Raw genomic sequence first — 57,671 nt, forward strand, 5'->3', positions numbered from 1 at the left:
CAATGACATGGAACATTCTTACTTCTTTATAGCAATGATATACCTGGCTGCTGCGGTGATCTTCATCCCGATAGCCAAAAAACTCGGCTTAGGCTCCGTGCTGGGCTACCTGCTGGCTGGCATTGTAATAGGTCCATCTCTCCTGGGCTTTATCGGACAGGAGGGACAGGACATTATGCACTTTGCGGAATTTGGCGTGGTGATGATGTTGTTCCTCATCGGCATTGAACTGGAACCCGCTTTATTGTGGAATATGCGGGCGCCTATCCTGGGCCTTGGCGGATTACAGGTGCTGATCTCAACAGCTGCAATTGCCGGACTGGCCCTGTTACTTGGTCAGCCCCTGAATGCCTCACTGGCATTAGGAATGACACTGTCTCTGTCATCTACGGCAATTGTGTTGCAAAGTCTCAAAGAGAAAGGACAGTTATCGTCGGCGGCAGGTCAGAGTGCTTTTTCAGTACTGCTTTTCCAGGATATCGCAGTCATTCCGATGCTGGCGATCTTTCCCTTGCTGGCAGGTCCTGATTCAAACAGCGCTGCAGACCATACTTCATCACTCAGAGATAATCTGCCTGCCTGGATGCAGACCCTGGTAGTACTTGCCGCTGTAGTAGTGATCATTGTGGCAGGGCAATATTTGGTCCGCCCCTTGTTGAGGGTAGTGGCAAGAACACGTGTAAGGGAATTGTTCACAGCTTTCGCATTACTTCTTGTTGTAGCCATATCAGTACTTATGAGCCTCGTGGGATTAAGTCCTGCGTTAGGTGCGTTCCTGGGAGGAGTGGTATTAGCTAACAGTGAATACAAGCATGAACTGGAAAGCGATATAGAACCGTTTAAAGGCCTGCTGTTAGGCCTGTTCTTCATGGCAGTAGGAGCCTCTATTGACTTTAAGCTGGTAATGTCTATGCCATGGGTAATACTGGGCCTGGTTGTATCGTTAATGATCCTGAAAATGATCATACTCCTGGGATTAGGCAAGGCATTCCGAATCAGTATGGAGCAGAACCTGCTCTTTGGTATGGCGCTTTCCCAGATAGGAGAGTTTGCGTTTGTTTTGCTGGCCTTTACCCAACAGAATAATATCCTCCCTCCCCGGATGGTGAGTATTATGACAGCGGTAGTAGCGCTCAGCATGGCCCTGACGCCCTTACTGCTTCTAATATACGAACGCCTTATTCAGCCACGGTTCAACCAGGCCAGCCCTGAAACCAATACCCGTGAAGCAGACGAGATCCAGGAGAAACATCCAATCATCATTGCCGGGTTTGGGCGTTTTGGAAACATTGTGGGACGTTTCCTCCGGGTGAACGGAGTAAAGGCTACCATCCTGGACCTTGATTCAGACAGGGTAGATGCACTGCAAAACCTGGGTGTCAAGGTGTATTATGGCGACGCCTCCCGGCGCGATCTCCTGGAGGCCGCCGGTGCTGCTGATGCAAAGATCATTATCGTTGCCATGGATACCGTTGAGCAAACACTTGATGTGGTAAAAATGGTACGTAAACACTTCCCTCACCTGCAGATGCTGGTAAAAGCGGAGCATATCCCCGATACCTATGAACTGATGGACCTGGGCGTATTACACATCTATCGTGAAACGCTGGATACTTCACTACGTATGGGCGCGGATGCGCTTCAGATGCTCGGTATAAGGGCTTATCATGCACATCGTAATATCAGCACATTCCGGAAGCAGGATGAAAAAGCACTGAAAGGCCTGTCTGCCATCAGAAATGACAAAAAGCTCTACATCAATACGGTCAAGGCGCGTATTGAAGAACTTGAAAAACTGATGTCCAATGAAAGGGTAACCAAATGGAATCCTTCAGCACAGGGATGGGATGAGCAGTCCCTGATCGATGAGGCTAATCAGGACTAAAGCTACTCACCGCTTACAGTTTCCTGTATCCTGCGGGCAATGTCTTCCAGCAGCTGCGGGTCAATACTATGCCCTGCATGTACATGCTTGTCGCCGATAGCCCGCAGTTGTCCTTCTTCATCCTCTTCAAAGGTGATCTCACACTCTTCGACAGTTACTTTGTAGCTGATCTTATATTGCTGTATCCATGGGCGTACTTCCAGGATGTGGGGCTTCTCCTTAAACTCAAACTTTAGTATAAATGGTTCGTCCAGACCGTCCATAGTTCACAAATTAGCATGTAAAGATATTCTATTCAAAGCTCTTATTCCGGATACGCATTTTTTCCTCTCTTGATAGTTCATGAATGAATAACAGGGAGAGAGATGCTGCGGCACTGATGATCAGTATATATCCTATAAAACCGAGCGTGTGAAATAACCGGAACAAGGTCCAGTCGTTAATAATAGCGTACTGGGCTAAAACAGCCAGCACTGTTCCTAAAAGCCCAAAGGCGAATGCAATTCTCTTCATAAAGGGTACGTTTTGGGATCCGTTATTCTTCTCGAATTAATTGATCTTTTTGTCCGTTTTTTTGGTTAAGTCCTACTGTTCAGGGGGCAAACAAAATGCCATGGCGTCCGTGAGGCAAAGTTACTATCAGCTTGATTTTTCGCGTGGATAGTTTTCCACATTTAAGGGAAGCTATGGAAATGTGAATAACTGCGCACTTAAGTGTCAGTAATATTCTGTATTGAAATAGAATGTATCATATTGATAATTATTACATAAGCGCATCATTTATAAACTTTTTTACCATAATTTTATCATACTTTATTAGTACAGCACTACTGAAGTCCGCTACAGGCATAGAAATTAACTGCTATATGTTGTGAATAACTACCAAAACGATCATCGGGCAATTTTCCAGTTTTTATGATTATTAAGTGCTTACCGGTCATCTATTCCATGACTTGTACCGGTATGGATTAATTTGAGGGAATATAGTACCCGGGGCCTTTCCAGGCCGGGGTTTGGTTCTTTCCTACCGGGCGTGTTGCGCCTGCTGTAGCATTTTAAACGCTGTGAACACCCTGATCCAATTTAATCCTGAAAAGTCTGAGAGAAGAAGCAAAGATGGCGGAAAAACAAGGCGCGTTGGACCGATATCAGAAAAAATAAAAGCCGGAATAAGATTATTCCGGCTCATTACCTAAACCTACAACTGTTACACTGTTAGTAACATATCTTTAATATCTTTTAGTGCATAGCACTTGGATCCAGTTTTGTTTTCTTCGTGCCCTTTACCATAAGTACAAACGGTACGCAGATCAGGAACATCAAGCCCAGGTACAGGAATACGTCCATATACGACATCACCACAGACTGCTTCATGACGCTATATTCCATTGCCTGGTAAGCGCTTCCGAGGGCTCTCTTTGTATCCATTCCTTTTGAAGCAAAGTTGGCTGTCATTCCGGATACCCTGTTCATTACATCAGGATTATTAGTATCCAGCTTGCTCACCAGGTCCACACGATGCAGTTCATTACGGCGGGATACGAATGTTGTGATCAGCGCCACACCAAAAGAACCACCCAACTGACGCATCATACCTGTGAATGCCGCACCTTGTCCTATCTGCTGACCTTTCAGCGTAGACAATGAAAGTGTTGTAATAGGAATGAACAGCATACCCATCCCAACCCCTCTTACTATAAGCATCCAGAAAAAGGCTTCTGATCCTGTATCCGGTGTAATGATCTTATATCCCCAAAAACAGAAGACAAAGAACAGGAACATTCCCAATGCCACCAGATACTGTTGCGGTATACCTCTTTCCAGCATTTTACCTATAAAGGGCATCATAAACGCGGTGGTCAGGGCTGCAGGTATCATCAACATACCTGACTGTGTAGCTGTCCAACCTAGTGTACTCTGTGTGTAAAGAGGAATAATGAAGGTAGATCCATATAACCCGAAGCCCATCAGGAACGATAGTATTGTACCTACCCTGAGATTTCCATTTCCAAGCACCCTCAGTTCCACAATCGGATTCTTATATGACAGTTCCCTCCAGATAAAGAAGAAGAAGCCCAGTACTGCTGCAATTCCTAATACCAATATTGTCGAGTCATTGAACCAGTCATCTTCCTGCCCACGTTCCAAAACGTACTGAAGTGATCCAACTCCTATGGCCAGGAGTCCGATTCCGAACCAGTCGATCTCACTCGCTGATTTCTTTTCACCATATTTCGGGCTTCTCACGAATTGTAGTGTAAGCAGGGTTGCTATTACACCAATAGGAATGTTTATATAAAAAATGTAAGGCCAGGAATAATTATCTACTATATAACCACCTAAAGGAGGACCCAGTGTAGGGCCGATGATCACACCCAAACCGTAGATCGCCTGCGCCATCCCTCTTTTTTCCGGCGGATAGCTTTCAGTAATAATGGTTTGTGAAGTTACCAGCAGGGCTCCACCACCCAACCCCTGTATAAAGCGGAATAACACGAGCTCCCACATGGCTGTGGCATTTCCGCAAAGGAAGGAGGATATAGTAAATATGATAATGGAAACCGCGAAGTAGTTACGACGTCCAAACTGTTGTGATAACCAGCTCGTCATCGGCACAATAATCACGTTACCGATAGCATAAGCAGTGATCACCCAACCTATCTCACTCAGCGTGGCTCCCATATTTCCACGCATATCATTCAATGCCACGTTCACGATGGTCGTGTCCACGATCTCCAGCAGGGCGCAAAAGATGGCAGTTATTGTAATGATCACCCGCCGGGCTCCATATTCTACCAATGATTCTTGTTGCATCGCGTTTATCAATTAATTGTATAAAGATCAGTTACCGAATGTCCCCGCCTGGTGACACGAAATACGCTATTGTATAAAAGACCAGACTTAAAGTAATTCCAATTTATGTTTCACCGCACCACCCAAGCGGGGCCATTCGTGACTGACATTAGTCAAGATGTACATCCACAACTACGTTCATACCCGGACGGAGTTGTTTTACTTCAGGTTGGTTCAGATCATTGAATTCGATCTTCACCGGCAAACGCTGTACAACCTTTACGAAGTTACCTGAAGCGTTATCAGGAGGCAGTAAGGCAAAACGAGCGCCTGTAGCAGGAGAGAAGGAAGTTACTTTACCCTCAATAGATTTACCGGGGAAGGCATCCACATGCACACTTACTTTCTGTCCCAGTTTCATTTTGTCGAGCTGTGTTTCTTTAAAGTTGGCTACAACCCATACATCATTGGATAAAACTACGCTGAAGAGTGACTGACCGGCCTGCACCAGCTGTCCTGGCTGTACATATATTTTTGATACTTCTCCATCTTCGGGAGCAGTGATGATAGAATAGCTCAGTACCAGTTTTGCGTTATCAACTTCAGCCTGGCGTTCTTTGATCACCGCTTTGGCAGCATTGATCTGTTCAGCAGTAGCATCACTTTGTGTAGATACAGCACTTGTCTGACGGGCAGCCACTTTCTTCTGTTCTTCCAGCACTTTTAACTGGCGCTCTGCAGTTTGTTTTGCTGCCAGGGCCTGTTCATATTGTTGCTGAGTAATGGAGTGATCCTTAACCAGGTTGCTGTAACGTTCGTAGTCCTGGTTAGCACGCCATACGTTCACTTTAGCGGCTTCAATCTGCGCGTCTACTGCAGAGATATTTGCCTGTGAAGAAGAGATATTTGAGCGGGCTGCCGTAGTGGTGGCAACTGCTACCTGTACATTTGCCTGGGCAGCGGCCAATGCAGCTTCTGCCTGCGCTACTTTTATCTGCAGATCCCTGTCATCCAGGATAACCAGGGTATCTCCTTTTTTTACACGCTGGTTATCTTTTACCCGCACCTCTTTCACATAACCTGTTACTCTTGGTATCACAGGGCTCACGTTTGCTTCTATCTGTGCGTTGTCGGTCTCTTCATGATGCTGGGCATGTATATATTTAGAGATACCGAATGCACCACCACCGATAACAAGGATTGCCAAAACGATGATGAAACGATAGTTCCTCTTTTTAGGAGCCTCATGAGCATTCTGGGAACTTTTATTGTTAGTAGCTGTTTGCGTTTCCATATAATATATATATGATTAAATACTTTTAAAATTCTGATTGATTATTTCCCGGCCTCAGTACCTGTTTCATTTAAAACACCTGCAGTTTCCAGTAGTTTAGTATAAGCAACTATCGCGTCTGCTTTTGCAAAGGCATAGTTCAGTTTTGCCTGTACATTTGCCACATCCGCTTCCAGCAGGTCTGTAGTTGTAGCCAGGTTATTCTCCTGTTTGTTTTTTACTATTTTATAATTTTCACTTGCCTGATCAATTGCTTTCATGTAGGCTTCTATCTTCTTCTGATTCACCAGATAGTCCTGATATGCCTTATTGATGGAAAGATGAATATTATCTGCCAGCAGCTCTTCATTTACCTGTACTTCCTGCAATCTTACTTTGGCCTCTGTCACTTTTGATCCTGCTTTCCAGAGGGAAGAAGGAGAGTATTTTACGCCGATACCGGCATTCAGTGCATTAGTTACGGTCAGGGCATTGGGTACTGACAGCGCAACGTATCCACCGGTTAGCGCCACAGAAGGATAATATTCGCCTTTAGCAGCTTTAATGCCTGCGTTTGCTGCTCTTTCACGGGCAGAGAGCGCCGCGGCGTCCTTACGGTTCTGCAGGGCTATCTGTTCCCATTCCGCAGCAGCTTTTGCTCCGGCGGGTACCTGTTCGAAGGTGGTGGTATCGGTGCTCAGCTCTGTCGTTTCCGGCAGTCCTAACAATAAATTCATGGCGATATTGGCCAGTTTGAGATTACTTTCTGCTTCCAGCAGTGAAACCTCTACATTGGACTGTTGCAGCTGTACCTTTAATAAGTCGTTACGAGCCACAATACCGTTCTTTTCAAGATTGGTAAAATCTGCTACCCGCTGCTGCTGTTGCTTCAGGTTTTCCTGTACGAGTAGTACCGCCTGTTGCGCCTTATAAAGATTGCTATAAGCGTTGATCGTATTCTGGATCACAGCTTCGCGGTCTTTGTCAGCATCCAGCTTCGCTGCTTCGGCAAGATATCTTGCTGACGCCTTCTGGCTCTGGATAATAAATCCGGAAAAGATCGGCAGGGAAACGGAGGCCATAGCATAAGCCACTGAATTCACTTTAGGAGATGAGCCGCCACCTGAACTGTCACCACCGCCCAGCTTTAGTTTGAGATCTACATTCGGCTCGTTGATACGGAGATATGAAGCAGAAACACTTACGTCCGGTAATTGCGAATTGTTGGCGGTCTTAACTGATGCCAGTGCTGCATCAATTTTGGTTTTGCTGAGTTTGAGTTCTTTACTGTTTTGTATACTAAGCGTTATGGCTTCTTTCAAAGACAGGCTCTTCTTGTCCTGCGCCTGGCTGCTGAGATATGGTAAAGTCAGCAGTAGTGCGCACACTGTCAGAGACCATAATCGCCTGTATGTGCTATTAAGCTTCATGGATTAGAATGGCTTTAAACAAATTTTTCAAATGATTGCTTGTATGACTGATCAGATATTCCTGAAGTTGGCTATCTGTAAGATGCTCTAAATTGCTCATGCGCTGGAAATGGTGCCTGGTAGACATTATATGATTAGTCGTACCAACAAGGGTAACCACCATCATCATAATATCCACATCGCCGTTAAATACCCCGTTTTCCTGTCCTTCATTAATGAAGGACTTGATCACCTCGTATACTTCCTTTTTATTTTCGTGAATAAGTTCGTTCACTGCAATGTCTTCCTGGATCTGCGCCCTTATCATCATCAGATTGAAGCAGGGATTGCCCATGACACGGGCCACATACGTTTCCACTAATGCATCAAATCTTTCAATATATGAACGTCCGTTATTACTAAGCGTTTCGGTTAGCGTCATTTTCCAGGCGATGATCCTTTTCAGGAAGATGGCCTCAATTAATTTCTCCTTTGAGCCAAAGTAGTAAGATATCATTGCGATGTTCACATCAGCCTCATGAGCAATATCCCTCACCGAAGTAGCGTGGAACCCACGGGAAGCGAATAACTTCTCGGCAGCCTCCAGGATTGATAATTGCTTTTGATTGTATTCCATGTGTAAATCGAATTGTGGACACAAAGTTAAACAAACATTTAATTAAATCAAACGACTGTTTAAATCTTGGTAAGTTTAAATACATTTTTAAGCTAATTTTAAGGTTCTTGCCGTTACCAGGTTAATTTTAGCTAAGCGAACGCTCACATACATTAATATTTTATTGCATACTTCCGAATGGAAGGCTATCTACGGAGAAGAGTGAACAGAAAGAACTAACAGTCTCAAAATGAACATAATGGACTTGTTGATTCCAGGTTTTTCATTTTACATTTGAGCCGTTAAAAAAATTGTTGTCCCGATCCAAATCTATCAATTATGCTATTTCTACATCCGGCCGAGTTCATTGTTGCTAACCAAACCATTCATTCTTTATTCAGAACCAATATATTATCATGTACCGTACTTTAAAAAGCTACTGTTTATCAGGCTGTTTGCCTATATCCATTAGTAGGCATCCTGCAAACCTGTTTTTGTACCTATCTCAATATTTATACCTATATCTATATTTATTTTCTGGTCTAAATCAATCTCTATATCTATCCATATCCATTATTTGAAAACGATACCGGATTCAATCGTTCCGTCCAATCCGGGCCAATTCCATTTTGCTTGCAGTTCGTACAGCTATGATGTGTCAATCACTTTGACGTCGAAGTAGCTGACGAGGCATCCATTGCTTGTGTCTAAGGCGTTGTAATTCTTTATAATGCCCAGGACGGGGGTCTGTACTTTTTATAACACACCAAGGTTGATAAATAAAGATTAACCCGGAGCGCTGTTCAGCGCTCTGGCTTTTAACTTATTCTCTCTCAGGAGATAAGCGCTGTAGGGTATCGGCATGGGGCCAGGACAATCAATGGTTGAGCAACCGGTTTCTATAAACGGTTGCACAGGAAAAGAGTATTATTATGTAATCAAAATATAATTACTGAGCGCAAATACATCAATTATGACGCAATATCAAGTAGCTTGTTTTGGAGAAGTGCTCTGGGATATTTTACCCGATAAAGCCCTCCCGGGGGGAGCACCGATGAATGTGGCCTACCATCTTCAGAAACTATCCGTGCCTGCAGCCATGATATCCAGTATAGGAAATGATGACCCGGGCCACACATTGCTGGAAACAATGAAGCAATACCAGTTAACGACCGACTATATTCAAACCGATCCTGTTCATGAAACGGGGAAGGTATATGCCCGTCCGTCGGCGGAAAATCCCCTGGAAATGAAGTATGAGATCGTGCAGCCGGTGGCCTGGGATTATATTTCCTTTACACCTGCCTTACGGGCATTAGCCCAGCAAACAGGAGATACATTCCTCGTTTTTGGCAGCCTGGCAAGCCGCAATACAGACAGCAGGCAGACCTTATTATCATTATTGAAAGGAAACCGCACCTTTGTATTAGACATCAACCTGCGTCCTCCGCATGTTGACAAAGAGCTACTCGTAGAGCTGTTGCATCATTGTCATATACTAAAACTGAATGAGGCCGAACTCTCCACTATCGGTGGCTGGCATCAATGGCCGGATAACATGGAATCACAGGCAAAGGCGCTGAGCACTCAATACTCCATACCCACTATCATTATTACTTTAGGCGATAAGGGCGCAGCCTTGTTAAAAGGGGGTAAATTCTACCAGCATCCCGGCTACCATGTGAAGGTTGCAGATACGATCGGTAGTGGAGACGCGTTTCTTGCAGGCTTCCTGTATAGTACTATAAAAAAATACGATCCTTTCGATACCCTTTCATTTTCATGTGCGCTTGGCGCAGTGGTGGCATCCTATCATGGTGGATGTCCCGATTATCAGCGGTCTGAGATCACCACCCTCATGGCAGCGCACAAATAATTGCCCGCCGGTAGAGAGACGGAGCACATCATGTTTCATTGGGTAGCGAAATACGTAATAGATTTAGAAAGGGTATAATTTAAAATTATGCCCTTTTTTTTCATTTTAACCACTCAATTAAACCATTCATTGAAAAAATACTAAATAACCCTTCCATCTTTCTTATATTTAGCTCATGTCTCAACTTATTCGTCATGTGATTACAGGATTGGGAATGGTGTGCCTGTACCTTCCATCTTACGCACAACAAAAGCCGGCCTATGTGCCTCCCAGGCAATATCACTCTTATCAGACAGACGCTCCCATCAAAATAGACGGGATAGCAGATGAAAATGCATGGTCAAAAGCCAGATGGAGTGAAGATTTTACAGATATAGAGGGCGACAAACAACCTGCACCAGCCATGCGGACACGCCTGAAAATGCTGTGGGATAAACAAAACCTCTACATTCTTGCCGAACTGGAAGATCCCCATATATGGGCCACTTTACACCAGCACGACACGATCATTTTCCAGGACAATGATTTCGAAGTATTCGTGGATCCTGACGGTGATGGTGAAAAGTACTTTGAAATAGAGATCAATGCCCATAATACCGTTATGGATCTTTTCATGTCTAAAGCCTATCGGGTAGGAGGAGATGCGTTGATGACCTGGGATACCAGGGGTATCCAAACGGCGGTTCAGATAGATGGTACATTAAATAACCCGCAGGATAAGGATAAAAAATGGACGGTAGAAATGGCCATCCCTTTCAGTGCGTTTGCTTTCTTTAACCAGGGCCTGACGCCCAAAGACGGGGCACGCTGGAGAATTAATTTTTCCCGTGTTGAATGGGATACCGATATTGTGAATGGTCAATATGTGAAGCGGAAAAACCCGGCAACGGGCAGACCATTACCTGAACACAACTGGGTATGGTCTCCTCAGGGCATCATTAATATGCATGCACCGGAAAAGTGGGGCTACCTGTCTTTTATAGCGCAACCAGCAGGCAGCGCTCCGGTTACCTTACCCCTGCCTGCCATTGAAGCAGCAAAAGAATACCTCTGGGAGGTATACGCCAGGCAACTGCAGTACCATAGGAAGAATGGCCGCTATGCATCTACGCTGAGCGCACTTGGCATATCCACCACGACTATCACAGTGCAGGGAGTAACTTACACATTACAGATGGAGGGTATTACGGATCAATTCACAGCCACCCTGCAGCATAAAAACTCAAAAGAACGCTGTTCTATTAATCAAGAAGGGAAAATCTCTCAAAACTCATCAAATGAATAAACGCAACTTCCTGAAATCAGTTGGCCTTGGTAGCCTGGCTATTATGCAACCAGCTATCCCGACTTTATCTGCCGCTGCGAAAACACCATCCCAGCCTGCAAAATTGCCCAGGCACCGTGTATGGATAAATCCCGATGAAAAAGATACCGTTGCCGAACTGCAGCAGCGGTATGCCGCCTACAAGAAAGCCGGCATAGGTGATATTTTCTTCGAAGCAGATAGCGAAAAGCATTTCAGAACAGCGAAAGAGAATGGCATCAAAGCACATAGATGGATCTGGACAATGAATCGTGGAGAGAAGGAATTACTGGCCAGCCATCCGGAATGGTACGCCAAAAACAGGAAAGGAGAATCCTGTGCAACCAATCCTCCCTATGTTGGATACTACCGTTGGTTATGCCCGAGCAAACCGGAAGTTGTCAACTATCTGAAAGAACAAGCCGAAGCAGTACTGTCAAAAGACTACGTAGATGGTCTTCACCTGGACTATGTGCGCTATTGCGATGTTGTTCTTCCTGTCAACCTGTGGAGCAATTATGGTATCGATCAATCCAGGGAATTGCCTGAATATGATTTCTGCTATTGTGAAACCTGCAGGGAGAAGTATAAAGAGAAAAAAGGAATTGATCCCCTGGAGATGGAGCATCCTGACCAGAGCCCTTCCTGGAGAAAATACAGGTATGACCGTATCACAAATGTAGTGACCAACCTGGCTCAGGTGGCTAAACAACACAAGAAGCCTATCACAGCAGCGGTATTTCCAACGCCTGATATTGCGAAACGTATCGTAAGACAAGACTGGACCAACTGGCCGCTTGACTCTGTTAATCCGATGATCTATCATGGTTTCTACAAAGAAGACGTGAACTGGATAGGAGAAGCGGTAGCAGAGGGCGTGAATGGTCTGCACGGGAAATTCCCTTTGTATGCAGGCTTATACCTGCCCGATTTCAAGGGCAACATGGACGACCTGGAAAAAGGTATCCGTCTGGCATTACAAAACGGTGCTGCAGGTGTATCGTTATTCGGAAGTGTGAATACAACTGTATTGGATACACTCAAAAAAGCAAGTGTATAGCCGTCTCAATTAAACTACTGACTTTTATTTGAAAACGTAGCCGGGGATCAAGAATGATCCCCGGTTTCTTTAAATTTAACCCCATGTCATAATGAATCTACTCTTTGTAATAAGTTCAGGTATCAGGAATGATACCCGGTATCTCACTAAACGATAAAATGAACACTAAGAGAAAATTATCGCCAGGCACCAGGAATGGCGCCCGGCCCATGCTGATCATTATTATGCGAATGCGTCAATGTTCCCAGTTTAAAATATCGTCTGATATAGTAAAATGTACCGGAAGCCAGGAATAGCTCCCGGTTATCAAATTGAAAACCCCTATTGAACTAATGTCAAAATATGTGGCGCTTTTACCAGCTTGCAACCGAATATAAAATCTGCGCCACCTTGGTGTCCAACATGTTCTTTTACTATTTACTATAGCCAGTTTTATTATTACTATTTATATCATAGCCCTACCTGCGCCTTCATACACGCCTTTGTATCAAGCTATCTGAGCCTTCAGTCCCCCTACCATTCCACGTTTCTCTCCCGGATATCATAATCCTGCACGCTCCTCCACGCCTCTGCATCACATTGTCCAAGTATAAGGAACCAGGTACCAGGAATGGTTCCCGGGTGAGATTTATGGTTTGTCATTACGTTACACCACATAACAAAACCCTATTATTTAAATCAGTGCAATAGGCTGCCATAACAGTAACCTTGCTTACTGAATACATTTAATAGTTATGAAAACCCAGGTATCAAGACTGAAACCCGGTATCCTAATTGTTTGTTAAACCCTAATTACTAAATAGCCGGAAAAACAAAGGCAATATGAGTTAACGTCCATCCCACAGGACATTAGTCATGACTTTGCATGATGCTGTGTTTTATTCCCCCTTAATAACATATCAACTGAATAATATTTTGCATTTCCCATTAAGTAATTGCTTTGTATCATTTTCGTATAGGTATATGGATTAACTAAAGCTGTTTTATTAAAATGCTATTGGCGTTAGCGACAACAGGACAAATGTAAAACGGCTTATCCGATTAACCTTGTATCATTACATTCATTAAACTGATACTATTCATTTTATTCAGTTTTTGTAAACATCAGGCTATGAAAGGAAAATTTTGTAGAGAGGAAATGACGATAAGATTATTCAGGAAACATAGCAAGCGGCTGCAGGAAGGATTATCTGGGATAACAATGGTAATCTATATGCCTATTCCCGGTGGAGGTAACCAATCTATACCCCCAACCGGGTAATAAGCTGCATCAAAATTCCACCACAATTCCACTCTGCACTATCTTTATGCTTTCCGCGCGTGTATAACGGCTACAGCATATCCCCCTTTGTGTAACTGCATGATCGCAATAGTAGCTCCGCTACATTGCATCAGTGTAAGATGTAAATTTCAATGCATAGGTATCCTGTGTTAAAAGGTCATTTATGCGCATACGTGGCATCTCATGGCAAATCACTCCCTGGATGACCCTGCGTAAGAGCTGCTGATCATCCTGAGTATGTGACATGATCAGAAGAGACTGCATTATGCAGTCCCTTCTGAAAAATTATTAATAACCGTCGTTCTGTTTGAGGTTCTTATTAACAGCAAGATCACTGGTGGGTATCGGGAATAACAAATTCTTCGGGTTATCGGCTGGTTTCAGCTGCCAGATATCCAGGAACTTACCAAAACGGATCAGGTCCTGTCTGCGCCAGCCTTCCCAATAAAGCTCACGACCTCTTTCATCGATCAGTTTGTTAAGATCTATAGAAGTCCAGGTACTGGCGTGACGGTTAGCCCTGATCTCATTGACGATCGTCAGTGCAGCTGCGGCATTGTTCGTGCGCAGCAATGCTTCTGCTTTCATCAGCAATACGTCTGCATAACGCAGGAACACATAATCGTTGTTAGCATTATTACTGCTTTTCGTTTCATTGGAAGTCATATCAGGCGGATACTTTACAACCCTGATACCTGTTACTTCCAAGGTATTTGGGTCTGTTTCCTGTAGTTTCAACTCTCTTGTAAAGATCAGCAGATTTCCCTTCCTGTCTTTCAATGCAGTACCTGCACCATTATACTGTTGTCCTACCAGGAAACCAACCTTCAGACCGGTCTTATCTGTCACACCCGGATATGATCCTCCACGGCGCAGATCAGCTGCTTCAAACTTGTCATAGAAATCGGAGATGGTCGCATACCCATTCCAACCGCTGGGATCCTGGTTATAGTGCAGGGTAGGCGCCCAGTGACAGAATACTGCGTTTCCGCTTCTTACAGTACTGAAGCCGGGGCCATTCCGTTGGGTAAAGATGTTCTCTTTTGAGATAGCATCATTATTATAGGCGAAGTTGTCAAAGTAATTGGTCAGGCTATACTTGCCGCTTGCGGTAATTGCATCTGCAAGCTCAATCACCTTCTGCATATCTCCGGCATCGAATGTAGGAGCCGCCCTGTTAGCCCAGGCGCCCTTGTTAAGATACACCTTCATCAGCAGAGCCCTGGCTGCATTCTTATTGGCTGTGTATGCCGGAACATTCTCATCCAGTACATTAATGATGTCTGTGAGTTCACTGATGATATACGCTGTAGCTTCTGCCGGTTGCATTACTCTTGGCGCATTCAACAGGGTATCGCCGGGATTACGGAACGGTACCTGTCCCCAGCCATCGAGGATAGAGAACATTGCAAAAGCGCGCAGGAAGCGGGCTTCCCCTGCCTGTTGTGCAGTAGGGTTAAAACTCAGCACATTGGATGCCAGGAACTGTAGCTGCAGGATATTGGAAAATGTATTGCTGATATATGTATGATCTGGTGTCCAGTTGTGCAGCTTAAGCGCACGCCATACGCCATTATCATCCCAGTCACCGCCACGGGTGGGAGCTACTGCCTCATCCGCAGTCATTTCCTGTAGCGCCCAAAAGTTGGATTGGTCCTGAAAAGGCAATTGCAGGCCATTGTATGCTGAGATCAACAGTGCGGGAACCTTTATCAGTGAATCTGCCTGTTCACGTGTCAGCGTGGAGCCCAGCTCTTCATCGAGAGAGCAGGATGCCATTCCACATCCGAAGACAAGTGATAATATGATGAATGCTTTATTCAATCGCATAGTAGTAGTTTTTTTAGATCAGTGAATTATAACGAGAAATTGATGCCGGCCAGAAAGTTCCTGGCTGTTGGATAAGGTGAATACTCTATACCCAAAGAGGTCACACCATTGATACTCTTATCTGTATTTACTTCAGGATCAAAACCGGAGTACTTCGTGATGATGAAGAGGTTTTGTCCGGTGATATATACAGAAGCGTTCTTGATCACCTTTCCGATATTCCCGATACTATAACTGATAGTGGCATTATCCATTTTCATGAAATTGCCTTTTTCAAGATAACGGCTGGACACTGTGATAGGGTTGGAAAGACTTTCCTTTGTTCCCACCAGGTCAGCAGCAATATTCCTGGAACCCAGGTTGTTGATAGGTAATACAGTATTGGCGGTATTATTATACAGATCGAAACCATAAGCGCCGTGCATACTGATGTTTAATGACCAGTGTTTGTAGTTTACGGAAGTAATAATACCCAACATTGTTTTAGGATTAGGGTCTCCCAGGTAGAAGAGGCTGTTACCTCCGTCGGTATATTTACCCTGACCATTGTCGTCAAAACCTTCAAATTTCCTCAGGTAGAAAGAGTTCAGCGGCTGATTGTTGGTGAGGCGCTGCGCATATGCATCAGATACGCCCTGTCCGCTGATAGAACCTGTCAGCACCGGAGGACCGTCGTAGTTTTCCAGCTTGTTTTTCAGGAAGGTAGCGTTCACACCGAGATTCCAGACAAAGTCCTTAGTAGACACCACATCGCCTCTTAATACTATTTCCACCCCTTTGTTAATCACGTTAGCCGGCAGGTTGATCCAGTAATTGGAAGCTGGTGCGGGCTGGATAGCAGGGAAGTTGAAGAGCAGGTCTGAGGTATTTTTATGGAAGTAATCTATACTACCATACAGTCTGCCGCCAAAGAAAGTATAGTCAATACCGGCGTTCAGCTGTTTGGAGCTTTCCCATTTCAGGTTGGGGTTTGCCACATTGCTAAGGCTCGCACCACCATTTGAATTAAGCGTGTATTGTTCCTGAGCAGCACCTGCCGGGAATTCCTGGTTACCTGTAATACCCCAGCCAACACGTAATGCCAACTGGTTGATCGTTTTATTGTCTTTAAGGAAAGCCTCGTTACTAAGGTTCCATTTAGCAGCAAATGATGGGAAATAACCATATTTATTGTTGGAACCGAACTTACTTGAACCATCCGCTCTCAACGTAGCAGTCAGCAGGTATTTGTCCAGGAAGTTCAGGTTCGCCCTGCCAAAATAAGACTGCAGCTCAGACTTTGGGTTGCGGAAGGAGCTCAGGAATGTATTCGTCTGTGTAGGGTTCTGAAGAATGTCTGTATATTTCAGCTCATCCGTAGTAAAGCCAAGACCACCTACAGATCTGCCTTTGTAATCAAATTTCTGGCGTTCATACCCGATCACGGCGCCGAGGAAGAGTGCAGGAGTGATCTGTTTGTTAAAGTTCAGGGTATGGGTCATCAGCTGGGAGGTAAGCGTATTGTTACCATAGTAAGCCTGACCGTTGCCAAACACCTGGTCTATATTAATAAAGGACGCGATCTGTGTTTCCCTTTCACCCACCTGGTGGTTGATACTGTAAGTGAAACGGTATTCCAGCTCATCTGTAAACTTGAAGGAAGGGGAAACATTGGCCAGAATGCTGTTAATGTTCACCTTATCATCATATGCTGCAGACATTGCTTCCGGATTGATGGCAGAACCAACGCCTAACACATTAAAAGACCCATTTGGCTTGCGTAATGCCAGGGTGGGATTCCATTGCAGCGCCTGACCGATTAAACTACCAGTAAAACCGGCATTGCTGGTAATAGGAGCAATCTGTTCAGTAGTATGGGCAGCCTGGATATAATAATCTACCCCCAATCTTTTACTATCAAGCAGTTTATATTGACCATTCAGGTTAGCTGTGTATTTCTTCAATCCGGTCTTTTTTACGATGCCCTGTTGGTCGAGCATACCAAAAGAGGCCCTGTAAACACCGGATTCACCACCACCGCTGATACCGACGTTTACGTTGTGCGTAACGCCTGTACGAAGGATGCTCTCCATGGCATCTACGCTTGAACCTTCGTCGCCACCGGCCAGATTGTACTGTTTGAGCGCATTTCTGTAACCATTGGCATCCAGGACGTCCAGTTTTTTCAGGATTTTACTCATCCCGGCGGAATAGTTTACATCCAGGCGGGGAGTTCCTACAGCCCCTTTCTTAGTGGTAATGATCACTACACCGTTAGCGCCCCTTGCACCATAAATAGCAGTAGCAGACGCGTCTTTCAATACATCCATGGAAAGGATGTCGAAAGAATTGATAAAGTTCAGCGGGTTAGCATCCGGTGTCTGACCCAGACCATTCGCACTTACGGAAGGTTTAGCGGTACGGCCATCCAACGGCATACCGTCTACCACGTACAGTGGCTGGTTACCTGTTCTAACGGAAGAGTTACCCCTTATCCTAACGGTTGTGGCGCCACCTGGGGCACCACTGTTGGCAACCACCATCAGACCGGCCACCTTACCCTGGATCAGCTGATCGGGGGCGGTTACGATACCTTTGTTGAAATCGGCCGATTTGATAGATACCACCGAACCCGTCAGGTCTTTCTTCCGGGTGGTGCCATAACCAACAACAACCACATCTGTGAGGGTCGTACTGGTTGGCACCAGTGAAATAGAAAAATCTGACTTACCGGCAATAGCAATTTCCTGTTGTACATAGCCAACAAAGGAAATCACTAATGAGGTAGCGTTTGCCGGTACATTCAACTTAAACGTGCCGTCTGCTGTCGTCGCAGTGCCCGTGTTTGTACCTTTTACCTGTACAGTGGCGCCAGGAACAGGGTTGCCATTTTCGTCCGTGATCTTACCGGTCACGGGTTTGGTCTGTGCGCTGGCTAAACCTGCTACTAGCAGTAGTAACGAGCATAACAGACGCACCTTGCGAAATAGAAGATTGGTCATAGATCAGTTTTTATTGGTTTGTGGAATATTGATGCCTGAATGAATGGGTCTGGCAGGCATAGCTGCTTGCCAAACGTGGAATAAAATGACCCTGCATCGATTGCCTTCACAACGTGATTAATGTCTTACTATAAGTCCTGACTTTAGCTAATTAGGGCCTTGAAAATTTGTTTCATAACTGGATTTTTGACATTATCGTAACGTGGTCTCACTGGTTTCTCTCTGCGACGGATAGTTTATAGATGCGGTCGATAAGTCAAAGTAAACCTGCCTGACACAGGTTAACAATTTATATGATCGTTATATAGAAAATATTGGGTCAAAACGCATTTCCATAAGCAGTAATTTATTGATTAACAATTCATTAATATTATATTATCAATATTGATATATAATGATAATAACCGGGTTTTCTTATCATTTTAAGACCTGTTTAAAGGGCTTTGATGTCCATTAGCCGTTCTTCAAACTCTTCTTTTGGAATGATTGCTTTGTTTTTAATCTTTGTTTTATAAGTGTAAATAGTGTTCACTGAATATTCGAGGATCTGGGCAATTTTTACATTGTCACTGATACCTATCCTTATCAGGGCGAAAATCCGGAGATCTGTGTTCAATAGTTCGTTATCTTTTAATCTGATCCGGTCCTCTTCTTTGAAAAATGAGTTAAAGACGCTTACAAAGTTGGGAAATATTTTCAGGAAGATGCGATCAAAATTTCTGAACAATTCATCACGTTCCTCTTTCAGGTCGATATTATTGACTAGATACCTGACCTCTGCATATTTGTTATCCGTTAATTTCTGATCGGCCAGCTTTTTAAATTTCTTGATCTTATCAAGGTAAGATGAATTGATCTGAAAACAATAACCAATATACTCCTCTTTTATTTTGTTGGCTTCCATTAACTTATAGTTAATCTCCTGTTGCAATGCGTGGGCGGCCGTAATAACCTGCTGAGCGGCCTGTAGCTTTTTATACTGCCGGTAAATAATCACAGACAGCCAGATCAGCGCCAGCAAAAGGAGGGTGGCTATCGCCGAATAAACAAACAACAGCTTTTTCTGGGCCTCTACCGTATTGATCTTTTCTACTTCAATAATGGGCAGAATGGCACTGACCTGCACTTTCCGTAAGCGGGCGCCATAGAATGAGGCGTCTGCTACTGCATACTCTATGTACCGCGAGGCATGTTTAACGTCCCGCTCTTTAAAAAGCAGTTCCGCCAGGATAAACATTGCCGTTGTTTCCTTGGTACAGGACATGATATCGGCCATGGCCGCCTTTGTCATCATGATGATCGCACTGTCCTGCTTGCCTAGCTTTATGTAGATATTTCCCAGCGAGGATGTAGCAATGGCCTGTTGGTGTGTGGTGATATCCTCGTGGGCGACAGTTAAGGTATAATAATACTTAGCACTGTCCATCATTTGTTTCTTCTGATACATTAAACCATAGCTATAGTCATAATTGAACGAATGTGGTTTATATAGCATCAGTGCAGAATCAATATAGATATTCCCCTGGCGGGTGTAGGAAGGTGCAAAGTAGGTATCACTGCTATAGTCGGACATGTCATAGTAGTAACGTCCCTTTAACGAGTAGTATTCCGCCCTGGCACTATCCGGCAGGGAATTGACATTTACGGTCAGCAGGTAATCGCCTGCCTCCCGGAACATACCGGAAGAAAGTAACACGAAGCCAAGTTTAACGCCGGCATAATTGATCCGCTCTGAGTCATTCATTTCACGCGCCAGTTCCTGCAGTTTACGGGCATAAGCGAAAGCTGAATCATATTTAAAAACCTTGAACTGTTCATATAATTGCTGGCAGATATCAAACTGCTGCTGCAGGGACGATCGCTTTGCCGCAGCAAATGCCTGTCGCAAGGCGTCGATCTGTTTCAGTTTCTCTGCATCATATACATGTGCGTTTTCAATCGTCAGGTTTAACTTATTCAATAAACTATCCCGGCCAGAACCGGCGAATGACATTTTACATGCAACTAGCAATAACAAACAAATAAGCTTCGATTTCATCTTTCAGTTTTGTGGAATAGTAGCGGGTCGCTGTAATTAACGACCCCCTGCTGCATTTTTTTATGCATTCTGGCTGCCAGGCTTGCAGGAGATAAAACGATCATCCCATCTCCATACCCAAGGATCTCCCTTTCCAGCTCAAAATTCAGTTGGACCTTCAGGTTAATAATAATACCATCTTCCCGGGTCTCTAAAAGTTCCTGGGAATGATGCATCGGTTTTGTAAGAATGTAGGGCGCATGTTCATGACTGATAAGTATCTTAACATTCTGAGCCCGAAGGTTAGTGGATACTGTTACTCCCACAACATCTTTATAATAGCTTGCCGGCTCCACATTATCATTCTCAATATATAAAGTGTCGTCCAATAGCTCCAGTTCCTGTATCCTGTCGAGGGCCAGGTGGGTGATCACCATACCTTTTCCCTTTACCCCAACCGCAAACCACCTGTTCTTAAACTCTTTCAACCACCAGACATGGTACTCAAAAGTGTTGCCACTCTTCGCACGGAAAGACTGATAACTGATCTTAACAGCTTTTCTCTGGATGACGGATTGATACAACAGCTCGAGGTGCTCCAGCCCCTTCAGCCGCTCATTTTTCTCAAAGTCAATAACTGACCGCGTATTGTGGGAGGCAGCATATACATGGTCCTCCAGTTTCTGTACAACTTCGTTCAGGCTACTGAAATGAGAGAATCCCTTGAATTGTTTGAGCACCTCCACCGCCTCATTCATCCGGCTCAGATCTAAGTCGTTCAAAGGAATTTTTGTGATACTGTAATCCGGATCTTCATACGTGTAATATTTCTTGTCCACAACAACGATCGGCGCACTGTATCCCAGTTTGTCGCTCCGCATAGCCTGCAGATCCATCTGAATAGCGCGCCGGCTGATACCTTTTTCTACCCCTTCGTATTCATATAATGCGTCTCCTACAGCGTTAATAAGATCTTGTAATGTCCATTTCCGTAAACGGTTCTGGAGACAGGAGTCAATAGTTCTGTAACGGATAAGGGCATTCTTATTAACGGGCATCAGGATATTTTTTCAAAAAGTAAAAAAAATATTCTAATGCGCAAAAAAAGTGCGCACATGACTTTCACCTTTGTATCGTCATCGATGATGACACAGTTGCAAAAGGCTGCGGCGGACCGGATGAGGGTTTCTGAATGGCCCCATAGTATTGCCTGCGATTGCTGGTAATATGCTGCTGCTGCAAGTGTTTGTTGCTGCCTGATTCTATGTGTCGCAGGTTCGAATCCCGCTCCTCTAACAGAGGATAGCTCAGATGGTAGAGTAATAGACTTAGAACCCTTTAAAGGTTCCAACATGGACTGCAAATCCAAATTTCAGCAGATGGCAAACTGCTTTAACAATTGCCGCTTCTAAAAAGACAGGGTAGCAGCCCGGCATGAAAGCAAAAGGCTTTCTGGTCCATCTGCAACCGCCTTGAAAAAGGCAGATACCGCTGTTGAACGTGCAACTGCTCCCTGGCCGGCGCCTGGTTTATCCCTATACCGGTATCCTTGTACCATGTTAGCCTACCAGGCACTATGGCCGGGAACATGTTTCACCAACAACAACTCAAGCCCGCTTCCGCAGGTAACAGAAATGGTGGCTACCCTACAGACAAACAGCTCCCCAGGGAGTCTATATATAAGCATAATTACTAATCCCTAAACTGAAAACATTAGATTTTATGATATCACGTACAAAAGTAGCTGCATATAGCAAGGCATTGGTGTTCAGGAACAATCGCTACATTAAGACGCTGGCAGAAGGTACTCACTGGGTGAAGTTGGGTGAGCTTGTGATGGTTTACGATATGACGAAGCCATTCCAACCTTCTGTGGACCTGAATATACTATTACAGCATACCGATCTGGCAGAAGCACTGGAAGTGATCACCGTAAAGCAACAGGAAATCGCTCTGCTGTACGAAAACGGCTTGTTCAGATCCGTATTGGCGCCAGGAAAGTACGCTTACTGGAAAGGGATCGCCGAGTATAGTGTTACCCATATAGACCTGTCCAAGTATGAAATCACCGAGGAGGTAGAACGTGCCATACTGGTAAGACCAGAATTACAACCTTATGTAAGGCTCTACACAGTGGAATCTTACGAGAAGGGACTGTTGTATGTGGATGGAAAGTTCAACAAGGCACTTGAACCAGGTATACACTATTTCTGGAAGAACCCTGTTGCATTAACCGTGTATAAAACAGATATCCGCCAGTTACAGATGGAGATCAACGGACAGGAAATCCTGACAAAGGACAAGGCCAATATCCGTATCAACTTCACATTACGTTATAATGTAGCAGACATTTACAAGCTGGTGGAAAATAAGGAATATGACAAGCAACTCTATGTATTGCTGCAGCTGGCCCTTCGGGAACAGGTAGCAGTGTATACACTCGATGAACTGCTCGATAAAAGAGATGAGATCTCTCCAATGGTCATGAATACTGTAACAGAAAAGGCGCTTCAACTGGGTGTTAAGCTGCTGGATTGCGGTATCCGTGATATCATACTGCCAGGCGATGTGAAGGAGATCATGAACCAGGTATTGATTGCTGAAAAGAAGGCACAGGCCAATAGCATTATGCGAAGAGAAGAAACAGCAAGCACCCGCAGCCTGTTGAATACGGCGAAGCTGATGGAAGAAAATGAAATGCTGTTCAAGCTGAAGGAGATGGAATATGTGGAAAAGATCGCAGATAAGATCAGCAACATTACGCTAAGCGGAGGTGGAGACATAGTAGGACAGCTAAAGCAAATATTCGTACCGGCCAAGAAGGGATGATAAAAGGTCATCCCTTCTTCTTTTATAAAACCCCTGTTTTCAGGGATTCTCTTTCTTCCCCATGCGACCTATTTTTAACGCATGCTTAAATACAGCATCACCATCTTTATTGTAACCGCTGCCGCTATTTGCGGCTTCTTCCTCTTTTCATACAAACTGGATACAGTTGTGCTATATGACCGTGCAGCTGCTTATACTTCCATTAGCCCCTACCTCTCAGCCGTGCCCGAAATTCTTATCAACGGCGATAACGAACTGAATGTGGTGCTCAGCTTTGAGGATATCAGGGATACTGTATACCTTCATAACCTTGAAATAAATCTTTCCCCGGCCAATGCCACTCCACTCTTGCCCGTGGCTGTCAGAAATGATGTGCGTCAGTGTAAGGCGACCTCTTACGAGCAACTGCCCTGTAAAGCCAAAATGCTGCAGCCATTGACCGAAGATCAGCATTTTACCTTCACCTTCAATACCAGCCACACGCATACCAAACGTTACCTCGTAACTATTAAAGGAGATATCGTGTCCGGTCCTTACAAATCCTCGTTTCGCAAACAAATAAAGATCCAGGAAAAAGCATTGTTCCTCGAGCGCAATTAATTACTATTTTTAACAGGTACCATCAACCTGTTCATTTGCATCAGCCAATATCCAATCGTTTCTCTTCCCGTCAACTCAGCGTAGCCCTCTTTTCTGCACTGATCACCTTTGCTGCATACACCTGTATATTTGCTTTCCGAAAAGCCTTCAATGTAGCGGCCTATGCAGGATATACCATTTTGGGGCTGGATTATAAGATCGTACTGGTCATTACCCAGGTATTGGGATATATGAGCAGTAAGTTCTATGGCATACGATTTATTTCAGAAATGAAAAGGGTGGGAAGGGGCCGGCTGATACTGCTATTAGTAGCATTATCCTGGATGGCATGGCTGCTGTTTGCACTAATACCTCCTCCTTACAATGCCTGGTGCCTCTTCTTCAATGGATTCCCACTTGGTATGATATGGGGCATTGTGTTTTCTTATGTTGAAGGCCGGCGTACAACAGATCTCATCAGCGCAGCCTTGGCCGTCAGTTTTATCTTTGCCTCGGGGTTAGCCAAATTTACTGCACAATGGGTCATGCAATCGCTGGAAGTAAATGAATTCCGGATGCCATTTGTAGTCGGCGCCCTGTTTATCCTACCCTTATTATTATTCGTATATCTGCTGGAAAAGATTCCAGCACCCGACGCGGAAGACAAAGCATTACGTATGCACCGCCTACCCATGTCTGCCGAAGAAAGGAAAAAGCTCTTAGCCCGGTTCCTACCCGGCCTGGTAATGCTTGTCATTATCTACATTCTTGTAACCATACTAAGAGAAGTAAGGGATAGCTTTATGGCCGATATGTGGCGAGCCTCCGGCGAGCCCTTCGACGCCAGCGTATTTACCCGCACTGAGACTATCATTTCCCTGATCATACTGGTCATGATTGCAGGCATGATATTCCTTCAGAACAATTACAGGGCCTTCATCCTGACGCAGGTCATCATGTTGCTGGGCTTTATCATTTCTCTTGTAGCAACTGTGCTCTACCTTCAATCCGGGTTGTCATTATACCTGTGGATGATATTCGTGGGACTGGGCTTGTTCATGGTTTACATACCATTCAACAGTATATTGTTTGACCGTTTTATCGCCACTTTCCGCTTTTCCGGCAATGTCGGCTTCCTCATTTACCTGGCAGATTCCTTCGGTTACCTGGGAAGTGTAGGCGTATTACTAACGAAATCCCTGTTCCGCATTCAGGCCAACTGGTTACAGTTCTATACACAACTGGTGCTGATAACGGGATGCGCCGGTATTATCGGCACTATTATCAGTATCATTTATTTTATAAGGCAATACAGATCTGAGGTAAAGGTTTAGCTATTGCATCAATTCTGACCATTGTAAGGGTGCGGGCAATTCCTGGTTGCTGAATTCAATGTGGATCACCCTGCGTTTGTTACTGTTGGTTGTTCTGCTGGAGGCATGCAAAAGCAGCGGACGCATGATCATCATACCTCCTTTACGCACCTTGCACGATACTTCCGTTTCTTTGTCCCAATCTATCGTCTCCGGACGATAAATACCTTTGTTATGCGAACCCGGAACCACCCTTAAGGCGCCGTTTTGTTCATCCGTATCATCCAGGTGGATACGGATGGTAAAATTACTTTCCAATATCGTCAGTGGTGGCTGTACGGCATATTGTTGTTGTTTCACCGTCCACGGACCGAATCCTGGAAGATCCGCTTTCTCCTTTACTGAAATAGTGAGATCCTGGTGATAGGACACGAACCAGTTCGAATCGCCAGGTTTATCAAAATAGATAGATTTCACCACCTGATAACCCGTCCCGAAAAGCTCCTTCACCACCGCATTCAATCCTGGTGTAAAGATTGCATGCGCTGCGTCAGGCACTTCCTTGAGAAACTGCCTGATAGCAAACAGATCTTTCGTTTTGCGAAAGGTTTCATTAGAGCTGTCAGCCCGTTCAATAATCCCGATCAGTATATCTATTTCCTTATCAGTAAAAACATTCTCTATCACAGCAAATCCATTCGCAGCCATTTCCTGCTGATATGTTCTCCCGCTCATATATGCTGTTTGTAAAACTGTTCCCTTATATTAACAAGAATAGCTTCTGCTTTACTTAAATCCGGTGATTCCGGCAGGCCGGAACGTTCATATAGCTCATCCATCCTGTCCAGCTTTTCATCTACCATCTTCAACAGGTCATCATATTCAAACGCTCCGCTTTTTATTTTCAGCAAAAACTCTCTGTCCTTTCTTTGCACAATAACTTTACGCTCAACCGCTATCTCCTCTGCCATACTTAACAGGCGAAAGGTATGCATCATGTTTTTTGCATCGTAGTTCTTACCATGGGTTAAGGTGTTCTGGTATCTGGTGTCATTACGTTTTTCCACCCACTCCCAGTACTCGAGATACTCCCGGCAATAGACGGAATAACCGTCCTTATTGAAATTCATGACAGCCAGGTGAGAGATGCCGGCAGGAATTGAACTTAGTTGTACATCGTTGGCTGCTTCTCCGGATACAATACCTTTCAGGAATGTGTTATCGCTTATCTGATGCTGATGGAACAAGAGATAAACATCCCGGAAATGAGGCACCTGGGTCAGGCCACAATCTTTTTGTGAATACCCTTGAGTATCCAGCCAATGTTGAAGGGGAATACTGCCATTACCCGCAATGACATAACAGAAGTCCAGTACTGATTTACGCTTTTCATCCAATGGACGATGGATCTTCTTATTCAGACCTCTGGCCTTTTTTATTTGCGACGCTGCGTAACCGGCGAATGTATCTTTACATAACTTCGACAGGAAGTCATCCGGCCTTATCTGCTCCATCAAGGGATGACGGAACAACACACAATCGGGCGGTGTGCTTAAGAGTTCAATAATATTAGGATTATTCTTACTCAACAGATCTATAAACCGGCCTATTTCAAAATAGACCTCATCATTTGTGCTGTTCGAAATTTGCGGGGTATAGGTCAACCCATACAATTCCCCTGACGGCAGTACAAAGATCCCTTTGATATCTGTATCGGATGTAGGGGAGTGTAATTGCTGCGCCCTGCTACCGCTGATACATTTCAACAGCAGGTGCCTGGTATCGGATTGCAATTCTTCTAAAGTCATTGAGCATTGATATATTTTCTGAACAGTATATTCAGTTCAGTGGTGTTGTGTTGCACAGCCGGTAGCAATGATGCCTGTTGTTTACAGTACGTGATCATTTTTTCAATCCAATCCTGCAGCAATGGCACCGGTGTAATCATTGTTTTTTCATCAGATACTTTCTTGCGCTCCAGCAGGTCGTCCGTAGCGTCATTCCAGGCCTTATCTTCAACGAGCGTCCTCAACTCATTAAATGTGATTGGCGGTACTGTTTTTTTCTCAATGATCCATAGGGCTGCCAATACTGGCCTCAGTGCATAGAAGTATTTCTTGATCCTTACCTGCGCGCCCTGCAAATCATGTTCAAAGGTATTCCTTGTCATCGAAATATAGTGATGACAGCCGGCACGCCCGGAAAAATATTTCCCGCTTAGTTGCAACAACTCCCCTTTAAAAGCACCTTGTTCTTTATAAACAATCGGTGACTGCAGCCATTCGTATAGGGGAGGATTCGATTTCAGAAAAAGCTGCAATACTTTTCGTATATTCCATCCGCCAATATCCAAGACTTCATTTACCGGTAATTCAATTACATCTTTTCTCTCTTCGATACTAAGATAATCATCAGCAGGTTGGGCGTAAATGAATCTTACATCGTAATCGCTGTCGGGCGATGCAAAGCCCCAGGCGCGGCTTCCGGACTCACAGGCATAGAGTATTTTCACATTTCTTTCCCGCTCTATCGTCAGCAGTTTCTCTACTATAATATCATGCATGATAACAGGGTTATAACTCAACAAGATATAAAATTCACAAAAATATTTATTTCAGAATTTGTTATTATCAGAAAAATAGTTTGATCTTTGCACCATTAAAATAAAACACAAACAATATCATGTCACGCATACAGCTACATTTAAAACCAGGAAGTTTCTATTGCCAGATAGGTGGCAATGATACTTGCGGGGCATGTTATGCTAAAGGATAGTTGATAATAACTGATTCAATATAACACAGGCCCCGCAATTGCTTGCGGGGCTTTTTCTTTTACCTGAATTCAAGCTATGCAGATACGAATATCACACATAGGATTTAAACAGATCAGCACACGACGCTTACCGTGTGCAGGTCATAGCTATGCATGGATGCATGCAGGTAATGATCTATACCCCATTTTTCAACGACCAGATGATAGTCTGATTTAGCGTACGCTTATATCAGTTACATATAAACCCGGTCGTTTATCACGACCGGGTTTTTTATTGTTTGTTGCCCATATTGGCCTGTAGCTCAATGGTGAGAGCAACTGCCTTATACGCAGCAGGTTACCGGTTCAAATCCGGTCAGGCCAACAATTTTCCAGGTAGTGTAATGGTCAACATATCACACTTTGACTGTGATGTTCTCAGTTCGAATCTGAGCCCGGAAACAATGATGCTTTAGTTTAACGGCAAAATGCCCGGGCCCTCACAGGACCGGGAGTTGGAGGGTTCGACTCCCCCTGGCATCACAAATTATTTTAAGTAAATGGTATCAGTATAAATATGACATAACAATGCAACAGATCAACAAATGGAGACGGTTGAATGGTGAACAGATCAACATGCCGATAGCGGAAGAGATCAGCAATATTCTCGCAGCAGAAAGAGAAGCAGGTAATGACCTGAAAGTATGTATAGGTACCGACAGCCAGGTGAAGGGCCGCATTACGGAATTCGCAACAGTAATCGTTTTTATCCGGAAAGGTAAGGGCGGTTTCATGTACATCCATGCTGACAGCACGCTAAGAAAAATGAGTATCAAAGAACGGATGCTCGAAGAAGTGGGCAGAAGCATTGACGTTGCCTATTCACTGTGTAACATCTTTACCAGGTACAATGTGGATATGGAAGTGCATGCAGATATCAACACCAATCCAAACTTCAGGAGTAACGATGCATTGAAAGAAGCAATGGGGTACATCATGGGTATGGGCTTCACCTTCCGGGCAAAGCCATACGCCTTTGCGAGTACTTCCTGCGCGAATAAAATAGTTCATTAAAATTTTATTGTATGGTTTATGTAAACAGCCTCCGGGCCACTGAACTGACAAGAGACAACAATATTGCCAACACAGCACTCATCTCCGGTTTTCAAGAAACTGTGATGGTCGCAACAAGAATGTACCGGGGTGCAGGTCTTGTTGATAATGCCGGCGTGACGATCATGACGGGAGTAAGGGCCTTGCCTGAAATTGAAAGGGATGATTAGAGGATATTGTTCAATGCAATGAACAATATCCTCTAATCATACCCTGGGCTTTCCATGCATTGGCAATAACGCCTTTTTTCAATTCATTCTTTTAATACCCATTACTTGCACCAGGATAATGCAGCCGGCCCATTCCCCTCATTTGACTGGAACTCCTATAATACTAAAGGAGCCTACACCATATCATGAAATCTTATGCATCCCTGACAACCTAATGAGCTCTTTTTCCGTACGCTGCATTCAACCGTAATGGCTGCCGGAAAAGAACGCTATTTCTTCCTCCGCCGGCAGATTGCCGACATATAACAATATCATTAAAAGGAATGCTTCCTTTAGCTTATATTGTAGCACATTTAAGCGTGTTCTCTTTATCCTTTACCGAAATGGTCTCATCACTAACGAAGAGTAAAAAATTAACGGAATGTTTCCCGGGAAGACATTAGTTTGGTGTTCAAATTTGTAGCCTTAAAAAGAATACGGACCAGCGTTGCAACAAGTCACTGACCAACAACTATAATAAACAGTAAAATGGCTGTTAGTTTAGCGAATTGACGAAATATCGTTATCTGGTTTTGGCCAAAAAACCATACTTAATTAATAATCAACAAATTATCAATTGGCACGGAATTAAGGCCGTTGCTCCACAAAAAATAGCTTTATCAACCTATATGATCACACTTATTATTGACGACAATGCCATTGCACGTAGCACACTTCTGGAGTTGACCAGCCAGATCAAAGGCGTTGTTGTTGCCTGTGAATGTGGAAGTGCGCTTGAAGCTTATAATTATCTCCAGGACAACCCCGTAGATCTGCTGTTACTGGATATTGAAATGCCTGGAATGTCAGGACTTGAATTAATAAAAAACCTTGGCAATAAAAGGCCTGTCATCATTTTTACCACTTCGAAGAAGGAATATGCCGTAGAAGCCTTCGAGCTGAATGTGGCAGATTATCTGGTAAAGCCAATTACTCCCGGCAGATTCATTCAGGCCATAGAAAAGGTCCGTCAGATCCTGGACAGCAACAAAGAAGAGATGCGCTGGGAAAACGATGAATTCATATTTATCAGGGACTCTAATATTGTAAGAAGGCTGAAGCTGGAAGAAATACTATATGCCGAGGCTATGGGGGACTACGTAAAGATATTTACCGCAAAGAAGTTTTTTGCCATCCACGTTTCCCTGCGGGTGCTGGAAGAGCGCTTGCCTGCCGCCCGTTTTCTGAGGATTCACCGATCCTATATGGTGGCGATCGACAAAATAGATACCCTGCAGGACGGAGCTGTATTGATTGGCGACAAGTCGCTTCCGGTGGCTGACGCCTATCGCAAAATACTCAACAAGCGGATGAACGTGCTCTGATCCGCTACCTCCTTTAAGGGGCATCCGGCTATTGTTTTTGCCTTTCCGGCGAAAGTGATCGACGGATGTGACGGCGGTAAAAGACTTTTATTGATTGATAATGAACAACAATCGCTTTACATACCTGATCCTGATTGCCTTCATCGCCGGTACCCTCGTGCTGGCATTCGTGCAATACAATTCTTCCAGGAACATTGATCAGCTGATCAAGGGCAACCAAAAGCTACTCAAGGAACTGCAGACAGGCAATAAATTACGTGAACTGGAGCGGGATATCATATGGGTGGAAAGCCGTATCCGTGCCGCTATTGCTACTGACGACACTTCCCATATAGAAGGGGTGGATGCAAAAATTGCCGAAGTGGAAGCCTTCGTCGATACCCTGAAGCAGATAAACAGGGACGACAGCGCTGCAATGTATATTAAAAGGTTGGAATACCTGGCCGGCCAGAAGCTCCATAACAAGAACCAATTGATGCACGAGTTTTTCCGGACAGGGAAAATGGACGACACCAGTCTGATCGCCAATCCACGTGCCAGGGAAATTTCAAATGAGATCAGTACAATCACCCGGAAGATCTATGACAGCCGCCAGTCTGTTATGACATCTCTCAGTGACAATATCAATGAAAGCAGTCGTAAGGCGAGAAACTGGGGTATCATCCTCATCTGCCTGATATTACTGACCGCCGGAGGAGTATTATGGTTCGTTATGACAAGGATACGCCAGCAACAGCTACTGATACTGGAACTGGACAGATCGGAAAAGAAAGTACGGGAAATTGCCATGATCAAGGAGAACTTCATGACCAATATGAGTCATGAGATCAGGACACCTCTAAATGCCATACTGGGATTTACCAATTTGCTGAGGTCCAGGAAGCTTGACGAAGATTCTACAGAGTTCGTTAATTCTATACAAAAGGCAGGAGAGAACCTGCTTACCATCATCAACGACATTCTTGACCTGTCGAAAATAGAAGCTGGTATGGTGAGGATTGAGGCAACTCCTTTCAGTGTAAGAGGCCTGCTTCATTCCATCCAGACCTTATTTAGTGAGAAAGTAAAAGAAAAGAAGCTGGTACTGCAGGGAGAAATATCATCATCTGTACCAGATACCCTGATAGGAGACGCTACCCGTCTGACGCAGATACTGGTCAACCTGATAGGGAATGCGCTCAAGTTCACCGAGAAGGGAGGCATTATTATTTCTGTAGATAATAAAAAGAGCGACAGTAACATTATACAATTGGAATTTACTATTACAGATACCGGGATTGGCATTGAACCTTCCAAACTCTCTTCCATATTTGACCGCTTTCATCAGGCAGAAGATTCTATCACCCGTAAATACGGTGGTACCGGGCTGGGGCTTTCAATTGTAAAGGACCTGGTTATGCTGCAGGGAGGGGACATCAGCGTTGAAAGTCAACCGGGAAAAGGTACTACCTTCAAATTCTTCATTCCATATGCAATTGCGTCCAAGCAGGTGCCAATACCAGAGACGGTAGACATCAGTCAGTTTAAGATCACTGCAAACCGCTCCGTAAAAATATTAGTGGTAGATGATAATGACATGAACCGCAGCCTGATGAGGCATCTTCTTACAGAATGGGACCTGTCTTTCGATATGGCAAGCAACGGAACCGAGGCCATCGATTACCTGAAAAAAGCGCAATATGACCTCATATTGATGGATATCCAGATGCCGGAGATGGACGGATATACTGCCACCCGTCTCATCCGGAGAGAACTGCAACTGGATGTTCCTATAGTTGCCATGACAGCCCATGCACTGGCCGGAGAAAGGGAAAAATGCCTCAGTAATGGCATGAACGAATATATTTCGAAGCCGATCAATGAAAAGGAACTCTATCAGCTGATCAACCGGTTTGCTTCTATTTCTACGCTTAAGCCGCAATATGCACAGGCCAAAGCAGCTACTCCGGACTACCAGTATATTAACCTGGACTACATGAAGGAGATCAGTCGTGGAAATAAAGTGTATGAGAAAAAAGTAACCAGGCAGTTCATTGATGCAATGCCCCAGGAAATTTCCCTGCTTGAATCTGCTTTTCATAACAACGACATAAAAACATTAAGAAGTACTGCTCATAATATGAAGACCACGATATCGATTATGGGACTTACGGAGCGCTTATTCCCAACGCTGGATGAACTGGAATCCGCAACAGAGATCGCTCCTCCTTTATTGATACATATAGATATGCTGAAATCATTTACCAACAACGCCCTCCGGGAGGCGGAAGATTTTTTCTCACAGGCGTAATGTTAACCCGGTTATTTAAAGGAGCAGTCATGGACTGCTCTTTTTTTGTTTAAGTATCCCCCTCATAGCGACAGTTTTTGCCTGTTTGGCGAACAACACGTCTTCTCACCTTTCAATTGAGGTAGTTTTATAACAGCAAGAACAACAGATCCATTTCGCAGACTTTAAATCAACCAGTTATGCTACGTCCTATATTCAACACAATCATCAATTACAAGCAGGGTGAGCCATTTGCCCCCGCTATGCAGCGTCCATCATTTTTATCGATGATAAAAAGTATACTGGACTTACTGGCTATGCCAAATTACAGCACCTGTAAATACGCTATGGCGATCAAACCCATTATTGCATAAACCTTCCTCCTAACGCTTAAATATCGATGTTATGAATACCAGCAAGCCATTTTTTGAGATCCATACTTTTGACCAGGTTGCACACAATAACCAATTCAATAATAAAGCGCCTCACACACATGATCTCATTGAGATCATCTGGGCAGTTTCCGGGGAATGCACACTGAAGGTCGACATGCAAACTTATTCTCCCAAGGTAGACCAGGTATTCGGCATCATGCCCAATCAATTACATCAGTTTATTGCGGACGAAGATGCTCAGGGATACATCATCCGCTTTAATGAGCTGTTTCTACAGGAGTATAATTCCGTTTATCATGCGGACCTGCTCCTGGTATTGATCCAGTCGAAAAATGTCAGCTATAGTGAGGAGATCCGCCATGAGATGAAAACAATCATGGATAAGCTGATCCAGGAATATTCACAAAAACAGATCTACAGCTCAGATATATTAAGCCGGTACCTGAATATCCTGTTCATTCACATGTCCAGGCAATCACGTACGGAACCATCCGCTAATCAGCAGAATCACAATATCAGGCAGGCAAAACGCTTCATTCAATTGGTCGATCAGCATTTCAAGGCGCATAAGAAGGTATCTGAATTTGCAGATATCATGTGCGTTACTCCCAGTTACCTGAACGAGGCTATAAAAAAGACCACAGGATATACTGCAGGTCACCATATCCGGCAACGTGTTATACTGGAAGCCAAAAGGTATGCTGCCTATTCAGATAGCAGCATGAAAGAGGTTGCGTGGGACCTGGGTTTCACGGACATCTGTTATTTCAGCAAATTATTTAAGAAGGAGACGGGATACAATTTTACGGACTTTAAGAAACGACAGGAGAGAGTATTAGCTGTGTAACAGAGTGGGGGCATGACGGCGCTGTGGCTGGAGTGCCCCTTCCTTTTTCAGCATGGTGCAGTTGGTTCAATCCAGGATAGGACCAGGATCTAACTTGTAAGTCAATGCAACTTACATCGAACATGATACAATGTTCCTCTACCGAAACTCCATTGAGAAGATAACTGAGAATGATATTATTGATCCAGTAAAGACAAGGTAATTTTTATCATTTCACGGAGAGCATCATAATCAGGGCGGTTGCGCCCTGTTACACGAAGGCCCATGATATTATTGTACAGATTCCTGGCCAGGGCTTTGGCCGGAAACTTCTTTGAGATCTCACCGGTAGCCTGCCCTTCCTTTATCCACATATAGAACTGCTGTTCCATATCCTCCATGGTGGTTAAGGCCATCTGAGCCACTTCTTTATCCACGGAGTTCAATTCCATATTGGCATTTACCATCATACAGCCTTTCCGCGCTTTATCTGTTACAATATCGTTTATCATATAATCGAATACTGTGCGGATCTTCTTTTTATAGCTGTTAGTTTTAGACAGCAGTTCTTCCATAGCATTATTCTGGGCATCCTGGTAATTTCCAAGTGCCTTCAGGAATAATCCATGTTTATCACCAAAGGTATCATAAATGCTACTACGGCTTAGTCCCGTTGCCTGAACGAGATCGTCCATGGAAGTGCCATTATATCCTTTTTCATTGAATACTCGCTCGGCCTTCCTTAGCACTTCCAATTCATCAAATCGTTTTGCTTTCGGCATTTTTATTGGAATTATCGTTCCAAAGTTATTAAAAATAACTGCAAGGCGAAGCTGCAGCATGCCTCTTGGTTTACTATAATAAGAACAAGATATGGCGAATACCGGCCAGGCCTGTATTCGCCATATCTTGTCTGAAACAGTTATTTACAGTGTGATCATCCCTCCGTCAGCGATCAGTTCTGCACCTATTACAAAGCTGCTGTCTTCAGAAGCAAAGAAAGTGACGATACGGGCTATTTCTTCCGGCGTACCAAATCTACCCATTGGTATCTGCGATGCTATACCTGCCTGAACCGCATCCGCCTGTTCTTTCTCAAAACCAAATTTATCATAAAGCGGTGTTTTGACAGGACCGGGGCTGATGGCGTTCACTCTGATCTTACGAGGTAACAGTTCGGTCGACAGTGTACGTGCCAGGGTTATCAATGCTCCTTTACTGGCAGCGTACAATGTGGTATTAGCCATACCTATGTGGCTGTTGATGGATGTATTGAGGATAATGGATCCTCCATCGTTGAATAAAGGTAATAGCTGCTGAATCGTGAAGTAAGCACTCTTAACATTGATATTAAATGTCTCATCGTATTGTGTCTCACTAATCGTTTCAAAAGGAGCCAACTTAGCTACGCCTGCGTTTATAAACAGTATATCCAGACTTGGGAAAATACCCTTTACCTGTTGTTGCAGTTTGAATACATCCTCCATATCAGACGCATCGGAAAGCAATGTAAATGCATTCTCTCCCAATGACTGTCTTGCTTCTTCCAGGGCGGCGGCATTACGGCCGGTGATAATCACTTTTGCGCCCTGTTGAATGAATTCTTTTGCAGTGGCAAACCCGATACCACTATTTCCACCTGTAACAAGAGCTGTTTTATTTTGTAACTTTTTCATGATGTAATTAGTTTGTGTGATAGTTATTTGGAACGATCATTCCGATACAAATGTAGAACATCCGGAACGATTGTTCCAAATAAAGTGAGCATGAAAGTCAAATTCTTAATCTAGATTAAGATGACATGGATGGATGGCGATGGCTATTGTCTGGTTGGCCCCCAATTTTGCCTGCTTCCGGAGATAGTGCTCCCGCCACCGTTGGTTTTGGAACATCTTTGTATCACAAAACAACTAAAACCAAAGATCATGAACACAAAAACAACAAAAGCAATTTATTGGATAGGCGTAATATTTCTTTCATTGTGGTTTGGAGCAAGCGGCTTCTTTGAACTGACAAAAAATCCAATTGTCTGGGACATCACAGTACAATTGGGCTATCCTCCGCACTTCATTTATATTTTGGGGATGGCTAAACTTTCAGGCATTATCGTTCTTTTAATTCCAAACAGACTGCTGAGATTAAAAGAATGGGTATTTGCAGGGATATTCTTTGACATCATTTTTGCATTCTTCTCAAAGTTAAGCGTGCTTGCGCCTTCAGCAGCAATTGACGCGGTGGTGGCGTTTGTGATAGTGAGTGTGACTTATACGATGTTCAGGAGGTTATATCCGGCGGAGTATACGAAGGTAAGCGTGAATTAGGCAGTGATTATGTTCGTCTTTTATTGAACATCATTTGCGGATGATATAAAAACTAGTCCTTTCCTTAAATATTTTTGCATGTAAATTATGCAGGAGTAATACCAATTTAATTATAGTAAGGAAAGGCAGCCCGTCGAGGTTGCCTTTCCTTATTGCATATTATCCATTATTCCGCCGGAATAACTTTTGTACAACTTCCAATGAAACTAATAACAATATATTTAGAATAAACACATCGAGAAAACGGTATTTAAAAGTCCAGCCCAATGGAGTTCGTCGGTCCTTGGCCATTACATTATCCCACCCCATATTTTTTGATCAAAAATATAAAACCCAGGCAACAATAGATTGGCTTGCTGAACGACTCGTTGCACCCAGTTTAAATAGCCACAATCAGATGTTAGGGGAATATATCCTTCAATTATATTAACTATAATTGCACCTTCTAAATACGCTAATTTGATCAGGAAAATACAAACACGTCCCTATCACCTGTTGTTGCTAATGGCACTTACCACCTTTGCAATGTCCTTTTGTTATTATTCTAGCCAGATAGATATTCATTTACATGATACTTATTTTATAATCCCTGTACCTTTTTTGCTCTGGACGTTTACATTATTTTTACTGCTCTTCTGGGCTTTATACCATATCACATTCCGGTTCTTACTTAGTACCATCCTTATCTGGCTTCATATGATCGGGATTGTTATTCTCTTCCCGTTGACAATATACACTTATGGATCACCTTTCCTGTTCGATAATGTTACACCTTACGACTTCGCTACCTGGGAAGTCATGCAAAGACAGATGCTTATCCAGACACCCATTGTTTCAGTGTTTGTTATGCTTCATGCTTTGTATTTAGTTAATCTTATTGGGGGAGTTATCAAAGTAGTTACTAAATCCTCTAAATAACAATGGGGTCCTGCCTTTTCTTTTCCACTCTCCCTGCTGCCCAGCTAGCCGGAGAGCTACTAATGGCTAAAAAAAGTATCTTGACCCGAGTTATAAATGACAATCGATAGTCCATCATAAAGTCAACTCTAAATCAATGGAGCAAGAGGAATCAGCGCAATATTGGGAAATCTTTAAGACTAAGGTCAGGCCTCTCACTGAAAGCCAGCAGCGGGTAATTGCTTACAAGTTTTGTTTGCTTATCGAGAACGACCTGGATGACTTTGGTAAGGGTGCACTTACTCTTCTGGAGCAAGTAACATCTGCCCGTGTTTCATTGCAAGATTGTATATCTTACCGGGAGCAATTACAGGATAAGCTTCCCGATGATGATACAGAAACAAGCCCTTACAGCCCTTTGATCTGGGCTTTAATGCCCCATACAGATTCCTATCCTGCGTGGTATTCGGCCGCCATTGTGGGGGTGAACATAGTTGATCTCAAGATTCGCACTTTTTCCGAATTGACGGATCTAACAAAGGAAATAGTGAGCAATTTTTAACGAGGCTGTAACTAGCTGTATAAAGGGGCATTTTTTACCGGTTCAATAGTTGGGTCTCCATTTCACAGGTACTCTGTCACATACAATCTCAAACGCCAGCAATAGAAATACATTTACTACAGCAAGATCAAGAAACCTGTATTTATATATCCATTCCAATCGGGTACGGTTGTTACTCTTTTTTACGATGCACTCTATTAAGAGATCAGTTGGCAGAGTTCTAATAATACAAGCCAGCGCGAATAGTAAACTAGTAACTACCACATTAAAAAGGAAATAGGTTGATACAAAAAGCCGGGCATATAACAATGCCAGACAATATATCGCCCATATTGTACATTGATAATAAGGATCACTCCCTCCCCACATAAATTCGTGCTCATCCATTCTGATATAAGATAAAAGTATCCATAGCCAAATAGCTAACAGCAATAAATTGGCTATAACAACTGGTTGTTGTTTAACATGTGCATTATCTAGTATTTCAGCGCCACTATTGCTCTTCAGTTTTTCTGGCATCAGCTTTCGCATTATTCCAAGTGATAATAACAAGCATACATTAACGGTCACAAGGTCCAGATAGAGATATTCAAAATCCCACCAAATATCTATATGTTTCTTCCTCATAAGATACATGATCAGTGCATTGGTCGGCTCATGCCTGATTATTGTCGCCAACTTAAATAGTATGGGAGTAATGATAATATTTAAGAGGCGACTTGAGGTAACGTAATAATGAACATACACCAATGAAAGCACATACATCAAATAAAGGGTCCCATAGTAGTAAGGACTGTCACTTAGCCCCAGAGCATCTGTTTTACTCATTCCAACAAAGCGCCATAATATCCATGTCCAGATGCTTAATAGCGAAAGATAAATAATGACAACGGATTGCCTTTTCATAGATAGGGAGATCTTTTGAACTTGATTGGAGTATGCCGGTGCCGGCCATAATAAGCCCAAAACAAAAAAGGCCTGCATTCCTGCAAGCCTTCTCTTTTCCGCTCCCCCTGCTGGACTTGAACCAGCGACCCTCTGATTAACAGTCAGATGCTCTAACCAACTGAGCTAAGGAGGAGTGTTTTTCCCGTTTCGGGATTGCAAAAATAGACAATTTTTCATTTCCGCAAAATTCTTTTCAAATATTTTTTCAAACAGGATCTACCAATACCAGCAAACGCTTATCCACCGCGGAATCACGGGTATAAAAATTTACAAATTGCAGGTCGAGCTTCGTCACCGGGAAGTGCGGGAACGTATGTAACACCTTGCAACGATGCCCCTGGGCAAGCAGCGAATCTTTCCACTGCGGAGTGGTATAGATCAGCGACGGGCCTGGTGGTAAAGTGTCATACGACAAGCAGGGAGCATCCAGGTAATATGTCAACGCATAAGAATGTGCCTTGTAAAACCCAACAGCCGCTCCTTTAAGGTGCTCATTCGCATAAAATGCAGCCGTGCTGCCACTCTGATAACGCAGCACATCCGGATAGAACAGCCCGTTTAAAAAAAGATTCAGCGCCGCACTCGCCAGGCAGGTACGGAAAAATATACGTGCCTTTTCTTTCAACGGCAGCCATATAAAAACGCCGATCAGAATCACAATCAATACAACAGCCACTAAGTTAATTTGAGGCCGGTAAAGCGCCCATAAAGCAGGAATAGCGACGGCTATTATACCTATGATGATATACTGCGTAACACGGAAGGCCTTTTCTTTCTTCATGGACAGTATATATTGCGCCGTCAGGATCGAAAAGAAAGGGAAAATAATATTCAGGTAATGTGGCAACTGGAATTTAGACAGGGAGAATAACAGGAAGGTCGTAAGCGCCCCGCTGATGCAATAATACTCCCGTGCCTGACGCCCCTTCCTGATAAAGGCAATCACGGCCACATACAGGAAAATGGACCAGGGCACAAACGCCCAGAGCACCGTATGCAGGAAGAAAGAAGGATCGCCACTGCCTTTGATCGGACCGGAGTTCATAAACCGGCCAAACTGACTATCCCAGAAAAAGAAGCGGATACCCGACACCCCGGTTTGCCCAAAAACAACCTTCTCCGGATGAGCATCAAACTGCTGGTACAATGCATATAGCTCAGGCGTAATAAACACGCCAACCAGTAGGGCTACCATCAGCCAGCGCATGTGAAACAATTCCTTCCACTGCTTAGTGAATACAAATTGCCCGATCAGTGCAAACCCTATCGGCACCAATGCAAAAGGCCCCTTTGTCATTACTGCAAAGGCAGCAAGTAATGCTCCCGGCAGTAATTGCCGCTTATACAGATGATATACACTCCCAATGATCAACCCTGTGAGGTAAGGCTCCGCACGAACATCCGTACTCGATATAACAAGATGTTCCGCCGTCAGCAGGATACAGACAGACCAGCGGGCTACCTGTTCTCCGTAGAGCTCCTTCGCGAAACGGTACGTATATATTACGCCCAACATCAGGAATAGAAAAGCAGGGAGCTTGTAAGCAAAGGTGGTAAAACCGAACAGATGATAGGAGAGTGCCGCCATCCAGAAAGGGAAATGAGGCTTATCCAGCCAATCCTGGCCATCCACATACAGGTTCAGGTAATCATGATACTGCACCATATGTTTGGCAATACCAGCATATAAAGCGCCATCAGGCTCCATAATTGTAACCGGCAAACCGCTGATATGAATAAAGATCAGCAACCCGATCATCCACAGGCTGACTTTCCTTTCTGAAACAGAAGATAGTGACATCTGCAAAAGTTACAGCACCGCGGTCACTTCCACAAAGCTAAAGGGGGAGTTTAATCGAAAATTAACAGGGTCACCAACCGAAAAGGCTGGATTTCTCAAAGCCGATATACAGACCGTCTTCCCGCTGCTCCAGCGGATACGTCTTCAGGTAGAACCCTTCACCACTACTGTTATACCCGTTCTTAATGTTAAACCGGTATCTATGTAGCGGACATACAACATTACCGGCATCATCTATAAAACCATCTGCCATAATACCGCTTGCATGCGGGCATTTATAAGCAAATGCATAGATCTGCTGCTCGTATAGGGTATAACAGATCTTTTTGCCGTGAACCTCCATTACACCTATCTCACCTTCCCTTGCGTACAGGTCTGATAAACGATGCCAGTTGTATTGTTTTGCCATGAAATTTTAATAAAAATACTCGCTCTTATATGGGTAACGTTCCCTGTACAGGTTAATAACTTTATCCAGGATAGTCTGACGCAGTTCATCAATATTCTTGCGCTCTAAAGCGGAGATGAACACACAATTGCCCTGCGTCCTGGTCTCCCAGTTCTCCTTCAGCTGATTCAGGATGTCCTGTTTGATATCTTCAGCCAGCCACTTGTCAAACGTCTGCTGCTCATACAGGTCCATCTTGTTAAAGATCATGATACTGGGTTTGTCAAAGGCCTTCAGATCCTGCAGGGTACGGTTCACCACTTCTACCTGGTCTTCATACTGCGGATGGGATATGTCCACAACATGCAGCAGGATGTCACTTTCTCTTACCTCATCCAGCGTAGATTTAAAGCTCTCCACCAGGTGATGCGGCAATTTGCGGATAAACCCAACGGTATCGCTCAGCAGGAATGCTGTCTGGTCAAACACCACTTTACGTGTAGTAGTGTCCAGCGTAGCGAACAGTTTATTTTCAGCAAATACTTCGCTCTTGCTCAGCAGGTTCATAATGGTACTCTTACCAACATTCGTATAACCTACCAGGGCTACACGAATATATTCCCCGCGGTCCTTACGCTGGGTAAGCGACTGCTTGTCAATCTCTGCAAGACGCTTTCTCAGCAGGGATATCTTATCCTTGATAATACGGCGGTCCGTTTCGATCTCCGTTTCACCCGGACCACGACTACCAATACCACCTCCCTGTCTTTCCAGGTGACTCCACATCCCTTTCAGGCGGGGCAGGATGTACTGATACTGTGCCAGCTCCACCTGTACTTTCGCCTGAGCCGTACGGGCACGGCGGGCAAAGATGTCCAGGATCAGGTCACTACGGTCTATCACCTTCACATTCAGCACCTTCTCTATATTGGCAATCTGGGAGCCTGTCAGCTCATCATCGAATATGACAAGATTGATATTTCTGCCGTTAATAAAGTCCTTAATTTCCTCCAGTTTACCTTTCCCTACAAAAGTAGCTCTGTCCGGATGGGATAGTTTTTGGGTAAAACGCTTCACAGTAGTAGCACCGGCTGTCTCTGCCAGGAACACCAGCTCGTCCAGGTATTCCTGTACCTGGCGCTCAGACTGCTCCTTATGAATCAATCCCACTATAACCGCTCTCTCTTCCTGTTGTACAACTTGTTTCTTCTCAATCAAAGTTTATAATAATTTACTGCAAAGGTATGGAATTAGTCCATAGCCCCATAGGTGGCAGGGTATAGCTGCTAATCGGCCGGTCCTTGTCTTACAACTGACTAAATTGCCTACATTTAAGTCTTCAAACAAGATCTAAACATGCATAAATCACTTTTGTTAACATCACTTTTTATATCAACTATGGCAGCGGCCCAGCAGAAAATGACGCCTGAGCTGCTCTGGCAATTGGGCAGAGTCAGCGGGGAAACGATTACAGCAGATGGTAAAACGGTTATCTATGGCGTTTCGCGATATAATATTGCGGAAAATAAAAGCGAAAAGAACCTCTACGCTATCCCGCTGACGGGAGGCGATGCTAAGCAGATCACTACAGAACCCGGCGCAGAAGGGGATGTCAGCGCTGTAACCGGGCAAAAGATCCGGTATTCCTATAAAGGTCAGCTATGGGAGCTAAATGCCGACGGTACCGGAGCCACCCAGATCACCCACGTTGAAGGCGGACTACAGAATATCCGTATTTCCCCCGACGGGAAACATATCCTGTTCTCCAAAGAAGTGAAGTTGAAAAAAGTGGCCGGCAGCGATTTCTATCCTGATCTGCCTAAATCCAATGTACAGATATACGATAATCTTAACTACCGCCACTGGGATACCTGGGAAGACGGTAACTTCCAGCATGTATTTTATGCCACCTATGACAATGGACAAATTGGTACTCCGGTGGATATTATGGAAGGTGAACTGTACGACAGCCCGCAGATGCCCTTCGGCGGCTCGGAAGATATGATCTGGAGCCCTGACGGCAAAAGCATTATCTACGTTGCCAAAAAGAAATTCGGTAAAGAATATGCTGTCAGCACCAACACTGACATCTTCGAATACAACCTCGAAACCCGTTCCACCAAAAACCTCTCCGAAGGACTGGCCGGCTACGATGTAGCGCCATCTTTCAGTCCTGATGGCAAATATCTGGCCTGGCTGGGCATGGCGAAAGATGGTTTTGAGGCTGATAAAAACGATATCATCATACTGGACCGCACTACGGGTAAACGTACCAATCTTACTAAAGAATGGGACGGTACTGTCGCTTCCATCTACTGGAACAAAGACGGTAAACAACTACTGTTCCTTGCAGTGGTAAAAGGTACAGAACAGCTACTGGAGATCTCGCTTCAGAAAGATATAGCTGCCACCTCCGCTAAAAATATACGCCAGGTAACAGAAGGCGACTTTGACATCAACGGTATAGTCGGGCAGGTGGGGAATACCCTGGTAGTGTCCCGTACCGATATGAACCATGCCGCGGAACTCTTTACTGTGCAATTGCCTAAAGGTACCCTGCAGCCACTCACTGCGGTGAATAAAGAAACCTACGACAAAACAGGCATGTGCAAAGTGGAAAAGCGCTGGATCAAAACTACCGACAACAAGGAGATGCTCGCCTGGGTGATATTCCCACCCGATTTCGATCCTGCTAAAAAATATCCGACCTTATTATACTGCCAGGGAGGTCCGCAATCGGCCCTTTCCCAATTCTATTCCTACCGCTGGAATTTCCAGCTGATGGCCTCACAGGGTTACATTGTTGTAGCGCCTAACCGTCGTGGTATGCCCGGACATGGCGTAGAATGGAATGCTGCCATCAGTAAAGACTGGGGCGGACAACCTATACGCGACTATCTCAGCGCTATTGACGCTGTAAGCCAGGAACCATATGTTGATAAAAACCGCCTTGGTGCAGTAGGCGCCAGCTATGGCGGATACTCCGTATATATGCTGGCTGGCGTACACAATAACCGCTTCAAATCATTCATCGCACACGATGGCCTTTTTGACCTGAAAAGTTGGTATGGTACCACCGAAGAGCTGTGGTTCGCCAACTGGGATATCGGCGCCTACTGGGATGCTGCTAACGCGAAAGTTTACAAGGAATTCAATCCAAGTGAATATGCCAATAAATGGAATACACCAATCCTGATCATCCAGGGGGGAACTGACTTCCGTGTAGGCATTGAACAGGGCTTACAGGCATTCCAGCTGGCGCAGCTCAAAGGGATCAAGAGTAAACTGCTTTACTTCCCCGAGGAAAATCACTGGGTATTAAAGGCACAAAATGCCCTGGTATGGCAAAGAGAATTCTTCCAATGGTTGAAAGAAACACTGTAAAATAATCGTGTACCAGGTAGCAGCAGTTCAGGATTGCCGCTACCTGGTACCTGCTTCATAACTTCATTTATAAATTCCCCAACGTTATGTTCTCCTCTCTCTTGCTGAATGTCCATGAAGGCATTGCCACTATTACACTCAATCGTCCCGATGTTTACAACGCGTTCGATGATCCGCTGAGTTATGAATTACAGGATGCCCTTAAACAGGCAGAAAAAGATACTGCCGTAAGAGTGGTAGTACTAACCGGTGCGGGCAATAAAGCCTTCAGCAGCGGACAGGATCTGAAAGCGGCTTTGAATGGAACTGGCGGCAAACGCGATCTCGGCGAGTCTTTGCGTAAACGCTATAATCCTATCATCAGGGCCATAAGGAATATGCCCAAACCCGTTATCTGTCAGCTGAATGGCATTGCTGCCGGAGCCGGTTGTTCCATCGCCCTGGCCTGCGATATGATCATTGCCAGCGAAACCGCCGCTATGGTGGAAATATTCATCAATATTGCGCTGGTACTGGACTCGGGGTCATCTTATTTCCTGCCGCGCACTGTCGGGTATCACAGGGCATTTGAACTGGCCACCAAAGCCACAAAATTATCCGCCGCAGAAGCGCAGCAGCTGGGCTTTATTAATAAGGTGGTGAAACCGGAAGAACTGGAAGCCACGGTCCAGGCTGAAGCATCTTTTTACGCCAATGCACCTACCAAAGCCATTGCCTTGCTGAAAAAGATGCTGACAAAAGGTATGACCGAAGATCTGGATGCTGTGCTCGAGTATGAGGCATATTGCCAGGAAATTGCCGGCAATACCACCGACAATACCGAGGGGATCCGGGCCTTCCTGGAAAAACGGAAGCCTGCATTTAAAGGTGCTTAAAGCTGATCTCTCATACAATTATTCACTTATTACAGCACCATTACTAACAACAGCACAAACAGCTCTCAAAAAGGAAGGGCGCCCGCAGAAACGGGCGCCCTTCCTTTTTTATATCTTCTCAGCAGATTATAAACCGCTGAGCATAAATCCGAAGGAGTAAGGATTCACATCATAAGTACCATTGTCCTTGAAGATGCCGGTTAAAGCGTAGGTACCATATACCGCGAAGTTGCCATAACCAACCCTTGCAGTACCTGCAAAACGCCATGTATTGAAAAGACGTTTGCTGGCTTCTTTTTCAATCAGTTTTGAACCATTTACATTGCTCACTGAACGGGTATGTGCATTCAGCAGGTTACCTATCTTCAAACCCACACCTACTTTGAAGCCCTTGTTTGCATTCTCAGGCACCTGGCGGTAGCGGAGTTCCAATGGTATTTCCAGGTAAGTAGCTGCCAGCTTGAATTTGCTGTAAGCATCAGTTTTCTGGAAATCAGGAACAGTAGATGCATTTCTAAGGTCCAGGCTCATTTTACTCAAATGATAGTGGTCAGACCCTATTCCCAGACCTGCCGCTAAGCTGAAATTAGTTTTCTGCAAAGGAATATCGTACATAAATGCGATATTAAGCTGACGGTTAAAACCAGTATTAATAGCACCAGCTCCTGTACCAGTCAATCCAACATATCCCAACTGAATCACTAAGAAATCCTTGGAATGTGAAGCTGCTCCCATAGCTGTATTAGCAACTGCATTCTTGGCATCCTGTGCAAAGACTCCGAAAGAAGCCGCCATTAGTCCCAGCGAAAAGAATAATTTCTTCATGTGTAAGTATAAAGTCTTGAAAAAGAATATTAGGCAAATTTAATGGAATAGGAATAAAACAAAGGGTTAAAATATTTATAAAATATTAACGCCCTTCTATATCTCTGTCCGTTCCCTTTCAGCATACCATCTCCTGAACACATCTACTCACTATATAATATGTTAGAACCTATGGAAGAATCCAGTAACCGCCTAAACCCGTACCTAGCAGCGCGCACTGTTCCGCCTACCTGCTTACTTCAGGATCGGGGTGGACTATATGAAAACGGTAAAAGAGACCTGATCTATGCAGACCTTATGGCTTCTCTAATATGGCCTGACCTGTGTACGGCATAAGCATCGCTTTCGGATTACCCAAACTGATCGCTACATTCTTTTCACAGGTACTGTAGCGCTCCTAAATAAGAAGGACGTACCCGCTAGCAGGTACGTCCTTCTCTTTATCAATAAGTCTTATATTAACTGAACAGGTAAAGCACATCTTCTTTGGTCAGCTTCTTCACGAATCCGGAATCATCCGCAATGATCTCCTTCACCAGCGATTTCTTTCGCTCCTGCAATTGCAGGATCTTCTCTTCCACAGTATCCTTACAGATCATACGGTAAGCAAAGATGTTCTTCGTTTGACCAATACGGTGAGTACGGTCAATGGCCTGCTGTTCCACTGCCGGGTTCCACCATGGATCCACAATATATACATAATCAGCCGCTGTCAGGTTAAGACCAACACCACCCGCTTTCAGGGAAATGAGGAATACCCTGCAATCGTCGTTGGACTGGAAATTCTGTATGGCACGTTCACGTTCCGTTGCAGAAGTACTACCGTCGAAATATTCGAACGGTATCTTCATATGCTGCAACTTCTCCCTGATCAGCCCAAGCATGCCCAGGAACTGAGAGAAGATCAGCACTTTATGATTACTGATATTCTCAGACATTTCACGGGTCAGCTCGTGCAATTTCACAGAATGGTTCGGATATTGCTCCGCCTCATTCAGGATAGCAGGAGAGTCGCATATCTGGCGGAGTTTCATCAGACCTTGCAGGATGGTCAGCTGGGAGCGTTCCATACCCTGATCTTCAATTACCCCCAATATTTTCGAACGGTAGGAGTTCCGGTATGCATCGTAAATATGCCGCTGTTCCGCATCCATCTCACAGAAGATCACCGTTTCGATCTTCTCCGGTAGCTCTTTTGCCACCTGCTCTTTCGTGCGGCGCAGAATGAACGGGTAGATCAGTTTACGCAAATGGTCTTTACGCTCCTCATCCTGGAACTTGTCTATCGGCGTGGCAAACTCATTACGGAAAAAGTCTACACTTCCCAGCATTCCCGGATTAAGGAAGTTCATCTGTGCGTAGATGTCAAATGTATTATTCTGCATCGGCGTACCACTCAATGCCAGTTTATTCCTGGTATTCAACAGTTGCGCCGCTTTCGTCACCTTACTCTGCGGATTTTTGATAGCCTGGGATTCATCCAGTACAACGTAGTCCAGGTCCATCTTCATCAGGGTCTGTACATCACTTCTCAGGGTACCGTAGGTAGTGATCAGGATGTCATACTTCAACAGCTCTTCCACCGTTTTCAAACGGGTAGGGCCATGATGAATGTGGTAGGTCATGGTAGGCGTGAACTTCTTGATCTCATTTTCCCAGTTATAGATCAGGGTAGTTGGGCATACCACCAATGCCAGGCATTTACCATCATTCTTATTCTTATAGTGCTGAATGAATGTAAGCGCCTGGATAGTTTTACCAAGACCCATATCATCCGCCAGGATGCCTCCCCATTTCACTTCGTCCAGGTAGTTCAACCACTGAAAGCCACTTTCCTGGTACGGACGCAATGTGGCCCGCAGGTTGTGTGGCAGAGATATATTCCGGATCTCGTCAAACTGCAGCAGCTTACGCCGCTTTTGTTCCAGCTCCAGCAATATTGCATCGTCATCAATGAACTCATATAATTCATCGATCACACTGAAATTGTACTTGCTCAGCTTCAGTGCGCCTTTATCTTTTTCCTCCCCGATCTTAAACAGCAGGGAGTATTTCTTTAACCATTCTTCCGGCAGCAGTCCAAGAGAACCATCTGCCAGCTGCACATAGTTTTGCTTGCCTGCCAGTGCCTGCTTGATATCCCTTATGCTCACCTTCTGATCGCCATAGGTCACCTCAATCTGCGCGTCAAACCAGTCAATGCCAGAGCTGATCTGAAGGTTTGTAACCGGCTTATGAGCGCTGAACTTAAAGTTCTTCAGGTTCTCAAATCCGAATACCCTTACATTCATTTCCTTCAGCGTATCAAAAAACAGGAAGAACCAGTTGTTCTTCAGTGCCTCTTTCGCCTTCAGGAAAAAGTAATTATTGGAATTAGGCTGTGCGAAATTGGTATGCAGCGTACTAAGTTTATCAACGAACTGCTGCTCTGCTTCTTTATTCCGGTGGATGATCAGGACCTTGTTCCCCTCCTGCACCGTTATCTTGCCATCATCATTCCAGTCAACCTCTTGTCCATGATAGGCAAATCCCGGCTGGATAATGAAAGTCTCACCAACTTCACGCAGAAATACCCGGCATTCCGGCAGGATATCGTCCACTTCGGCCAGCAATGAGTTGTCAAACTGTATCTGGTACTGTTTACTTAATGGCAGCAGGTAATCCTGCAGGTAAGTACCCCATTGGTCTGCCGGTATACGGATGCGTCCATTCTCCCGGAACAATTCCACATGTAATGCATCCTGCGCATTTTCAAACAGGTATAGTACATTGTTCTTAAGGAACAATATGGAGCTATCCCATTCATTATCAGATACATTGACCATCTCGCCCTCTATGAGAACATGGCAGGTCACTTCTATCGCATCTGCAGAAGCATGTGTTTTGAAGATAGGTTGCAGCCTGTCGCCCGCCAGGTGGACCGGCTGCAGGTTCTTTGTTTTGAACTGCTGCCGGTTCGGCAACAGGAACAGGAGGCCATGCGCTGCTATCTGCGGGAACAGTTTGGCCAGTTTGGGATGCAGGTATTCCAGCATCAGCTCCTTCGTTTCTGTTGGCAGGGCAGACTCATTATCATCATGGGTGATGTTTTCCCAGATGCCTGCAAAAGGAGAATTCTTGCTCAGAAACTTGCTGACCTCCATCCCCTGAACCTTGCGGACGGGGGTGATCAGGTCACGATCAGCTTCTTTATACTGATAAAAGTCTACGTATTTGGATAGATCCAGTTTATTGACCAGGGAGACAAAACCTGTCTGTTCTTCATTTACTTCACCGCTTACCAGGTCTATCCGGAAGAACGGATACAACTGTTCGTTGGCATTAAACACAACGCCTATGCGCTGGGTAATAGCTGCTGCAACTTCTGGTGGCGGGGGGGGAGTAGGTTGCCTGCTGGTCAGCGCACCGTCAACCCTTTTGATGCTGGGGTCAAGTACCCGCAGAAAAGGTTTTCCCTCCATGTAGGAGAAGGTGAACTTTCCTTCCAGGTTATCGTCCAGCGAATACCCGTATAAGGACAGGAGTTTGTTCTTTTCCTTATCCCAGTTTCGCAATGTGTCAAAATAATAGGGTCCCTGACTGTTCAGCAGGTGCAGGAACAGAGCCGTTTTATGCTTACACACGGCATGTTCTGTTTCATCGCAGGTACAATGCGTATCAAAGAAACGCTCTTCATTCCGTTGAATGATCAGTGGATATTCCTGCCCTTCATATTTAAGGGTCGCTTCTACTTTTTCATCTTTCGCAGAAGTGACCTTGAAGTTCTTTGCAGATTTGGCTATTTTCTCGGCTTCCGCAAATATCTCATTGGAAGTGAGCAGCTTGAGCGATTTCAGGTCTATGAACTTCATTTTCACCAGCGTATGCTGCTGATTATATTGCGTATCATAGCTTTCGAAATGATTTTTGTCCAGCATTTCCTGCAACTGGAACATAGCGGCAGCTTCATGCCTGCAGATATCTCCGAGGTTGTAGGGACACTGACAACGGACAGACATATTGCCCGTTTCATGATATTTATTGATGGAAACGCGATAATAATTTGCATGGGTATCGCTCTTTACCCTGAAAGTGGCTGATTTGAGAATAGGATCGGCTTCTAACAACTCCACACCTCCGGTCGCAAAGATGCGCTTCCCCCTACGGATCACCTCATCGGTTCCGTTATTATATACATATTTCAGTAGCTGGGGCAGCGACATAGTTTCAAATTGCCCGCTTTATAAACCAGCCGGGTTAAAAGCTAAAATATTTAGCAGCTGATGAAAAGGCAATTCACAAAAGTACGCAGAAAAATCCTAAAAAGCTAGAGCATGAGTAGCCTTAGCGCTACAATGTATCACTTCCAGAAACAAACACTTTATAAAAAGAATGCATCTTGCAGCTATTCCGCAGCCACAAGCTCTCCATTTCTAAAAATAGGGAGTACGTTGGCCCCATCAGGTGTGAGACAATACTGAATATCCTTCTCCAGGCCGAATTTTGCCAGGCGCTTATAGTGGGAAGCCTGTTTCATGATCTCCTGGATATTATCTTTCGATACCTGGTATAAGGTCTCTGCAGCAATGGCAGAATCACAGTCCACCGTAAAGTGCTCCCTGATCCGGTTTACCACAGCTCCCGCAAACAGGGTGTCTTCCATGTTAACACGATCTTTCCAGGCGGCACATCCGAGTATGACCGGTTTACCCTGGGCTACCAGGTATTCACATACTGCCGAAAGGTTGGGAAATGATCCGGTAATGATCGCGATGGCGTCTTTAGCCATATGCAACAGCTTGGTACCGTTTGTAGTGGTCAGCACCAATGTCTTGTTCTGTATGAATTCACGGGGATATTCAAATGGCGAGTTCCCATGCAGCAAACCTTCCGCAATCCGTCCGTCCCGTTCACCAGCAGTGATGGCGTTGTCCCCCAACTGTTCTCCGATGCTGATACATTCCGGTACGGAAGCTACAGGTATCACCCTCGCCGCGCCATTATATAATACCGTACATATCGTGGATGTTGCCCTCAACACATCGATGATCACCACAATACTGTTCTTCACATCATACAAGTGTAACAATGCCGGTGATAAACATACTTCTAAAGTCGGTTTCTGCTGTTCCATTGCCATATTTAAAAATCAGGATGAAGCACCCGGAATTGAATATTGGTTTGTTACCTCAATTCCCGATTCCCGGTTCTTCATCCTGATTATCCGTTAATCTAATATCACTCTCCATTTCTCGGTCTCCGCATAATCTTTTATCACCTGGTTCCGCAACATCAGCAGGTTGGTCATATATTTATTCAGGTAAAACCTTTCAAACAATCTTCCCAGCCAGCCATAAGGTGTTCCGAACTCCATGATATCAATTGCCACAGTACCATTACCTATCTCCTTAAAATGATGCTCATGTTTCATATAGGTAAAATCCCCCGCCACCATCTCATCACAGAAATACTCTGTTTTACGCATTTGCGTAATGCGGGTGGTCAGCTGCCTCACCTTACCCAGGTGTTTGGCCTGCCAGGTTACCGTTTCATCCAGCTCTATCAGTCCGTTGGTACGGCCCTTGATCGCTTCTTCGTGCATATGCGCCATACTGCGCTTATGCAGCGTAATGCTCCTGCTCAGGTCAAAGACCCGCTCAAGCGGAGCATGAATTACGGTTGTAATATGAATTGTAGGCATAGAATAGATATGGTTTTTGCAATTATATGCTAACTTAACTTAAGAATGGCACCTTTACAACTCTGGCTTTCAATAATTTGTCCCTTACTGCGATAAATATTTCTGAATCCTGGGCGGCAAATGCAGTGTTTACATATCCCAGGCCAATTGCTTTCTGCAGGGAAGGCGACTGTGTACCGGAGGTTACTTTACCTATTACCTGGCCGGCAGCATCCTTGATCTCATAGTCGTGACGGGGAATACCCTTATCCACCATTTCAAATCCAACCAGCTTCCTGCTCACGCCTGCCGCTTTCTGCTGTTCAAATTTACTGCGGGAAGTGAATTCTTTGGTAAATTTTGTAATCCAGCCCAGGCCGGCTTCCAGTGGGGAAGTGGTATCGTCAATATCGTTTCCATAAAGGCAGAAGCCCATTTCCAGGCGCAGGGTATCCCTCGCACCAAGGCCGATAGGCTTCAGTCCTTTAGGACCCCCTACTTCGAAAATGGCATCCCAGATCTTTTCAGCAGCACCGTCTTTATCTTCAAAATAGATCTCAATACCACCCGCACCGGTATAACCTGTAGCGCTTACCACCACGTTAGGCACGCCTGCAAATTCACCTTTAGCAAAAGTGTAATATTTCAGGTTCACCAGTTCTATGCTGGTCAGCGGCTGCAGTATACTGGCCGCATTAGGGCCCTGAATGGCCAACAGGCAGGTTTTGTCGGAAATGTCATGCATTTCCACCCCCTTCGTATTATGTTTACTGATCCAGTTCCAGTCCTTTTCAATATTGCTGGCATTCACTACCAGCATGTAAACCTTATTCTCTTCAATACAATATACCAGCAGGTCATCCACAATACCACCTTCGTCATTTGGCAAACAGCTGTACTGTGCCTTTCCGGCGGTCAGTTTGGATGCATCATTGCTGGTAACCCGCTGGATGAGATCCAGTGCATTTTCTCCCTTCAGTATGAATTCACCCATGTGGCTCACATCAAACACCCCCGCATTGTTCCTGACAGCCAGGTGTTCATCATTAATACCTGTATAGGAAATCGGCATGTTATACCCTGCAAAAGGAGCCATCTTAGCGCCCAGCGCTACATGTTTGTGTGTAAATGGTGTGTTCTTCATAAATTTAATGATCGGTTCTGTTTTGGGTATATTTTTAGGTTTAAGTTTTGTTTAAGCCCCGCAAAAATAGGCTGATTTTCCAAATTCGGCGGGCAAATAGTGATTTTGGTGCAATAATTGCCTCCTGGAATTACGAGCACCGCCAGTGAATCATCCTTACCTGCAACGGTATATGAACAACTTTGAACATGAAACTGTTATTAGCAATCGACACATTCATTGCTAATCAGCCACTTAGATACGTATCTTTGCAAAAAAAAAGACCTGGTCTGCCGGCTCTTTCAGTAGACTCTTTAAAAACTCAACAACTGTGAAGCATACCATATGCCTGTTGGCGCTGTTATTACCCTTTACTCATGAGCTGAACGCCCAAAAAAAAGCCGATCGCAAGACGCTGGGCAACCTTCAGGCCCACATTACCTTTCTGGCCAGCGATAAACTCGATGGCCGGCGTACAGGCACTCCGGGCGAACAGCTGGCGGCGGAATATATTTCTACCCAGATGAAGCTGGCAGGACTTACTCCAAAAGGAGACAGCGGTTACCTCCAGACATTTCCCGTTAGCGAAGGCAAGCTGATAGCCACCACTTCACACCTGACTGTCAATAAAACCACACTTACCCCGGGAGAACAATTTATTCCCCTCCCTTTCAGCGCACAGAAAAGCGCCAAGGGCGACGTATTACGCGATGTGAATGAACCGGAAAACATCTGGCTCTTTAATGTGAAGGACTTTGAAATGCAGCCACATGCAGATCCGCTGGAAATATACCGGCAAAATGCCCGGGAAGCGGCCAAGGCCGGTGCTACCGGAGTGATCTTCTATAATGGCGATGAACAACCGCAGGAAGTCCGGAAATGGCTGTCCGTCGCTGTCGATCCGCTCTCCATTCCCGTGATGTGGGTAAACAGTGAAACCAGCAAAATGCTCTCCGAGGCTGAAGATCTCCGGATAAATATGCAGGTGAACTTTACCGCCGGCAGGCGTACCGGCACTAACGTGGTGGGGTATATAGATAATAAAGCCGCCAGTACCATCGTGATCGGCGCCCATTTTGACCACCTGGGCCATGGGGAAGACCAGAATTCACTGGCTCCTAACGACAAGACCGTACACCACGGCGCCGACGACAATGCCAGCGGAACAGCAGCGCTCCTGGAACTGGCCCGTCTGCTCAAGGCATCCCCTCTGCAGAGATATAATTACCTGTTTGTCGCGTTCTCGGGAGAAGAACTGGGACTGTTCGGCTCTAAATACTTTACCGAGCATAGCGCCATTGCTCCCGGCACCTTCAACTATATGATCAACCTGGACATGGTAGGGCGACTGGATCCTGCCAGGGGCTTACAGGTAGGAGGGATAGGTACTTCTCCCGTATGGCCTGCATTATTGCAACAAACCATCCCGGCTGAAATACGTACTACCTACGACTCCTCCGGTACCGGACCTTCAGACCATACTTCCTTTTACCTGAAAAATGTGCCCGTACTGTTCTTTTTCACCGGTACCCATAGCGACTATCACAAACCATCCGATGAAGCTGCCAAGATCAATTACGCAGGAGAATTAAGCGTCATCAAAGTCGTGTATACACTGGTAGAGAAAACCAACAATATGGATAAGGTGGCCTTCACCCGCACACGCGACAAGCAAGCTACCGCCACCTCCAGCCCCCGGTTCTCTGTAACATTGGGCATTATGCCGGATTATACATGGCAGAAAGCAGGGGTGAGGGTAGATGGTGTGTCTGATAATAAGCCAGCCAGCAAAGCCGGCATCCTGGCCAATGATGTGATCGTTGAACTGGGATCACACACCATCGTGAACCTGGAAGACTATATGCAGGCGCTTTCAACTTTCAAAAAAGGTGACAAAACCACTGTGAAAGTCAGGAGGGAAGACAGCGAAAAAGTATTTGATATCCAATTCTGATCGTTTTATAATATCTTGCAGCCCTTAATATCGTTGTATGAAGCGTGTTTTGTTCATATTGGGCGCTACGGTCTTTTGTCTTTCGTGTAATCAGACACGTAACAGGGATGAAGATACTTCCGGTTATGAGATCATTACCGAAAAGAGTTATGTAGTACGCAATGTGAAACCGGTAGACAGAGATCCACAGGTAGACTCCATACTGCAACGCAGGCAGGAACTGACGGCTTATCTTGAGCGTCATGGTTTTGTACGTCATGTGGCCGGCAAAGACAGCCTTTTGTTTCGCAGGAACAACAGGCAGGAGGTACTTATAGAACTTCCTCCGCCTTCAAATACACAGGAGGCAAACCTGATCATTGCATTCGATCCGATGAAAAATCCCCTGTTTATCAATCTGAAGAAAGACACTACACAGGTGGAACAATATATTAAATAGTGAGTATGCCGGATCACCAGAACCGGCCATAATCTTTAGAACTGGATTTGGAACCTAAGCAAAATATCAGACTTTGTGTAGACGCGGTGGTCTTTGGATATACCGCCAAAGAAAGCATTTCCGTATTACTCATCAAACGTACCATTCCGCCCTTCATGCATCGCTGGGCATTGCCCGGAGGTTTCGTGATAGACGGTGAAACACTGGAAGAAGCAGTGACCCGCGAGCTACAAACAGAAGCGGGTGTACACATCAACTACCTGGAACAACTTTATACATTTGGCCAGCCGGAACGTGACCCCCGGGGTAGAATAGTATCCGTCGCTTATTTTGGCCTGGTAAACCCGACCAATTTTAAACTGGCTGCCAGCTCAGATGCGGAAGACGCTAACTGGTTTGATATCAAGAAACTTCCCGACCTGGCGTTTGATCATGCCGCTATCGTGGAAGCTGCAGTAAAGCGCTTACGGGCCAAGATCAGGTATGAGCCTATAGGATTTGAACTCCTCGATAAAAAATTCCCTATCTCAGACCTTGAGAAATTATATGAAACAGTGCTGGACCGGCCTATTGACCGCCGTAACTTCCAGAAGAAGATCAATCACCTGGGCATCCTGGCGGGACACAATGAAAAACAGAAACACCCCTCTGCAGGCCGACCCGCTAAGCTTTATAGCTTTAATGAAGAGCGCTATTTTCAATTAAAAAAGGAGGGGATCACATTCGAGATCTGATCGCTACCTGTCATCGCATCACAACTGCCTAAAACCGTTTCCAATGGAAATCGCTAACAGCGGGAACCAGATACTACCGGCATAAAAAATACTGACCTTCTATAGCGGAGCAGGACAGCCGCCTTCGTGTTTGTCTGCAACACAGATATGATCCGGCCCGGAACGCTGCCGTCCCGAAACCGGACTTACCCCCGCACTCATTTCTCCGCAAATGCTTTTGGCATAAATCTGCTGCGCATAATGGTCATATACTCATGGTCAGGATGGCTATCTCTCAATGCGATCATCGGCTCGAGGTCAGGCCCGATCACGTAACGAAGGGTTGGAGTGCCGTCAGTCACTGCTTTATAAATAGTGCCGGCTACATCATCTGCGGTTGCGTTCTGCCCATCATTGAAGGAAGAGAACAGGGCGTTCATGTCTGCCAGGAAGTCGTTGTAATCTGTCAGTGAAGGATCATTTGCAAATTCATGGGCCGCACGCTTATAAAAATCGGTGACAATGTATCCCGGCTCGACGATCTTCACTTTAATGTTCTGGGATGCCAGCTCATAAGATAGCGACTCCGAATATCCTTCCACGGCATATTTCGATGCGGAATAGATAGACAACAGCGGTACCGTAACACGGCCAGCGCCCGATGTAACATTCACGATAGTACCCCCTTTCTGCTTTCTGAAATGAGGCAGTACAGCACGGGTTACTTCCATCAGCCCAAACACGTTCACTTCAAACTGCTCTCTTATCTTTTCAGGCGTAACGGCTTCAAATATGCCCTGCTGACCATAACCAGCATTATTCACCAGTGCATCTATTCTGCCGAAATGCCTGATGCCCGTTTCAATGGCTGTCCTGATAGAATTGGTGTCCTGTACATCAAGACGTGAAACATGGATATTCGGTACATTGATGAGATCTTGTTCCTTTTCGGGGTTGCGCATAGTAGCCACTACATTCCACCCCTGGTTTGCAAAATACATGGACGTAGCTTTCCCCAGACCGGACGACGCTCCGGTAATTAAGATGACCTTTTTCATAATAATGATTATTTCATTGATTAAATATCAGGCATGAACTTCCCGTTAGAGAGAATCGCTTCTCTCTGAGCACTTGCTTGCCTTGTCTCGCTGTTTGTTTATTGAAGACTTGAGGGGTTTACCCCGTAGAATTGTTTAAATGAATATGAGAAATGGGAGAGGCTTTCAAAGCCTACTTCATGGTAAACATCCGAAGGACGTCTGTTCTCTTCCTTTATAAGATAATGTGCTTCCTCCAGTCGTCTTTGCTGCAACCAACGGTTGGGAGAGGTTCCGAACACTTTTCTGAAATCCCGTTTAAACGTTGCCAGGCTTCTGCCCGTCAGGAATGCCAGCTTTTCCATATTGACGTTATACATGAAGTTCTGCTGCATGAATGCTTCCAGGTCTATTTTCCCCGGCAATTCAAAGTCAAAAAGCACATTCTTTAATTCCGGATGCTCCTGCAATAGCAACATCAGTGCTTCCTGCTTTTTCAGATCAACCAGGCGCTCAGGCAAAGATGTATCGAAATAATAACCTAGTGTATTGAAGAAATTTTCAAGCAATATGTTAGGTGCCAGTTTCAATACCGCATGGCCGGATGTATATGGGTGCTCATACTGGTAACCATGCTGCCGGCTGAATTCCATCAATGTGTTCCTGTCGAGAATAACAGTGATCGATTTAAAGTCCTGGTCTTCCAGGGGTTGCTTAATGAACTTCGCAAGAAAATTCTTCCGGAAAAATATCATATCTCCTGCGTGGAAACTCTTGTTCTCTCCTGCATCCGCCACCTTAAATACGC

The 57,671-nt window shown here is 44.8% G+C and carries 47 protein-coding genes and 3 tRNA genes (2 of these 50 cut by a window edge); 23 read left to right on the forward strand and 27 right to left on the reverse strand.

Annotated features, from left to right (window positions below; all coding sequences use genetic code 11):
- Both MYF79_RS02840 and MYF79_RS02845 read left to right on the forward strand, forming a co-directional pair.
- Window positions 1-6, forward strand: partial view of an NAD(P)H-dependent oxidoreductase gene (locus MYF79_RS02840; protein ID WP_247812467.1) — the final stretch only. Its footprint begins 543 nt before the window's first position; 6 of the gene's 549 nt are visible here — the last part of the coding sequence; its start codon lies beyond the left edge, outside the window; its stop codon occupies window positions 4-6.
- Between the two features lies 1 nt (window position 7).
- Complete coding sequence (locus tag MYF79_RS02845) at window positions 8-1,885, forward strand: monovalent cation:proton antiporter-2 (CPA2) family protein (RefSeq protein WP_247812468.1); 1,878 nt, start codon at window positions 8-10, stop codon at window positions 1,883-1,885.
- A gap of 2 nt (window positions 1,886-1,887) precedes the next feature.
- Here the strand turns inward: MYF79_RS02845 and MYF79_RS02850 are convergent, their stop codons facing one another.
- The 6 genes from MYF79_RS02850 to MYF79_RS32460 form a co-directional block, all read right to left on the reverse strand.
- Window positions 1,888-2,148, reverse strand: coding sequence for a hypothetical protein (locus MYF79_RS02850; protein ID WP_247812469.1), 261 nt, complete (start codon window positions 2,146-2,148; stop codon window positions 1,888-1,890).
- A gap of 28 nt (window positions 2,149-2,176) precedes the next feature.
- Complete coding sequence (locus tag MYF79_RS02855; RefSeq protein ID WP_149694268.1) at window positions 2,177-2,398, reverse strand: hypothetical protein; 222 nt, start codon at window positions 2,396-2,398, stop codon at window positions 2,177-2,179.
- A 726-nt stretch (window positions 2,399-3,124) separates the two neighbouring features.
- Window positions 3,125-4,699 (reverse strand): DHA2 family efflux MFS transporter permease subunit, encoded by a 1,575-nt coding sequence (locus MYF79_RS02860; protein ID WP_247812470.1) that lies wholly within the window; start codon window positions 4,697-4,699, stop codon window positions 3,125-3,127.
- Between the two features lie 148 nt (window positions 4,700-4,847).
- Window positions 4,848-5,972 (reverse strand): HlyD family secretion protein, encoded by a 1,125-nt coding sequence (locus MYF79_RS02865; protein ID WP_199654144.1) that lies wholly within the window; start codon window positions 5,970-5,972, stop codon window positions 4,848-4,850.
- A gap of 41 nt (window positions 5,973-6,013) precedes the next feature.
- Window positions 6,014-7,381 (reverse strand): TolC family protein, encoded by a 1,368-nt coding sequence (locus MYF79_RS02870; protein WP_247812471.1) that lies wholly within the window; start codon window positions 7,379-7,381, stop codon window positions 6,014-6,016.
- Window positions 7,371-7,997 (reverse strand): TetR/AcrR family transcriptional regulator, encoded by a 627-nt coding sequence (locus MYF79_RS32460; protein WP_317233104.1) that lies wholly within the window; start codon window positions 7,995-7,997, stop codon window positions 7,371-7,373. Before MYF79_RS32460 ends, MYF79_RS02870 begins: the two co-directional genes overlap by 11 nt.
- A 952-nt stretch (window positions 7,998-8,949) precedes the next feature.
- On the opposite strand from MYF79_RS32460, the gene MYF79_RS02885 reads away from it, so the two are divergent.
- The 3 genes from MYF79_RS02885 to MYF79_RS02895 all read left to right on the forward strand — a co-directional run bounded on the left by MYF79_RS02885 (window position 8,950) and on the right by MYF79_RS02895 (window position 12,215).
- A complete protein-coding gene (locus MYF79_RS02885; protein ID WP_247812472.1) occupies window positions 8,950-9,852 on the forward strand; it encodes a carbohydrate kinase family protein in 903 nt (300 codons plus the stop codon).
- Between the two features lie 175 nt (window positions 9,853-10,027).
- Complete coding sequence (locus MYF79_RS02890) at window positions 10,028-11,137, forward strand: carbohydrate-binding family 9-like protein (RefSeq protein WP_247812473.1); 1,110 nt, start codon at window positions 10,028-10,030, stop codon at window positions 11,135-11,137.
- The gene (locus MYF79_RS02895; RefSeq protein WP_247812474.1) at window positions 11,130-12,215 is read left to right on the forward strand and encodes a family 10 glycosylhydrolase; all 1,086 of its coding nucleotides are present in this window, start codon (window positions 11,130-11,132) and stop codon (window positions 12,213-12,215) included. Before MYF79_RS02890 ends, MYF79_RS02895 begins: the two co-directional genes overlap by 8 nt.
- Window positions 12,216-13,785: 1,570 nt before the next feature.
- Here MYF79_RS02895 and MYF79_RS02900 read toward each other — a convergent pair.
- From MYF79_RS02900 to MYF79_RS02915, 4 genes are all read right to left on the reverse strand, one after another.
- Window positions 13,786-15,327, reverse strand: a complete 1,542-nt coding sequence (locus MYF79_RS02900) for a RagB/SusD family nutrient uptake outer membrane protein (protein WP_247812475.1) — start codon at window positions 15,325-15,327, stop codon at window positions 13,786-13,788.
- A 26-nt stretch (window positions 15,328-15,353) separates the two neighbouring features.
- Complete coding sequence (locus tag MYF79_RS02905; protein ID WP_247812476.1) at window positions 15,354-18,308, reverse strand: SusC/RagA family TonB-linked outer membrane protein; 2,955 nt, start codon at window positions 18,306-18,308, stop codon at window positions 15,354-15,356.
- Window positions 18,309-18,741: 433 nt separating this feature from the next.
- The gene (locus MYF79_RS02910) at window positions 18,742-20,346 is read right to left on the reverse strand and encodes a DUF6377 domain-containing protein (protein WP_247812477.1); all 1,605 of its coding nucleotides are present in this window, start codon (window positions 20,344-20,346) and stop codon (window positions 18,742-18,744) included.
- Window positions 20,343-21,383, reverse strand: coding sequence for a helix-turn-helix transcriptional regulator (locus tag MYF79_RS02915; RefSeq protein WP_247812478.1), 1,041 nt, complete (start codon window positions 21,381-21,383; stop codon window positions 20,343-20,345). Before MYF79_RS02915 ends, MYF79_RS02910 begins: the two co-directional genes overlap by 4 nt.
- 664 nt (window positions 21,384-22,047) lie before the next feature.
- Here MYF79_RS02915 and MYF79_RS02920 point away from each other — a divergent pair.
- The 3 genes from MYF79_RS02920 (at window position 22,048) to MYF79_RS02930 (ending at window position 25,067) form a co-directional block, all read left to right on the forward strand.
- Window positions 22,048-23,154: a slipin family protein gene (locus MYF79_RS02920; RefSeq protein ID WP_247812479.1), complete on the forward strand. Its 1,107-nt coding sequence runs from the start codon at window positions 22,048-22,050 to the stop codon at window positions 23,152-23,154.
- A gap of 81 nt (window positions 23,155-23,235) precedes the next feature.
- Window positions 23,236-23,754, forward strand: a complete 519-nt coding sequence (locus tag MYF79_RS02925; RefSeq protein ID WP_247812480.1) for a hypothetical protein — start codon at window positions 23,236-23,238, stop codon at window positions 23,752-23,754.
- Between the two features lie 35 nt (window positions 23,755-23,789).
- The gene (locus MYF79_RS02930; RefSeq protein ID WP_247812481.1) at window positions 23,790-25,067 is read left to right on the forward strand and encodes a DUF5690 family protein; all 1,278 of its coding nucleotides are present in this window, start codon (window positions 23,790-23,792) and stop codon (window positions 25,065-25,067) included.
- Here MYF79_RS02930 and MYF79_RS02935 read toward each other — a convergent pair whose 3' ends face one another.
- The 3 genes from MYF79_RS02935 to MYF79_RS02945 are packed head-to-tail and all read right to left on the reverse strand — an operon-like array spanning window position 25,068 to window position 27,609.
- Window positions 25,068-25,781 carry a phytanoyl-CoA dioxygenase family protein gene (locus tag MYF79_RS02935; protein ID WP_247812482.1) on the reverse strand — a complete coding sequence of 238 codons (714 nt, stop codon included), beginning with the start codon at window positions 25,779-25,781 and terminating at the stop codon, window positions 25,068-25,070.
- A complete protein-coding gene (locus MYF79_RS02940; protein ID WP_247812483.1) occupies window positions 25,778-26,854 on the reverse strand; it encodes a DNA polymerase beta superfamily protein in 1,077 nt (358 codons plus the stop codon). Before MYF79_RS02940 ends, MYF79_RS02935 begins: the two co-directional genes overlap by 4 nt.
- Window positions 26,851-27,609, reverse strand: coding sequence for a nucleotidyltransferase domain-containing protein (locus MYF79_RS02945; protein WP_247812484.1), 759 nt, complete (start codon window positions 27,607-27,609; stop codon window positions 26,851-26,853). The genes MYF79_RS02940 and MYF79_RS02945 overlap by 4 nt, the downstream gene beginning before the upstream one ends.
- A 503-nt stretch (window positions 27,610-28,112) precedes the next feature.
- On the opposite strand from MYF79_RS02945, the gene MYF79_RS02950 reads away from it, so the two are divergent.
- The 8 genes from MYF79_RS02950 to MYF79_RS02985 all read left to right on the forward strand — a co-directional run bounded on the left by MYF79_RS02950 (window position 28,113) and on the right by MYF79_RS02985 (window position 33,958).
- Window positions 28,113-28,185: transfer RNA gene (locus MYF79_RS02950), tRNA-Ile, on the forward strand.
- Between the two features lie 81 nt (window positions 28,186-28,266).
- A tRNA-OTHER gene (locus MYF79_RS02955) sits at window positions 28,267-28,343 on the forward strand.
- Window positions 28,344-28,388: 45 nt separating this feature from the next.
- Complete coding sequence (locus tag MYF79_RS02960) at window positions 28,389-28,874, forward strand: ribonuclease H-like YkuK family protein (RefSeq protein ID WP_247812485.1); 486 nt, start codon at window positions 28,389-28,391, stop codon at window positions 28,872-28,874.
- Window positions 28,875-28,885: 11 nt separating this feature from the next.
- Entirely contained in the window at window positions 28,886-29,083 is a 198-nt protein-coding gene (locus tag MYF79_RS02965) for a hypothetical protein (RefSeq protein ID WP_247812486.1), read from the forward strand.
- 668 nt (window positions 29,084-29,751) lie between these two features.
- Window positions 29,752-30,447 (forward strand): LytR/AlgR family response regulator transcription factor, encoded by a 696-nt coding sequence (locus tag MYF79_RS02970; protein ID WP_247812487.1) that lies wholly within the window; start codon window positions 29,752-29,754, stop codon window positions 30,445-30,447.
- 100 nt (window positions 30,448-30,547) lie between these two features.
- Complete coding sequence (locus MYF79_RS02975) at window positions 30,548-32,737, forward strand: response regulator (RefSeq protein WP_247812488.1); 2,190 nt, start codon at window positions 30,548-30,550, stop codon at window positions 32,735-32,737.
- Between the two features lie 179 nt (window positions 32,738-32,916).
- On the forward strand, window positions 32,917-33,090 hold the full coding sequence (locus MYF79_RS02980) for a hypothetical protein (RefSeq protein WP_247812489.1): 174 nt from the start codon (window positions 32,917-32,919) through the stop codon (window positions 33,088-33,090).
- A 31-nt stretch (window positions 33,091-33,121) separates the two neighbouring features.
- The gene (locus MYF79_RS02985; RefSeq protein WP_247812490.1) at window positions 33,122-33,958 is read left to right on the forward strand and encodes a helix-turn-helix transcriptional regulator; all 837 of its coding nucleotides are present in this window, start codon (window positions 33,122-33,124) and stop codon (window positions 33,956-33,958) included.
- Between the two features lie 176 nt (window positions 33,959-34,134).
- Here the strand turns inward: MYF79_RS02985 and MYF79_RS02990 are convergent, their stop codons facing one another.
- Entirely contained in the window at window positions 34,135-34,719 is a 585-nt protein-coding gene (locus tag MYF79_RS02990) for a TetR/AcrR family transcriptional regulator (protein WP_247812491.1), read from the reverse strand.
- A 144-nt stretch (window positions 34,720-34,863) separates the two neighbouring features.
- Entirely contained in the window at window positions 34,864-35,613 is a 750-nt protein-coding gene (locus MYF79_RS02995; RefSeq protein ID WP_247812492.1) for an SDR family oxidoreductase, read from the reverse strand.
- A gap of 249 nt (window positions 35,614-35,862) precedes the next feature.
- Between MYF79_RS02995 and MYF79_RS03000 the strand changes: the two genes are divergently transcribed.
- Complete coding sequence (locus MYF79_RS03000) at window positions 35,863-36,258, forward strand: DoxX family protein (protein WP_247812493.1); 396 nt, start codon at window positions 35,863-35,865, stop codon at window positions 36,256-36,258.
- Between the two features lie 1,054 nt (window positions 36,259-37,312).
- Window positions 37,313-37,717 (forward strand): hypothetical protein, encoded by a 405-nt coding sequence (locus MYF79_RS03005; RefSeq protein ID WP_247812494.1) that lies wholly within the window; start codon window positions 37,313-37,315, stop codon window positions 37,715-37,717.
- Window positions 37,718-37,759: 42 nt separating this feature from the next.
- Here MYF79_RS03005 and MYF79_RS03010 read toward each other — a convergent pair whose 3' ends face one another.
- From MYF79_RS03010 to hflX, 5 genes are all read right to left on the reverse strand, one after another.
- Window positions 37,760-38,623, reverse strand: a complete 864-nt coding sequence (locus tag MYF79_RS03010) for a hypothetical protein (protein ID WP_247812495.1) — start codon at window positions 38,621-38,623, stop codon at window positions 37,760-37,762.
- A gap of 101 nt (window positions 38,624-38,724) precedes the next feature.
- Window positions 38,725-38,798, reverse strand: a tRNA-Asn gene (locus MYF79_RS03015).
- 72 nt (window positions 38,799-38,870) lie between these two features.
- Window positions 38,871-40,466, reverse strand: coding sequence for an ArnT family glycosyltransferase (locus tag MYF79_RS03020; protein WP_247812496.1), 1,596 nt, complete (start codon window positions 40,464-40,466; stop codon window positions 38,871-38,873).
- Between the two features lie 70 nt (window positions 40,467-40,536).
- Window positions 40,537-40,875, reverse strand: a complete 339-nt coding sequence (locus MYF79_RS03025) for a Rieske (2Fe-2S) protein (protein WP_247812497.1) — start codon at window positions 40,873-40,875, stop codon at window positions 40,537-40,539.
- Window positions 40,876-40,881: 6 nt separating this feature from the next.
- Window positions 40,882-42,072: a GTPase HflX gene (gene hflX / locus MYF79_RS03030; protein ID WP_247812498.1), complete on the reverse strand. Its 1,191-nt coding sequence runs from the start codon at window positions 42,070-42,072 to the stop codon at window positions 40,882-40,884.
- A 138-nt stretch (window positions 42,073-42,210) separates the two neighbouring features.
- Between hflX and MYF79_RS03035 the strand changes: the two genes are divergently transcribed.
- Both MYF79_RS03035 and MYF79_RS03040 read left to right on the forward strand, forming a co-directional pair.
- Window positions 42,211-44,238, forward strand: coding sequence for a prolyl oligopeptidase family serine peptidase (locus MYF79_RS03035; protein WP_247812499.1), 2,028 nt, complete (start codon window positions 42,211-42,213; stop codon window positions 44,236-44,238).
- A gap of 86 nt (window positions 44,239-44,324) precedes the next feature.
- Entirely contained in the window at window positions 44,325-45,113 is a 789-nt protein-coding gene (locus MYF79_RS03040; RefSeq protein WP_247812500.1) for an enoyl-CoA hydratase-related protein, read from the forward strand.
- 126 nt (window positions 45,114-45,239) lie between these two features.
- Here MYF79_RS03040 and MYF79_RS03045 read toward each other — a convergent pair whose 3' ends face one another.
- The 5 genes from MYF79_RS03045 to gcvT form a co-directional block, all read right to left on the reverse strand.
- On the reverse strand, window positions 45,240-45,938 hold the full coding sequence (locus tag MYF79_RS03045) for an outer membrane beta-barrel protein (protein ID WP_247812501.1): 699 nt from the start codon (window positions 45,936-45,938) through the stop codon (window positions 45,240-45,242).
- A gap of 458 nt (window positions 45,939-46,396) precedes the next feature.
- The gene (locus MYF79_RS03050; protein ID WP_247812502.1) at window positions 46,397-50,140 is read right to left on the reverse strand and encodes a DEAD/DEAH box helicase; all 3,744 of its coding nucleotides are present in this window, start codon (window positions 50,138-50,140) and stop codon (window positions 46,397-46,399) included.
- 182 nt (window positions 50,141-50,322) lie between these two features.
- On the reverse strand, window positions 50,323-51,051 hold the full coding sequence (locus MYF79_RS03055) for a 2-phosphosulfolactate phosphatase (RefSeq protein WP_247812503.1): 729 nt from the start codon (window positions 51,049-51,051) through the stop codon (window positions 50,323-50,325).
- 93 nt (window positions 51,052-51,144) lie between these two features.
- Complete coding sequence (locus MYF79_RS03060) at window positions 51,145-51,618, reverse strand: SRPBCC family protein (protein WP_247812504.1); 474 nt, start codon at window positions 51,616-51,618, stop codon at window positions 51,145-51,147.
- A 34-nt stretch (window positions 51,619-51,652) separates the two neighbouring features.
- Entirely contained in the window at window positions 51,653-52,741 is a 1,089-nt protein-coding gene (gene gcvT / locus MYF79_RS03065) for a glycine cleavage system aminomethyltransferase GcvT (protein WP_247812505.1), read from the reverse strand.
- A gap of 310 nt (window positions 52,742-53,051) precedes the next feature.
- Here gcvT and MYF79_RS03070 point away from each other — a divergent pair, with 310 nt between their 5' ends.
- Genes MYF79_RS03070 through MYF79_RS03080 form a run of 3 tightly spaced genes read left to right on the forward strand, consistent with a single transcriptional unit; the run spans window position 53,052 to window position 55,847 of the window.
- Window positions 53,052-54,674: a M28 family peptidase gene (locus MYF79_RS03070; protein ID WP_247812506.1), complete on the forward strand. Its 1,623-nt coding sequence runs from the start codon at window positions 53,052-53,054 to the stop codon at window positions 54,672-54,674.
- A gap of 37 nt (window positions 54,675-54,711) precedes the next feature.
- On the forward strand, window positions 54,712-55,113 hold the full coding sequence (locus MYF79_RS03075) for a hypothetical protein (protein ID WP_247812507.1): 402 nt from the start codon (window positions 54,712-54,714) through the stop codon (window positions 55,111-55,113).
- A 47-nt stretch (window positions 55,114-55,160) separates the two neighbouring features.
- Window positions 55,161-55,847 (forward strand): NUDIX hydrolase, encoded by a 687-nt coding sequence (locus MYF79_RS03080; RefSeq protein WP_199654205.1) that lies wholly within the window; start codon window positions 55,161-55,163, stop codon window positions 55,845-55,847.
- A gap of 197 nt (window positions 55,848-56,044) precedes the next feature.
- Here the strand turns inward: MYF79_RS03080 and MYF79_RS03085 are convergent, their stop codons facing one another.
- The gene (locus MYF79_RS03085) at window positions 56,045-56,884 is read right to left on the reverse strand and encodes an SDR family oxidoreductase (RefSeq protein ID WP_247812508.1); all 840 of its coding nucleotides are present in this window, start codon (window positions 56,882-56,884) and stop codon (window positions 56,045-56,047) included.
- A gap of 98 nt (window positions 56,885-56,982) precedes the next feature.
- A protein-coding gene (locus MYF79_RS03090; protein WP_247812509.1) for a helix-turn-helix domain-containing protein crosses the window boundary here: on the reverse strand, window positions 56,983-57,671 show its 3' portion. Its footprint extends 121 nt past the window's final position; only the last 689 of its 810 coding nucleotides appear in the window; its start codon lies off the right edge, out of view; the stop codon is at window positions 56,983-56,985.

This window comes from Chitinophaga filiformis (assembly GCF_023100805.1).
Classification (GTDB): Bacteria; Bacteroidota; Bacteroidia; order Chitinophagales; family Chitinophagaceae; genus Chitinophaga; species Chitinophaga filiformis_B.

Bases quoted from the DNA above. Each gene is read 5' to 3' on its own strand.
- MYF79_RS02845 (WP_247812468.1), top strand. From the start codon at position 8: ATGGAACATTCTTACTTCTTTATAGCAATGATATACCTGGCTGCTGCG.
- MYF79_RS02850 (WP_247812469.1), bottom strand. From the start codon at position 2,148: ATGGACGGTCTGGACGAACCATTTATACTAAAGTTTGAGTTTAAGGAG.
- MYF79_RS02855 (WP_149694268.1), bottom strand. From the start codon at position 2,398: ATGAAGAGAATTGCATTCGCCTTTGGGCTTTTAGGAACAGTGCTGGCT.
- MYF79_RS02860 (WP_247812470.1), bottom strand. From the start codon at position 4,699: ATGCAACAAGAATCATTGGTAGAATATGGAGCCCGGCGGGTGATCATT.
- MYF79_RS02865 (WP_199654144.1), bottom strand. From the start codon at position 5,972: ATGGAAACGCAAACAGCTACTAACAATAAAAGTTCCCAGAATGCTCAT.
- MYF79_RS02870 (WP_247812471.1), bottom strand. From the start codon at position 7,381: ATGAAGCTTAATAGCACATACAGGCGATTATGGTCTCTGACAGTGTGC.
- MYF79_RS32460 (WP_317233104.1), bottom strand. From the start codon at position 7,997: ATGGAATACAATCAAAAGCAATTATCAATCCTGGAGGCTGCCGAGAAG.
- MYF79_RS02885 (WP_247812472.1), top strand. From the start codon at position 8,950: ATGACGCAATATCAAGTAGCTTGTTTTGGAGAAGTGCTCTGGGATATT.
- MYF79_RS02890 (WP_247812473.1), top strand. From the start codon at position 10,028: ATGTCTCAACTTATTCGTCATGTGATTACAGGATTGGGAATGGTGTGC.
- MYF79_RS02895 (WP_247812474.1), top strand. From the start codon at position 11,130: ATGAATAAACGCAACTTCCTGAAATCAGTTGGCCTTGGTAGCCTGGCT.
- MYF79_RS02900 (WP_247812475.1), bottom strand. From the start codon at position 15,327: ATGCGATTGAATAAAGCATTCATCATATTATCACTTGTCTTCGGATGT.
- MYF79_RS02905 (WP_247812476.1), bottom strand. From the start codon at position 18,308: ATGACCAATCTTCTATTTCGCAAGGTGCGTCTGTTATGCTCGTTACTA.
- MYF79_RS02910 (WP_247812477.1), bottom strand. From the start codon at position 20,346: ATGAAATCGAAGCTTATTTGTTTGTTATTGCTAGTTGCATGTAAAATG.
- MYF79_RS02915 (WP_247812478.1), bottom strand. From the start codon at position 21,383: ATGCCCGTTAATAAGAATGCCCTTATCCGTTACAGAACTATTGACTCC.
- MYF79_RS02920 (WP_247812479.1), top strand. From the start codon at position 22,048: ATGATATCACGTACAAAAGTAGCTGCATATAGCAAGGCATTGGTGTTC.
- MYF79_RS02925 (WP_247812480.1), top strand. From the start codon at position 23,236: ATGCTTAAATACAGCATCACCATCTTTATTGTAACCGCTGCCGCTATT.
- MYF79_RS02935 (WP_247812482.1), bottom strand. From the start codon at position 25,781: ATGAGCGGGAGAACATATCAGCAGGAAATGGCTGCGAATGGATTTGCT.
- MYF79_RS02940 (WP_247812483.1), bottom strand. From the start codon at position 26,854: ATGACTTTAGAAGAATTGCAATCCGATACCAGGCACCTGCTGTTGAAA.
- MYF79_RS02945 (WP_247812484.1), bottom strand. From the start codon at position 27,609: ATGCATGATATTATAGTAGAGAAACTGCTGACGATAGAGCGGGAAAGA.
- MYF79_RS02960 (WP_247812485.1), top strand. From the start codon at position 28,389: ATGCAACAGATCAACAAATGGAGACGGTTGAATGGTGAACAGATCAAC.
- MYF79_RS02965 (WP_247812486.1), top strand. From the start codon at position 28,886: ATGGTTTATGTAAACAGCCTCCGGGCCACTGAACTGACAAGAGACAAC.
- MYF79_RS02970 (WP_247812487.1), top strand. From the start codon at position 29,752: ATGATCACACTTATTATTGACGACAATGCCATTGCACGTAGCACACTT.
- MYF79_RS02975 (WP_247812488.1), top strand. From the start codon at position 30,548: ATGAACAACAATCGCTTTACATACCTGATCCTGATTGCCTTCATCGCC.
- MYF79_RS02980 (WP_247812489.1), top strand. From the start codon at position 32,917: ATGCTACGTCCTATATTCAACACAATCATCAATTACAAGCAGGGTGAG.
- MYF79_RS02985 (WP_247812490.1), top strand. From the start codon at position 33,122: ATGAATACCAGCAAGCCATTTTTTGAGATCCATACTTTTGACCAGGTT.
- MYF79_RS02990 (WP_247812491.1), bottom strand. From the start codon at position 34,719: ATGCCGAAAGCAAAACGATTTGATGAATTGGAAGTGCTAAGGAAGGCC.
- MYF79_RS02995 (WP_247812492.1), bottom strand. From the start codon at position 35,613: ATGAAAAAGTTACAAAATAAAACAGCTCTTGTTACAGGTGGAAATAGT.
- MYF79_RS03000 (WP_247812493.1), top strand. From the start codon at position 35,863: ATGAACACAAAAACAACAAAAGCAATTTATTGGATAGGCGTAATATTT.
- MYF79_RS03005 (WP_247812494.1), top strand. From the start codon at position 37,313: ATGGAGCAAGAGGAATCAGCGCAATATTGGGAAATCTTTAAGACTAAG.
- MYF79_RS03010 (WP_247812495.1), bottom strand. From the start codon at position 38,623: ATGAAAAGGCAATCCGTTGTCATTATTTATCTTTCGCTATTAAGCATC.
- MYF79_RS03020 (WP_247812496.1), bottom strand. From the start codon at position 40,466: ATGTCACTATCTTCTGTTTCAGAAAGGAAAGTCAGCCTGTGGATGATC.
- MYF79_RS03025 (WP_247812497.1), bottom strand. From the start codon at position 40,875: ATGGCAAAACAATACAACTGGCATCGTTTATCAGACCTGTACGCAAGG.
- MYF79_RS03035 (WP_247812499.1), top strand. From the start codon at position 42,211: ATGCATAAATCACTTTTGTTAACATCACTTTTTATATCAACTATGGCA.
- MYF79_RS03040 (WP_247812500.1), top strand. From the start codon at position 44,325: ATGTTCTCCTCTCTCTTGCTGAATGTCCATGAAGGCATTGCCACTATT.
- MYF79_RS03045 (WP_247812501.1), bottom strand. From the start codon at position 45,938: ATGAAGAAATTATTCTTTTCGCTGGGACTAATGGCGGCTTCTTTCGGA.
- MYF79_RS03050 (WP_247812502.1), bottom strand. From the start codon at position 50,140: ATGTCGCTGCCCCAGCTACTGAAATATGTATATAATAACGGAACCGAT.
- MYF79_RS03055 (WP_247812503.1), bottom strand. From the start codon at position 51,051: ATGGAACAGCAGAAACCGACTTTAGAAGTATGTTTATCACCGGCATTG.
- MYF79_RS03060 (WP_247812504.1), bottom strand. From the start codon at position 51,618: ATGCCTACAATTCATATTACAACCGTAATTCATGCTCCGCTTGAGCGG.
- gcvT (WP_247812505.1), bottom strand. From the start codon at position 52,741: ATGAAGAACACACCATTTACACACAAACATGTAGCGCTGGGCGCTAAG.
- MYF79_RS03075 (WP_247812507.1), top strand. From the start codon at position 54,712: ATGAAGCGTGTTTTGTTCATATTGGGCGCTACGGTCTTTTGTCTTTCG.
- MYF79_RS03085 (WP_247812508.1), bottom strand. From the start codon at position 56,884: ATGAAAAAGGTCATCTTAATTACCGGAGCGTCGTCCGGTCTGGGGAAA.